Origin of the sequence: Arthrobacter oryzae (assembly GCF_030812315.1) — a bacterium.
Classification (GTDB): Bacteria; Actinomycetota; Actinomycetes; order Actinomycetales; family Micrococcaceae; genus Arthrobacter; species Arthrobacter oryzae_B.
Genome location: NZ_JAUSSM010000008.1, coordinates 115,344 through 173,014 on the forward strand (window position 1 = coordinate 115,344; position 57,671 = coordinate 173,014).

49 protein-coding genes (2 of these 49 cut by a window edge) are annotated in these 57,671 nt (G+C 67.0%); 30 read left to right on the forward strand and 19 right to left on the reverse strand.

The features are described from left to right. Together J2S97_RS16455 and J2S97_RS16460 are read left to right on the forward strand one after the other, a co-directional pair. Positions 1-654, forward strand: partial view of a DUF4192 family protein gene (locus tag J2S97_RS16455; protein WP_307051024.1) — the 3' portion only. Its footprint begins 636 nt before the window's first position; 654 of the gene's 1,290 nt are visible here — the last part of the coding sequence; its start codon lies off the left edge, out of view; it ends in the stop codon at positions 652-654. Between the two features lie 309 nt (positions 655-963). Next, entirely contained in the window at positions 964-2,283 is a 1,320-nt protein-coding gene (locus tag J2S97_RS16460; RefSeq protein WP_307051025.1) for an RNA polymerase sigma factor, read from the forward strand. Between the two features lie 154 nt (positions 2,284-2,437). Here the strand turns inward: J2S97_RS16460 and J2S97_RS16465 are convergent, their stop codons facing one another. Further along, positions 2,438-2,659: a DUF7455 domain-containing protein gene (locus J2S97_RS16465; RefSeq protein ID WP_307051026.1), complete on the reverse strand. Its 222-nt coding sequence runs from the start codon at positions 2,657-2,659 to the stop codon at positions 2,438-2,440. Between the two features lie 222 nt (positions 2,660-2,881). Between J2S97_RS16465 and J2S97_RS16470 the strand changes: the two genes are divergently transcribed. Continuing rightward, a complete protein-coding gene (locus J2S97_RS16470) occupies positions 2,882-4,990 on the forward strand; it encodes a DNA gyrase/topoisomerase IV subunit B (protein ID WP_307051027.1) in 2,109 nt (702 codons plus the stop codon). A 72-nt stretch (positions 4,991-5,062) separates the two neighbouring features. On the opposite strand, the gene J2S97_RS16475 is transcribed toward J2S97_RS16470, so the two are convergent. Then, the gene (locus J2S97_RS16475; RefSeq protein ID WP_307051028.1) at positions 5,063-6,079 is read right to left on the reverse strand and encodes a M56 family metallopeptidase; all 1,017 of its coding nucleotides are present in this window, start codon (positions 6,077-6,079) and stop codon (positions 5,063-5,065) included. Positions 6,080-6,085: 6 nt separating this feature from the next. Continuing rightward, positions 6,086-6,472 (reverse strand): BlaI/MecI/CopY family transcriptional regulator, encoded by a 387-nt coding sequence (locus J2S97_RS16480; protein ID WP_307051029.1) that lies wholly within the window; start codon positions 6,470-6,472, stop codon positions 6,086-6,088. Positions 6,473-6,746: 274 nt separating this feature from the next. Here J2S97_RS16480 and J2S97_RS16485 point away from each other — a divergent pair, with 274 nt between their 5' ends. The 4 genes from J2S97_RS16485 to J2S97_RS16500 are packed head-to-tail and all read left to right on the forward strand — an operon-like array spanning position 6,747 to position 14,191. Further along, positions 6,747-8,348: a cytochrome ubiquinol oxidase subunit I gene (locus tag J2S97_RS16485; protein WP_307051030.1), complete on the forward strand. Its 1,602-nt coding sequence runs from the start codon at positions 6,747-6,749 to the stop codon at positions 8,346-8,348. A 20-nt stretch (positions 8,349-8,368) separates the two neighbouring features. Continuing rightward, entirely contained in the window at positions 8,369-9,418 is a 1,050-nt protein-coding gene (gene cydB / locus J2S97_RS16490; protein ID WP_307051031.1) for a cytochrome d ubiquinol oxidase subunit II, read from the forward strand. Between the two features lie 6 nt (positions 9,419-9,424). Next, complete coding sequence (cydD, locus tag J2S97_RS16495; RefSeq protein WP_307051032.1) at positions 9,425-13,132, forward strand: thiol reductant ABC exporter subunit CydD; 3,708 nt, start codon at positions 9,425-9,427, stop codon at positions 13,130-13,132. A gap of 9 nt (positions 13,133-13,141) precedes the next feature. Beyond that, positions 13,142-14,191, forward strand: coding sequence for a GNAT family N-acetyltransferase (locus J2S97_RS16500; protein ID WP_307051033.1), 1,050 nt, complete (start codon positions 13,142-13,144; stop codon positions 14,189-14,191). Positions 14,192-14,235: 44 nt separating this feature from the next. Here J2S97_RS16500 and J2S97_RS16505 read toward each other — a convergent pair whose 3' ends face one another. Together J2S97_RS16505 and J2S97_RS16510 are read right to left on the reverse strand one after the other, a co-directional pair. Then, the gene (locus J2S97_RS16505) at positions 14,236-14,754 is read right to left on the reverse strand and encodes a DinB family protein (protein ID WP_307051034.1); all 519 of its coding nucleotides are present in this window, start codon (positions 14,752-14,754) and stop codon (positions 14,236-14,238) included. A 9-nt stretch (positions 14,755-14,763) separates the two neighbouring features. Further along, positions 14,764-17,265, reverse strand: coding sequence for a DNA gyrase/topoisomerase IV subunit A (locus J2S97_RS16510; RefSeq protein ID WP_307051035.1), 2,502 nt, complete (start codon positions 17,263-17,265; stop codon positions 14,764-14,766). A 54-nt stretch (positions 17,266-17,319) separates the two neighbouring features. Between J2S97_RS16510 and J2S97_RS16515 the strand changes: the two genes are divergently transcribed. The 4 genes from J2S97_RS16515 to J2S97_RS16530 all read left to right on the forward strand — a co-directional run bounded on the left by J2S97_RS16515 (position 17,320) and on the right by J2S97_RS16530 (position 22,835). Further along, positions 17,320-20,010, forward strand: coding sequence for a bifunctional acetate--CoA ligase family protein/GNAT family N-acetyltransferase (locus tag J2S97_RS16515; protein WP_307051036.1), 2,691 nt, complete (start codon positions 17,320-17,322; stop codon positions 20,008-20,010). Between the two features lie 129 nt (positions 20,011-20,139). After that, a complete protein-coding gene (locus J2S97_RS16520) occupies positions 20,140-20,880 on the forward strand; it encodes a DUF5998 family protein (RefSeq protein WP_307051037.1) in 741 nt (246 codons plus the stop codon). Between the two features lies 1 nt (position 20,881). Then, a complete protein-coding gene (locus J2S97_RS16525; protein WP_307051038.1) occupies positions 20,882-22,120 on the forward strand; it encodes an alkaline phosphatase family protein in 1,239 nt (412 codons plus the stop codon). Further along, the gene (locus J2S97_RS16530) at positions 22,113-22,835 is read left to right on the forward strand and encodes a thymidine kinase (protein ID WP_307051039.1); all 723 of its coding nucleotides are present in this window, start codon (positions 22,113-22,115) and stop codon (positions 22,833-22,835) included. Before J2S97_RS16525 ends, J2S97_RS16530 begins: the two co-directional genes overlap by 8 nt. A 40-nt stretch (positions 22,836-22,875) precedes the next feature. Here J2S97_RS16530 and sepH read toward each other — a convergent pair whose 3' ends face one another. Next, positions 22,876-24,324, reverse strand: a complete 1,449-nt coding sequence (gene sepH, locus J2S97_RS16535; protein ID WP_307051040.1) for a septation protein SepH — start codon at positions 24,322-24,324, stop codon at positions 22,876-22,878. Between the two features lie 344 nt (positions 24,325-24,668). Here sepH and J2S97_RS16540 point away from each other — a divergent pair, with 344 nt between their 5' ends. Beyond that, on the forward strand, positions 24,669-24,968 hold the full coding sequence (locus J2S97_RS16540) for a DUF4193 domain-containing protein (protein ID WP_307051041.1): 300 nt from the start codon (positions 24,669-24,671) through the stop codon (positions 24,966-24,968). 42 nt (positions 24,969-25,010) lie between these two features. On the opposite strand, the gene J2S97_RS16545 is transcribed toward J2S97_RS16540, so the two are convergent. Beyond that, positions 25,011-25,499, reverse strand: coding sequence for a DUF3093 domain-containing protein (locus J2S97_RS16545; RefSeq protein WP_307051042.1), 489 nt, complete (start codon positions 25,497-25,499; stop codon positions 25,011-25,013). Between the two features lie 106 nt (positions 25,500-25,605). Here J2S97_RS16545 and dut point away from each other — a divergent pair, with 106 nt between their 5' ends. From dut to J2S97_RS16565, 4 genes are all read left to right on the forward strand, one after another. After that, positions 25,606-26,136 carry a dUTP diphosphatase gene (gene dut, locus J2S97_RS16550; RefSeq protein ID WP_307051043.1) on the forward strand — a complete coding sequence of 177 codons (531 nt, stop codon included), beginning with the start codon at positions 25,606-25,608 and terminating at the stop codon, positions 26,134-26,136. A gap of 93 nt (positions 26,137-26,229) precedes the next feature. Further along, a complete protein-coding gene (locus J2S97_RS16555; RefSeq protein ID WP_307051044.1) occupies positions 26,230-26,937 on the forward strand; it encodes a DUF3710 domain-containing protein in 708 nt (235 codons plus the stop codon). After that, entirely contained in the window at positions 26,930-27,322 is a 393-nt protein-coding gene (locus J2S97_RS16560) for a hypothetical protein (RefSeq protein ID WP_307051045.1), read from the forward strand. The genes J2S97_RS16555 and J2S97_RS16560 overlap by 8 nt, the downstream gene beginning before the upstream one ends. Then, positions 27,319-28,107 (forward strand): DUF3159 domain-containing protein, encoded by a 789-nt coding sequence (locus J2S97_RS16565; protein ID WP_307051046.1) that lies wholly within the window; start codon positions 27,319-27,321, stop codon positions 28,105-28,107. Before J2S97_RS16560 ends, J2S97_RS16565 begins: the two co-directional genes overlap by 4 nt. Here the strand turns inward: J2S97_RS16565 and J2S97_RS16570 are convergent. Both J2S97_RS16570 and J2S97_RS16575 read right to left on the reverse strand, forming a co-directional pair. Then, positions 28,104-28,871, reverse strand: coding sequence for a potassium channel family protein (locus J2S97_RS16570; RefSeq protein ID WP_307051047.1), 768 nt, complete (start codon positions 28,869-28,871; stop codon positions 28,104-28,106). The genes J2S97_RS16565 and J2S97_RS16570 overlap by 4 nt on opposite strands. Beyond that, positions 28,872-29,543 (reverse strand): potassium channel family protein, encoded by a 672-nt coding sequence (locus J2S97_RS16575; protein WP_307051048.1) that lies wholly within the window; start codon positions 29,541-29,543, stop codon positions 28,872-28,874. A gap of 164 nt (positions 29,544-29,707) precedes the next feature. On the opposite strand from J2S97_RS16575, the gene J2S97_RS16580 reads away from it, so the two are divergent. The 12 genes from J2S97_RS16580 (at position 29,708) to J2S97_RS16635 (ending at position 44,878) form a co-directional block, all read left to right on the forward strand. Next, positions 29,708-31,684, forward strand: coding sequence for an APC family permease (locus tag J2S97_RS16580; RefSeq protein WP_307051049.1), 1,977 nt, complete (start codon positions 29,708-29,710; stop codon positions 31,682-31,684). Continuing rightward, complete coding sequence (locus tag J2S97_RS16585) at positions 31,681-33,063, forward strand: class I SAM-dependent RNA methyltransferase (protein ID WP_307051050.1); 1,383 nt, start codon at positions 31,681-31,683, stop codon at positions 33,061-33,063. The genes J2S97_RS16580 and J2S97_RS16585 overlap by 4 nt, the downstream gene beginning before the upstream one ends. A gap of 154 nt (positions 33,064-33,217) precedes the next feature. Further along, positions 33,218-36,028 (forward strand): aconitate hydratase AcnA, encoded by a 2,811-nt coding sequence (gene acnA, locus J2S97_RS16590; protein ID WP_307051051.1) that lies wholly within the window; start codon positions 33,218-33,220, stop codon positions 36,026-36,028. 146 nt (positions 36,029-36,174) lie between these two features. After that, positions 36,175-38,148, forward strand: coding sequence for a 1-deoxy-D-xylulose-5-phosphate synthase (gene dxs, locus J2S97_RS16595; protein ID WP_307051157.1), 1,974 nt, complete (start codon positions 36,175-36,177; stop codon positions 38,146-38,148). Next, positions 38,145-38,705 (forward strand): DUF402 domain-containing protein, encoded by a 561-nt coding sequence (locus J2S97_RS16600; RefSeq protein ID WP_307051052.1) that lies wholly within the window; start codon positions 38,145-38,147, stop codon positions 38,703-38,705. The genes dxs and J2S97_RS16600 overlap by 4 nt, the downstream gene beginning before the upstream one ends. Beyond that, positions 38,702-39,262, forward strand: coding sequence for a hypothetical protein (locus tag J2S97_RS16605; protein ID WP_307051053.1), 561 nt, complete (start codon positions 38,702-38,704; stop codon positions 39,260-39,262). Before J2S97_RS16600 ends, J2S97_RS16605 begins: the two co-directional genes overlap by 4 nt. Positions 39,263-39,295: 33 nt before the next feature. After that, the gene (locus tag J2S97_RS16610) at positions 39,296-39,514 is read left to right on the forward strand and encodes a hypothetical protein (protein ID WP_104174943.1); all 219 of its coding nucleotides are present in this window, start codon (positions 39,296-39,298) and stop codon (positions 39,512-39,514) included. Positions 39,515-39,590: 76 nt separating this feature from the next. After that, on the forward strand, positions 39,591-40,568 hold the full coding sequence (locus tag J2S97_RS16615; protein WP_307051054.1) for an aldo/keto reductase: 978 nt from the start codon (positions 39,591-39,593) through the stop codon (positions 40,566-40,568). Beyond that, complete coding sequence (locus tag J2S97_RS16620; RefSeq protein ID WP_307051055.1) at positions 40,568-41,593, forward strand: nucleoside hydrolase; 1,026 nt, start codon at positions 40,568-40,570, stop codon at positions 41,591-41,593. Before J2S97_RS16615 ends, J2S97_RS16620 begins: the two co-directional genes overlap by 1 nt. A gap of 87 nt (positions 41,594-41,680) precedes the next feature. Continuing rightward, complete coding sequence (locus tag J2S97_RS16625; protein ID WP_307051056.1) at positions 41,681-42,502, forward strand: ECF transporter S component; 822 nt, start codon at positions 41,681-41,683, stop codon at positions 42,500-42,502. A gap of 4 nt (positions 42,503-42,506) precedes the next feature. Further along, positions 42,507-43,295: an energy-coupling factor transporter transmembrane component T gene (locus J2S97_RS16630; RefSeq protein ID WP_307051057.1), complete on the forward strand. Its 789-nt coding sequence runs from the start codon at positions 42,507-42,509 to the stop codon at positions 43,293-43,295. After that, a complete protein-coding gene (locus J2S97_RS16635; RefSeq protein ID WP_307051058.1) occupies positions 43,292-44,878 on the forward strand; it encodes an ABC transporter ATP-binding protein in 1,587 nt (528 codons plus the stop codon). Before J2S97_RS16630 ends, J2S97_RS16635 begins: the two co-directional genes overlap by 4 nt. Before the next feature lie 45 nt (positions 44,879-44,923). On the opposite strand, the gene J2S97_RS16640 is transcribed toward J2S97_RS16635, so the two are convergent. Next, positions 44,924-46,285 (reverse strand): glycosyltransferase, encoded by a 1,362-nt coding sequence (locus tag J2S97_RS16640; protein WP_307051059.1) that lies wholly within the window; start codon positions 46,283-46,285, stop codon positions 44,924-44,926. 60 nt (positions 46,286-46,345) lie between these two features. Here J2S97_RS16640 and J2S97_RS16645 point away from each other — a divergent pair, with 60 nt between their 5' ends. After that, on the forward strand, positions 46,346-46,999 hold the full coding sequence (locus tag J2S97_RS16645; RefSeq protein WP_307051060.1) for a TetR/AcrR family transcriptional regulator: 654 nt from the start codon (positions 46,346-46,348) through the stop codon (positions 46,997-46,999). Between the two features lie 163 nt (positions 47,000-47,162). On the opposite strand, the gene J2S97_RS16650 is transcribed toward J2S97_RS16645, so the two are convergent. The 9 genes from J2S97_RS16650 to J2S97_RS16690 form a co-directional block, all read right to left on the reverse strand. Next, positions 47,163-49,334, reverse strand: coding sequence for a 3-hydroxyacyl-CoA dehydrogenase NAD-binding domain-containing protein (locus J2S97_RS16650; protein WP_307051061.1), 2,172 nt, complete (start codon positions 49,332-49,334; stop codon positions 47,163-47,165). Beyond that, positions 49,331-50,656 (reverse strand): thiolase family protein, encoded by a 1,326-nt coding sequence (locus tag J2S97_RS16655; RefSeq protein WP_307051062.1) that lies wholly within the window; start codon positions 50,654-50,656, stop codon positions 49,331-49,333. Before J2S97_RS16655 ends, J2S97_RS16650 begins: the two co-directional genes overlap by 4 nt. Positions 50,657-50,825: 169 nt before the next feature. Beyond that, complete coding sequence (locus J2S97_RS16660; RefSeq protein WP_307051063.1) at positions 50,826-52,157, reverse strand: HRDC domain-containing protein; 1,332 nt, start codon at positions 52,155-52,157, stop codon at positions 50,826-50,828. 57 nt (positions 52,158-52,214) lie between these two features. Next, positions 52,215-52,865: a DUF3000 domain-containing protein gene (locus J2S97_RS16665; protein WP_307051064.1), complete on the reverse strand. Its 651-nt coding sequence runs from the start codon at positions 52,863-52,865 to the stop codon at positions 52,215-52,217. Positions 52,866-52,926: 61 nt separating this feature from the next. Further along, positions 52,927-54,015 carry a threonine aldolase family protein gene (locus J2S97_RS16670; protein WP_307051158.1) on the reverse strand — a complete coding sequence of 363 codons (1,089 nt, stop codon included), beginning with the start codon at positions 54,013-54,015 and terminating at the stop codon, positions 52,927-52,929. A gap of 37 nt (positions 54,016-54,052) precedes the next feature. Beyond that, on the reverse strand, positions 54,053-54,778 hold the full coding sequence (locus J2S97_RS16675; protein WP_307051065.1) for an SDR family oxidoreductase: 726 nt from the start codon (positions 54,776-54,778) through the stop codon (positions 54,053-54,055). Beyond that, entirely contained in the window at positions 54,775-56,190 is a 1,416-nt protein-coding gene (locus J2S97_RS16680; RefSeq protein ID WP_307051066.1) for a DUF6421 family protein, read from the reverse strand. The genes J2S97_RS16675 and J2S97_RS16680 overlap by 4 nt, the downstream gene beginning before the upstream one ends. Before the next feature lie 187 nt (positions 56,191-56,377). Beyond that, positions 56,378-56,866: a peptide-methionine (R)-S-oxide reductase MsrB gene (gene msrB / locus J2S97_RS16685; RefSeq protein WP_307051067.1), complete on the reverse strand. Its 489-nt coding sequence runs from the start codon at positions 56,864-56,866 to the stop codon at positions 56,378-56,380. A 14-nt stretch (positions 56,867-56,880) separates the two neighbouring features. Next, on the reverse strand, positions 56,881-57,372 hold the full coding sequence (locus J2S97_RS16690; RefSeq protein ID WP_307051068.1) for a hypothetical protein: 492 nt from the start codon (positions 57,370-57,372) through the stop codon (positions 56,881-56,883). A 279-nt stretch (positions 57,373-57,651) separates the two neighbouring features. On the opposite strand from J2S97_RS16690, the gene J2S97_RS16695 reads away from it, so the two are divergent. Further along, a protein-coding gene (locus tag J2S97_RS16695) for an alpha/beta hydrolase family protein (RefSeq protein ID WP_307051159.1) crosses the window boundary here: on the forward strand, positions 57,652-57,671 show its 5' end (the start). 1,264 nt of this gene lie beyond the right edge of the window; the window shows 20 of its 1,284 coding nt (coding positions 1-20); its start codon is at positions 57,652-57,654; the stop codon falls past the right edge of the window.

A 57,671-nucleotide genomic window follows, 5' to 3' on the forward strand; every position in this document is an offset into this window, starting at 1 on the left:
AGCCGTTCCCAGTTCGCGACCATTCTGGATGCCTGGGAGTGTGTGCTGGCCGCGGACGCGGGAGCACACCTTCCGGCCGAGCTGGCAGGGTACCTGCGGGCTACGCTGTGCGTCCCCCATTGGCGGGATGCGGTGCTGGTGATGAGTGCGGCCGGCCGGCAAGCAGCGGAGCAGGGAGCCGAGGACTTCGGGATCTTCGATCCCGACACCGGGTTGCAGGCAGTCCTGCCGCCGGTCGAAGGGCAGCCGGTTGAAGGACAGCAGGTTGGCGGGCTGCCGCGTGGGGCGCGCCCGCCAGCCTGCCCTGCGGACGATGCAGCCCATGCCGTTCCCGGGTACGGGGATGTACTGCTGGGGCTGGCGCCGGCGTCACCCCGGTGGGACCGGATGCGGACGCTGGAGGCCGTGTTGGTGCAGCTGGGTGCGGCCGGCGGGGGAGAGAGCGGCGCGGCCTCGCTGACGGCACGGGGGTGGATCGAGTGGTGCCGCGGCCGGGGCTCGTTCGCGCACGCACTGCTGGACCAGGCGGTCATGGCCCAGCCCGGGTACCGACTGGCGGAACTCCTCTCGGAGCTGGTCGGCCGGGGAACGCTGTGCGGCTGGGCAGGGCGCCGTGATGCGGCATGGCAGAAGTTCGAACCGGACGCGGCCTAGTGCCCCGGCCGCCGCCGGTGCGTGGCCAGGCTGCAAGGCGGGCCGTCCGGCCGAAACATTCCGCCCGGAGGCCTGCCCTGAGGCGGCGATTGGGAAAATCGTGAGACAATGGATGCCGAGACCCGGTTGGGTCCGTGAATCAAGTGCATGTAGTGGTGCCCGGAAACGGGAACATTACGGCCGCTCCGGCAGTTCTACTTAATGGCTCTGCTGGCCGCGATCGCACCTGATGTGAATCACGGACTTGACAGGGTCATAGTGGTGTTGCCCGTATGGTGATTCCACAGACCGCCGCTAGAAAGGTTTTCTGTGACCCCGTCTTCCGCGAAGAAGGAACCCGCCGACCAGGCCGAATTGTCCCCTGAGGAGAAGAAGGCGGCGACGAGCGCCAAGCGTGCCGCCACGCGAGCAGCCAATAAGGCTGTCAAAGATGCTACTTCCGCCGACGGCGGCTCCCCGGCAAAGCCCGAGCCGAAGAAGCGCGGACCCAAGCCGGGTGCCAAGGCTGCAGCCGAAGCTGCCGGCAAGTCCAGCACGTCGGACGACGACGAGGACGTTGAGCTGGATGAAGATCTCGACGACGTAACTCCGGATCCGTCCGAGCTGACCGAGGAGGAGGCCGCCAGCAAGACCGGCGCCGCAGCCACTGGCTCGGGCTTCGTGTACTCCGACGCCGATGACGACGACGCCCCGGTCCAGCAGGTCATGTCGGCCGGCGCCACGGCCGACCCCGTCAAGGACTACCTGAAGCAGATCGGCAAGGTTGCCCTGCTGAACGCAGAGCAGGAAGTGGACCTTGCCCTCCGCATCGAGGCCGGCCTGTTCGCCGAGGAGAAGATCGCGGCGGACGACGGCTCCATGGATCCGAAGCTCAAGCGCGAGCTCGAATTCGTCATCCATGACGGAAAGCGAGCCAAGAACCACCTGCTGGAGGCCAACCTCCGTCTCGTCGTTTCGCTGGCCAAGCGCTACACCGGCCGCGGCATGTTGTTCCTTGACCTGATCCAGGAAGGCAACCTGGGCCTCATCCGTGCGGTCGAGAAGTTCGACTACACCAAGGGCTTCAAGTTCTCCACGTACGCCACATGGTGGATCCGCCAGGCCATCACCCGCGCCATGGCCGACCAGGCCCGCACCATCCGTATCCCGGTGCACATGGTGGAAGTCATCAACAAGCTGGCACGCGTCCAGCGCCAGATGCTGCAGGACCTGGGGCGCGAACCTACGCCTGAGGAACTGGCGCTCGAACTGGACATGACCCCTGAAAAGGTCGTTGAAGTCCAGAAGTACGGCCGCGAGCCCATCTCGCTGCACACGCCCCTTGGTGAGGACGGCGATTCCGAGTTCGGTGACCTCATCGAGGACTCCGAAGCCGTAGTTCCCGCCGACGCGGTGAGCTTCACCTTGCTGCAGGAGCAATTGCACTCGGTGCTGGACACCCTGTCCGAGCGCGAAGCCGGCGTCGTCGCCATGCGGTTCGGCCTCACCGACGGGCAGCCGAAGACTTTAGACGAAATCGGCAAGGTCTACGGAGTGACGCGCGAGCGTATCCGGCAGATCGAATCGAAGACGATGTCCAAGCTGCGGCACCCGTCCCGGTCCCAGGTCCTGCGCGACTACCTGGACTAGGAAGGGCCGGCCTTGACTGGCCGTTCCGGTTGACTCAATGGGAAAGGCCCCGCCTGTGGCGGGGCCTTTCCCATGTGTAGAGCGCCGGCAAACATCCCGGACATGCAAACAGGGCCCCTCCAAGCGGAGGAGCCCTGTTGGATAAGGGAGCTGGCTAGTCCACGGAAACCGGCGGCTTCTCGTGAAGACGGCCCGTCTCGTCGTGCCAGCCGGAGCTAAGCGGTTTGAGCGTCGCTTCGACTGCCCGCGCGTGGTGGCCGCAGAAGAGCAGCTCCCCGCCGGAGGACTCGAGAACAACCCGGACATATGCCTGTGCTCCGCAACGATCGCACCGGTCCAGTGCGTTGAGTGTGCGGTCCGCAACTGCTGTTGTCATATCGGCCTCCTTAGTAGATCTGTATATCTATATAACCAGCATTCGTAGCAAAACCATGACAAGGATGGATCACTTTCGCTGTCCGCGTATCACCGTTCCGTAACGGGTGCGGCCGGATGATGCCCCTGCTGTGTTGGCTGGCAGGTGTAGCGCTGCAGGCCGACTAACCTAGGAAGAGCGTCAAAAGCCTTAGCGTTCCGTCACTGAAGGAGTTCACAACCCGTGGCACCAAGTTCTGATTACACCGCCCGGCACCTGTCTGTACTGGAGGGCCTGGAGGCCGTCCGCAAGCGCCCGGGCATGTACATCGGTTCCACCGACTCCCGCGGCCTGATGCACTGCCTCTGGGAGATCATCGACAACTCCGTCGACGAGGCCCTGGCCGGTTACGGCCACGACATCAAGATCATCCTGCACGCCGACAACTCCGTGGAGATCCACGACGACGGCCGCGGCATCCCCGTTGACGTCGAGCCCAAGACCGGACTATCCGGCGTCGAGGTCGTCTTCACCAAACTGCACGCAGGCGGAAAATTCGGCGGCGGTTCCTACACGGCGTCCGGCGGCCTGCACGGTGTCGGCGCTTCAGTGGTCAACGCGCTCTCCTCGCGGCTGGACGTGGAAGTGGACCGCGGCGGGAAGACGTACAAGATGTCCTTCCGGCGCGGCGAGCCCGGAAGGTTCAAAGACCCGGGGACCAAGTCCGATCCGGCTGCGACATTCGAACCGTTCGTTGAGGACTCCGTCCTTGACATCGTGGGCAAGGCCAAACGCGGCGTCACCGGAACCCGGATCCGCTACTGGGCGGACCGCCAGATTTTCACCCCGGACGCCAAATTCTCCTACGACGAACTGGCTTCACGGGCCCGGCAGACCTCTTTCCTCGTGCCGGGGCTGAAGCTCACCGTCCGCGATGAGCGCAAGCTTCCCGGTACGCCCGGCGAACTCGGCGGCCACGAAGAAATCTTCCACCACGACGGCGGGATCTCCGAGTTCGTGGACTACCTCGCGGCTGACCCCGCAGTCACGGACACGTGGCGGCTGCACGGCTCCGGCAAGTTCAAGGAAACCGTTCCGGTGCTGGACGAGCGGGGCCACAGCCAGTTGGCCGAAGTGGAGCGCGACTGCGAAGTGGACGTGGCCCTCCGCTGGGGCATCGGCTACGACAGCACCGTGCGCAGCTTCGTCAACATCATCTCCACTCCCAAGGGCGGAACACACCAGTCCGGCTTTGAGCAGGCCCTGGTCAAGACCTTCCGCAAGGCCGTCGAAACCAACGCCCGCAAGCTCAAGGCCGGCAACGACAAAATCGAAAAGGATGACATCTTCGCGGGGCTCACAGCCGTGCTGACGGTGCGCCTGGCCGAGCCGCAGTTCGAAGGACAGACCAAGGAGATCCTTGGCACGTCCGCGGTCCGGGCCATCGTGGCTCGCGTGGTGGAGAAGGAGATCAACGCCAAGCTGAACTCCGCCAACCGCAATGACAAGGCCCAGTCGGCACTGCTGCTTGAAAAGATCGTCAGCGAGATGAAGTCCCGCATTTCGGCGCGGGTGCACAAGGAGACACAGCGCAGGAAGAACGCGCTGGAGACGTCCTCCATGCCCACTAAACTCGCCGACTGCCGCACCGACGACGTGGCCCGCTCCGAACTGTTCATCGTGGAGGGCGATTCGGCGCTGGGCACCGCCAAGCTCGCGCGCTCCTCGGATTTCCAGGCACTGCTGCCGATCCGCGGAAAGATCCTCAATGTCCAGAAGGCCTCGGTGGGGGACATGCTGTCCAACGCCGAATGCGCGGCGCTCATCCAGGTGGTGGGCGCGGGGTCCGGCCGCAGCTTCGACATCGCCGCGGCACGCTACGGCAAAGTGATCCTCATGACGGATGCCGACGTCGACGGCGCGCACATCCGCACGCTGCTGCTCACGCTCTTCTTCCGCTACATGCGCCCCATGATCGATGAGGGCCGCGTGTTCGCCGCCGTGCCTCCGCTGCACCGCGTGGAGGTCATCAACGCGGGCCAGAAGGCCAACGAAATGATCTACACCTACTCCGAGGCCGAACTCCACGTCCTCCTGGCCCGGCTGGCCAAGGAGGGCAAGCGATACAAGGAGCCCATCCAGCGCTACAAGGGCCTCGGCGAGATGGACGCCGAGCAGCTGGCTGAGACCACCATGGACCCGCGTCACCGGACGCTGCGCAAGGTGGGCATCGAAAACGCCAAGCACGCAGAGGAAACCTTCGACCTCCTGATGGGTTCCGACGTCGCACCGCGCAAGGACTTCATCATCGCGGGCGCGGCGAGCCTGGACCGGGAGCGGATCGACGCCTGAGGCGCCGCCCCCCTGGCGCCCCGACGGGCACCGGGCGGCACCCGGCTGTCCGGCACCCGGCCGCAAAGCTTGCTAGCCGAGCAGCCCCGGGACAATCAGGAGGGCGGTGGGCACGGCCAGCAGCAGCAGGCAACCGGCCAGGACCAGGGCCCGCAGCGACGCCGAAAGAGGTTCCTTGGGGGACAGGAGCCGGCTGACCCTCGACGCCGTGGTCCGGGCCGAACCCGCGCCGCCGGACGCGCCTGAGACGCCGTCCGCTAGCCCGTCTGCGGCAAGTCCGTCTGCCACCAAGGGAAGCTGCCCGCCGTCGAACACCGCGCGACTGCCCGCCACCCCGGACGGTCCGCTGGCAACAATGGCAATGGCCTTGATCAGCGTGGCCTTGCTTTCCGTCTTCAGGGCGACGTCATCGGCCAGCATCTCGATGAGTGAGCTGACCGCTTCCTGTGCGAGGCGCGTCGTCGGAAGCCAGGGGAGGGCCTGCCGCCAGGCCGCGAAAGCCCACAGCAGGAGGTGGTGGCGCTGGCTCAAATGGGCGTTTTCGTGGATGAGGACAGCCCGCAGTTCCGCCGGCTCCAGGGCGGCCATCAGCCCGTCGCTCAGTACCGTTACTGACCGTGCCCCGCCGGGCAGGCAATAGGCCACGGGGGAATCATGGTTGATGACCACCGTGCCCGGCCCGTCATTCGACGGTGACGCCAGGAGGGCCAGGAGTTCCCGGTGGCGCCTGCGCTGCCGTTCGATCCGGTAGTAGGTCAGCAGCAGGGTAAAAACGAGGTGCGCGGTCAGGAGCGCCGCGGCGGACAGCGCGAAAAGGTGCCAGAACCCCAGCGCTGTGGTGGGGGCGTTGAACAGGACCATCCCGGCCAGTCCGCGGAGTCCGGCCAGCAGGTTGTCGCCGATCGGTTCGAGTCCGTAGACCAGCATGGCGCCGATCATGGACAGGCCGCCGGCGAGGGCGATTGCCTGCCACAGCAGCATTGCCGTGAACGGTGACCGTGCCGGCCACTGTGCACGCGAAAGGAGGATAGGCACCGGCCACGCCAGGACTATCGCCAGGACCGCCAGAAAATATGAGGTCCAGAACATGCGCTGTTAGCTGTGGCCAAGCAGTTTGCGCAGCGTTTCGGCTTCACTTTCGGTGACGGAGCCAATAAAGCGGGCGAGCACGGCTTCGCGGTCAGGCGCAGAGCCCAGCACTTCATGCATGAGTTCCGCTGTGTGGTCCGCCCGGCTGGACACCGCTTGGTACCGGTGCGGGCGGGTGCCGCGTTCGCGTTCCACGAGCCCCTTCTTCTCCAGGCGTGAAAGCACGGTCAGGACGGTGGTCACCGCGAGGTCCTTGCCCTCGTGGCCGGCCGTGTCGCCCTGGGCCTGCGTGCTCAGCGCCAGGAGGTCCCTGAGCGTGTTGGCGGTGGCCGCTTCCTGGCCTGCCCAGAGCAAGTCCATCACTGCCCGTTCCAGTTCACCAAGACTTGCCATGCCGTACATCCTTCTTAAAGTTCCGATCCGCGCGACCGGAACGGCCGTCGCGGAACGTTGATCGAATTCTTAAGTTCTAAATTTACCTCTTTTTTGACTTTCTTTCTACATGAGGTAGAACAGTCGGCGCGTCGCGCCCTTGCCTCCGGCTCCGGCCGGTGGAACTGTTGTTTACACTGCACGCCGAAAGTGTTCTACACTCTGTAGAAGTTGATGTTCTACATTGCGTAGAAGACTTGGACTGTTGAGAGCCTAGCCAAAAGTAGGGACTGCCTTGGACGCTTTGGAAATCGCACGCTGGCAATTCGGAATCACCACTGTCTACCACTTCATGATGGTGCCCCTGACCATCGGGCTGGGCCTCGTGGTGGCAGTCATCCAGACAGTCTGGTACCGCACCGGCAAGCCGGAATACCTGCGCATGACCAAGTTCTGGGGGAAACTGTTCCTGATCAACTTCATCATGGGCGTCGCCACCGGCATTGTGCAGGAGTTCCAGTTCGGAATGGCCTGGAGCGAGTACAGCCGCTTCGTCGGCGACGTGTTCGGGGCGCCGCTGGCGCTCGAGGCACTCCTGGCCTTCTTCGTGGAGTCCACGTTCCTGGGCCTGTGGATCTTCGGCTGGAAACAGCTGAAGCAGGGCGTCCACCTGGCCTGCCTCTGGATTGCCGTGATCGGCTCCGTGTTCTCCGCCTACTTCATCATCGTGGCCAACAGCTGGATGCAGCATCCCGTCGGTGTGGAAATGATCAACGGGCGGCCGGTGATGACCGATGCCTGGGCCGTATTCACCAACAACACCGCCCTCGTGGCTGTGCCGCACACCCTCTTCGGCGCCCTGGCAGTAGCCGGCGGCTTCCTGCTGGGCATTGCCTGGTACCACCTGTGGCGCCGCCGTCATGACGGCATCGACACCGTGGGACCCGACGGCAAGGTCATTCCCGGCGAGGCGGACATCCCCGGCCGGGACAAGGCCGACTACAAAGTCTGGATCGCCTCGCTCAGGATCGGCGCCGTCGTCGCCATGATTTCCTTCGCCGGCACCGCACTGACCGGCGACCTGCAGGGCAAACTCATGTTCGAACAGCAGCCCATGAAGATGGCGGCCGCGGAGGCAGCGTGCCACGACGGCACCGGCTTCTCCGTCCTCAGCGTCGGCAACGTCGGGTCGAAGAACTGCGACGACATCGTGGCGGTCATCGAAGTGCCCGGGATACTGTCCTTCCTCGCCAAGGGCGACTTCACCACTGAAGTGAAGGGTGTCAACAGCCTGCTGGACCAGTACAAGGCCGACTACGGTACCCACCTCCCGGACAACCCGATCTACGGCGACCGTGCCGGACAGGAAATCGAGTACGTTCCGGTCATGGAAGTGACCTACTGGGGCTTCCGGATGATGATCGGCTTCGGCGGCCTCGCGGCCCTCGCGGCCCTCGTGGCACTCTGGGCAACACGCAAGGGCACCGTACCGGCGTCCCGCGGCCTGATGCGGCTCGCCGTCGTCGGCATCATGGCCCCGTTCGGCGCCAACGCCGCAGGCTGGATCTTCACCGAAATGGGCCGCCAGCCGTTCGTCGTGGCGCCCAACCCGGACCCCAGCGGCATCGACCAGGTGTTTATGTTCACCGCTGCCGCAGTCTCGCCCGGTGTCTCCGCAGGAGAACTGCTCACGTCCCTGGTGGTGCTGACAGGGGTGTATGCCGTGCTGCTGGTGGTCGAGGTCCGGCTGCTGGTGAAATACATCCGCGGAGGCGTGGTTTCCGCCATGCCGGAACTGGCCCACGCCCCGGTTGATGAAAACGAAGACGCCACACCGGGTCCGGACGGCACCGGCAAACCCGGCGACGCCGACGACGTCCTGGCTTTCGCCTACTAAGAGCAGAGGAAATTCGACACATGGAACTGCTGCCCACCATCTGGTTCATCGCCATCGCGGTGTTGTGGACGGGATACCTTTTCCTCGAAGGCTTCGACCTCGGCGTCGGCATGCTGATGAAGCTTTTTGCCCGCAACAACACCGAACGCCGCGTCCTGCTCAACACCATCGGTCCCGTCTGGGACGGCAACGAGGTCTGGCTGCTGACCGCAGGCGGCGCCACGTTCGCTGCCTTCCCGCTCTGGTATGCCTCGCTGTTCTCCGCCCTGTACCTTCCCTTGCTGCTGGTCCTCGTGGCGCTTATCTTCCGCGCCGTGGCCTTCGAATACCGCGGCAAAGTGGATACGGACCGCTGGCGGGCGGTGTGGGACTGGGCCATTGCAGCCGGCTCCCTGGTGGCCGCCTTCGGCGTCGGAGCAGCGCTTGCCCTGACCACCACAGGGCTTCCGCTCAACGCCAACGGTGACCGGGAGGGCGGGCCGTTTGCCTGGTTCAGCGGTTACGCCGTCCTGGGCGGATTCGCCGTCGTGTGCTTCTCGCTGCTGCATGCGCTGGCGTTCCTTGCGCTGAAAACCGACGGCGACGTCCGGCACCGTGCCCGCCGCTGGTTTGTCCGGCTCCTGCCCGTGCTGGTGCTCCCCATCGCCGGCTGGGCCATCAGCGTCCAACTCCTGAGCGGCGAGGCCTGGACCATGGCGGCCGTAGCCGCGGCTGTTGTGGCAGCGGCCTTCGCCTGGCACTTCGGCCGGAACGGACTGGAGGGGAGGGCCTTCCTGTCCCTCGGAGTGTTCCTGCTCCTTGGCAGCGCCTCGATCTTCGGTGCGGCCTTCCCGGTGGTGCTTCCCTCCACCATCAACGCGGACTTCAACCTGACGATTTCCAATGCCTCATCCTCCGACTACACCCTGGGCCTCATGACCATCGTTGCCTGCGTGGGACTGCCGCTGGTCCTGGCTTACCAGGCGTGGACCTACTGGGTGTTCCGCCGCCGCGTTAGCGCAGCACACATTCCGGAAGCCCACAGCTTCCTGCCTGCCATTGCCGCCAGGGCACTGGCCCCCAAGGACTAGGACCACATGAGACCCCAGTTCCCTGCCGGCCCCGCAAACCGGTTCGCGCTCTATTGGCTGGGCCTGCTTGCCGCCCTCAAGGCCCTGTCACTGGTCCTCATGGCACAGGCAGTGGCTTCCGTCCTGGCCGGGCTGGTCTCACAGAACCCCGCCTGGGCTGAGCAGCTGGGCTGGGGACTCGCCGGCGTGATGCTGCGGTCCCTGACCGTGTGGGCCCAGGGAGTGGCTTCACGGCGTGCGGCGCTCGGGGTCAAGGAGGAACTGCGCTCGGCGCTGCTGGAGCGCGCCCTGCGGAACGGCGCGCGTGCGGCCGGTCCGTCCGACGGCGGCCTGGCCATCCTGGCCACGAGGGGCCTGGATGCCCTGGACAGCTACTACACCCAGTTCCTGCCCGCCCTCGTGAACTGTGCCGCGATCCCGCTCCTGCTGGGGGCCCGCATCCTGTTCGCCGACTGGGTCAGCGCGGTGGTGATCGTCCTGACGGTGCCGCTGGTGCCGGTCTTTATGGTGCTGATTGGCCGCTATACAGAAGACCGGGTCCGGGCGGCGCAATCCGCCCTGGCCCGGCTCTCCGGCCACATGCTGGAACTGGCCAAGGGGCTTCCCGTGCTGGTGGGCCTCGGCCGTGCCACCGCCCAGCGCAAGGCACTCGAGGACATTTCGGAGCAATACCGGTCCCGGACCATGGACACGCTCCGGACGGCCTTCCTCTCGGCCCTCGCCCTTGAACTCATCGCGACGATCTCCGTTGCCGTGGTGGCCGTCTTCATCGGTGTGCGCCTGGTACACGGCGACATGGCGTTGGAAGCCGGGCTGCTCGCACTGATCCTTGCGCCCGACTGCTACCTGCCGCTGCGGGAACTGGGCACCGCCCACCACGCCAGCGACGACGGCCGCGCTGCCCTTGCCGAGGTCACCTCTGTTATGGACTCGCCGGAAGCCGTCACGCTGCAACGCCGGAACAGGCTGCAGCCGGGGGAGAGGGCGTCCGACGGCGGCGCGGACCTTCCGGCGGTGACCGTCCGTGAGCTGACGGTTGCCTACGGCGGTCGCCTGGATCCCGCCGTCGGGCCGCTCAGCTTCGATGCGCCCGCCGGGCGGATCACTGCCCTCGACGGTGCCAGCGGCGCCGGCAAGAGCACCATCCTCGGCGTCCTTGCCGGCATCGTGGGCACGGGCGGCGGTACGGCCGTCAGCGGTCGTGTTGCAGGATTTACGCCGGCGGACGTCGCCTGGGTGCCGCAGCATCCCGTCATGGTTGAGGCAACCGTTTTGGCCGAGGTGCGGCTGTACCTGGAGGGTGCCGGGGCGGGCGCTCGCAAGGGTGCCTCCGAAACAGGTGCCTCCGAAACAGGTGCCTCCGAAGCCGGCGGCACCGTTGCCGCTGATACCGCGCAGCGCTGCCTCGAGGCGGCCGGAGCCGGGCATCTGGCCGGGAAGCATCCTGCCGAGCTGAGCCCGGGGGAGCTCCGCCGGGTTGCCCTGGCGCGGGGCCTGGCCCGGATCGAAGCCGGGGCCACCCTGCTGCTGCTGGACGAGCCCACCGCACACCTGGACCGCGATTCCGCCAACGTGGTCACCAGCGCCATCCAAAGGCTGCGGGGCCGCGCCACGGTCCTGCTGGTGGCCCACGACCGGCTCACCCGGGAACTCGCGGACCATGTGGTGCCGGTGGCTGGGACCGCTACGGCCGGGCCAACTGCCGACCACACGGCTCGCACCGGGCACGCCCCGGTTCTCCCTGCTGCGGGCCCGGTTGTTCAGGCAACGGACGCGGCGGCCATGCCGTCCCCGCTCGTCGCGGCAGCTGCGGAGCATCCCGTGGAAGCGGGCCGGCCCGCCGGGACTCCCGCTCCCGCCCGCACCCAGGCACCCGGACCGGCACTCAGCCCGGGGGAGCGCGGCAGCGTCGTGCCGGCACCCGCCGACGGCAATACCCCGGCCCGGATCTTCCGGCTGCTACGGCCGGAGTCCCTCAAATTCGGTTCCGCCGGCGTGGTGGGTGTGCTGGCCGCGCTGTTCGCGGTGGCGCTGGCAGGACTGTCCGGCTGGCTGATCATCCGGGCCAGCGGGCAGCCGCCCATTCTCTACCTCCTCACGGCAATCGTGGGCGTGCGGTTCTTCGGTATCGGCAGGGCCGTCCTGCGCTACACCGAGCGGCTCCTGCTGCACGACGCCGTCTTCGCCTCGCTGACCCGGCTGCGCGGCCGGTTGTGGGATTCGCTGAGCCGGCGGGCGCTGTCGCTGCGCCGGCTCCTGCAGGGCGGTGACGTGCTGGGAACCGTCATTGACGACGTCGACACGGTGCGGGACCTGCTTCCCCGGGTGGTTCTGCCGCCGGTCACCGCAGTGGCGGCGGGCGCATGCGCGGTGTCGGCCACCGGCCTGCTCCTGCCCGCAGCGCTGCCGGCTGTCATCGCAGCGGCGCTGGTGTCCCTGATAGCCGCGCCGGCGGCGGCCCTGCTGGCAGACAGGATGTCCGCGCAGGCCGAGCAACGGCTTCGTTCGGGGGTCCTGCGCGACGTCGCTGCGGCGCTGGATGCACGGGCCGAACTGCACGCCAACGGTGTGGCGGCGCCGGTGCTGTCTGCCATCGGCGACGCCGATAAAGCTGCAACGGCGGCCTCGCAGCGGTCGGCGTGGGCGGAGGGACTGGGCCAGGCGCTCACCGTTCTCGCCTGCGGTGCCGCTGCCCTTGCCAGCGCCGCTTTGGCCGGACCGCAGGTGCTGGGCGGTTCCGTTGACGCTGCCACGGCCGCCGTCGTGGTCCTGCTGCAGCTGGCGCTCGTCGAACCGTACGCGGCCATGACGACGGCGGTCCGCCAGTACCCTGCGCTCCGCCTGGTCCTGGGCAGGGTCAGCGAAGCCGGTGTCCTGGACGCCGCCGGGGCCCCGGGTGCTGCCAGAACCGATTCCGATGCCGGGCGCTCCGATGCCGAGGACTCCGGCGGACTCGAGCCAGTGGCACAACGGCCCGATGCGCGGCCCGGCATAGAACTAGAGGCGTTGTCCGCCGCCTGGCCCGCCGGGCCGGAGGTCTTCACGGGCGTGTCGGCGACGGCTGAACCCGGCCGCTGGCTGGCCGTGACCGGAGCCTCGGGTTCCGGGAAATCCACCCTGCTGGCCGTGATGCTCGGATTCCTGCCGCCGCGATCCGGGCGTCTGGCCGTCAGCGGACGCGCGGCGTGGTGCCCCCAGGAAGCGCACCTGTTTGATTCCACCATCCGCGGCAACCTCATGCTCGGCCGGCCCGAAGGCAAGGCCGGCGACGCCGAACAGGAAATGGCCGACTCTCTGTCCGCCGTCGGACTGGAACCGTTGCTTCGCCGGCTGGCGGACGGCGCCGACACGCGGATCGGGCCGGCCGGCGCGTTCCTGAGCGGCGGGGAACGCCAGCGGCTCGCGGTTGCGCGGACGCTCATGACCGGGGCCGACGTGATCCTGCTGGACGAGCCCACCGCGCACCTTGACGCCGAGGCGGGCAGGGCCATGCTTGCTGACCTTCGCGAGGGCCTGAGCGGGCGGACCGTGGTACTCGTGACGCACAATCCTGACGACATCGACGCGGGGGACCGTCGGCTGGACCTCGATGCGGGTACCAGTACAGTGGCCGGAGCAGACGGCGCCGGCGGGCTTCCCCGTTTCAGTGATGACCACGGCGCGCCGGCCACCGCAACCGGGCCGGTTCTGGCGCGGGGCGGGACCGGCGGTTAGCCTGTTGGCATGCTGAACGACGACGCGCTGGCGCCTGGATCCTGGCGGAAATCCCTTGCTGGCCTGGGCCTGGACTGGCGTGCCGCGGCGGAGCCTGACGTGGAGGAGTGGGCTGCCCTGATCGCCCGGACGGCCGAGGTGGAAAAGCCGGTCTGGTTTGAGCGTGCCGCGGACCTTGAACAGATCCTCCAGTCGAAGAAGAACCCTCCGGCAGCCAACACCCTCCTGGTGCTGGACAGCCAATCCGTTCCCCGCGCCTATGCCCGCATGACCAAGAACAAGGAGGGCGACAAAGCCTACGGCTTCGGCTGCGTCGACCCCGCCTGGCAGCGCCAGGGGATCGGTATGGCGCTCATTGGCTGGCTCAGCGAGCGGACCGTCCAGCGCTTCGGGGAAGACAACGGTCCTGGGAGCGACCGGCCTGATGCCGGGCGGCCCGTGCCGCGTCTGCGCATCCACATGGAGCAGCAGCACGAGCACCAGCAGCAGCTGCTCCGCAAGGGCGGGTTCCGGGTGGTGCGCTTCTTCAACGAGATGCACCGCCAGCTGGACGGCCTCCCCCTTCCCGAAGTGCGGCTGGCCGACGGGCTGGACCTCGTGACCATGCGCCCGGAGCTCAGCGAGGACGTCCGGCTGGCCCACAATGCCTCATTCCGTGACCATTGGGGAAGCGAACCCCGGGATGAGGAGTCCTGGGGATTCACGGTCAATGATCCGCAGGCTAGGCCGGACCTGAGCGCCGTGGTCCTGGACCGCAGCTCCGGACTCGTTGCGGGCTACCAGCTGGCCACCCACGATCCGGACAGTGCGCTGTCCCGGGGCTACAGCGAGGGATACACGGACCTGCTGGGAGTGCGCCCTGAGTATCGCGGCCGCGGCATCGCCCAGGCCCTGCTCGCCGATGCCATGCGGCGCTTCGTGGCTGCAGGCCTGGACCGGGCGTCCCTGGACGTTGATTCAGAGAATCCCACCGGCGCGCTCGCGCTGTACGAAAAGATGGGCTACGCCGCCGTCAACAGAAGCCTGGCCTGGGACAAGGAACTGCCGCCGCGCAGCTGACCGCCGCGGCTGACCGCCGCGGGCGCAGCCGCCAGTTCCCCAGCTCAGGCGTCGACGTCGTGCAGGTGGTGGACGACGTCGTGCAGGAAGTACTGCGCGAGGGTCATGACCGTGAACTCCGAACCGTTGCTGCGGAGGCCTTTCCGGCCCCACTCGTCCTCGTGCACGCCGGCGAAGGACTCCGCGATCTGTTCGCCCTCGGCCGTCAGTTCGGCGCTCACGACGGCGGGGTCGGCGTTGGCGTAGTCCTTCTCCACCGCCGTTTTGTCCTGGTCCCAGTCCTCGAACCGGGCGTTGTCCTCGCTGAGCATGAGGTTCAGCCGGAGGTCGAAGAGGCTGAAAACGTCCCGGACGTGCGACGCGTACTCCAGCACGGACCACGTGGCGTCGTCCGGCCGTTCGGCCACGTCCGGCCGGCGAAGGGCCGCCCGCCAGCGGGGAAGCATGTTGGACACGCTCCCGGGAACCGTGGCCGGAGTGACTGTCGACGCGTCGAAGCCGCATTCGGGGCAGGGCCGGGTCAGCACCCAGGTCCAGTCCTTTTCGTCGGGGATGATAGGCATGCCCGTAGTCTAAGCCCCGGTCAGGCTGGGCCCAATGGCGTCCACTGCCTGTGACAGCGGGATGCCGGAGCCGTCCCGGCGGCCATGCTCCTGCGGAAGCGACCGCGCTACCCCTGCCAGTGACGAGGCCTTGGCCGGGCCGTGTCCCGCCCAGGCGATCAGGAGCGTGTCTTCGCCCTTGAGGAAGCGGTGTGCCCGTACGCCCGCCGTCGCCCGGCCCTTGGCCGGATACTCGGCGAACGCCGTGACTTTTCCGGCGCCGGGAGCGGTGCCCGGCAGGGCGCCGTCGGTTCCGGAAACCGTCACCACGACGGCGTCGTCGTCGCCTGGCGCGACGGTTCCGAAGAACAGGACCTGGTCCCCGGCGGCGAGCTTGATGCCGGCCATGCCGCCGGCAGTGCGGCCCTGCGGCCGGACGCTGCCGGCGCTGAAACGCAGCAGCTGGGCCTGCCGGGTGAGGAACACAAGGTCGACGTCGTCGGCCCCGGCCGGTTCAACACCCACCACGGTGTCCTTGTCCTTGAGGGCAATGACTTCCCAGTCCTCGCGGTTCAGGGGGTAGTCGGGCTGAACGCGCTTGACGATGCCCTGGGCCGTGCCGATTGCCAGGACCGTATCCAGCGGCGCGAAGGCAACGAGCGTCTCGCCCTTCAGGAGCGTGATGAAGTCCTTGGCGGGCACGCCGCCGGTCAGGTTGGGAAGCCCGGACATCGGGGGCAGGACGGGCATGTCCATGACCTGCAGGCGCAGCATCCGGCCGAGGGACGTGACGGCGGCGATTTCGCCGCGCGCGGAGGTTTTCACCACGGACCGGAAGACGTCGTGCTTTGACCGGGGTCCGGTCTCGGTGAGGGGCTCCTGGTTGGAGGTCCGGGCTATCTGTCCGCTGGCGGTAAGGATGGCCCAGCAGGGGTCATCGGCGATCTCCAGCGCGAGCGGCGCCGCCTTGCCCTTGCCTCCCGGTGCAGCTGCCAGGGCGGCGGCCACCGTGGGGGAGACCGCTTCGGACTCGAGCAGGACCGTCCGGCGGGGCGTGCCGTACTTTTCGGCGATTTCGGCCAGTTCGTCGGAGACCAGTTCGCGCAGGCGCTGGTCCGAACCCAGGATGGCTTCCAGTTCGGCGATCTCGCGCTTCAGCTGGTCCTGCTCTTTTTCGAGTTCGATCCGGGAATACTTGGTCAGCTGCCGCAGGCGCAGTTCCAGGATGTAGTTCGCCTGGATTTCCGTGAGGTCGTAGATGGACATCAGGCGTTCGCGGGCGGCGGACACCTCGTCCGAGGACCGGATGATCTGGATGACCTCGTCGATGTCCACGATGGCGATCAGGAGCCCCTCCACCAGGTGGAGGCGGTCCTTCTTCTTTTCCAGCCGGAACGAGGTGCGGCGCCGCACCACGTTGATGCGGTGGTCGACGTAGACGGACAGCAGCTGCACCAGGCCCAGCGTCTGCGGCTGGCCGTCCACCAGCGTGACGTTGTTGATGCCGAAGGAATCTTCCATCGGCGAGAAGCGGTAGAGCTGCTGGAGCACGGCGTTCGGGTTGAAGCCGTTCTTCAGCTCGATGACCAGGCGGAGTCCATGCTTGCGGTCCGTGAGGTCCACAATGTCGCTGATGCCCGTCAGCTTCTTGCCGTTGACGGCGTCCTTGATCTTCTCGATCACCTTTTCCGGGCCCACCATGTACGGAAGTTCGGTAACTACCAGGCCCGTGCGGCGGGCGGACAGCTGCTCCACCTCCACCTTGGCGCGGGTCTTGAACGAGCCGCGGCCGGTGGCATACGCGTCGCGGATGCCGTCCAGGCCCACGATCCGTCCGCCTGTGGGCAGGTCGGGGCCGGGGACGAACCGCATGAGGTCCTCGAGGGTGGCCTCCGGGTTGGCGATCAGGTGCCTGGCCGCGGAGATGACCTCCACCAGGTTGTGGGGGGCCATGTTGGTGGCCATGCCGACGGCGATGCCGGTGGCACCGTTGACCAGCAGGTTGGGGAACGCGGCGGGGAGCACGTCCGGCTGGGTCAACTGGTTGTCGTAGTTGGGGACGAAGTCCACCACGTCCTCGTCCAGGTGGTCCGTCAGCGTCAGGGCAGCCGCCGCCAGGCGGGCCTCCGTGTACCGCGGGGCCGCCGGGCCGTCGTCGAGCGAGCCGAAGTTGCCGTGGCCGTCGATCAGCGGCAGCCGCAGCGAAAAGTCCTGTGCCATGCGGACCATGGCGTCGTAGATCGCGGTATCGCCGTGCGGGTGCAGCTTGCCCATGACCTCGCCCACCACGCGGGCGCTTTTCACGTGGCCGCGGTCCGGACGAAGGCCCATTTCGCTCATCATGTAGAGGATGCGCCGCTGCACCGGTTTCAGGCCGTCGCGGGCGTCCGGGAGGGCCCGTGAATAGATGACCGAATATGCGTACTCGAGGAACGAGCCTTCCATTTCCGACGTGACGTCGATATCAACGATGTTCTCGGTGTAGTCCTGGACGGCGTCCCCTGCCGGGGCGGAACTTTGGCGGCGGGCCATGGGGCTGGTGGATCCTTAACGGTTTACTGGGGGAGTTTTAGCTAGGCTAAGCCTATGGTGGATCAGCCCGGGGACGGCGTATATCCGGAATATTGGGAAGCCGATGTCGTTCTGCGGGACGGCGGGACGGCTCATTTGCGCCCCATCCACCCCGCGGATGCCGACGCCGTGCAGGCCTTCCACACCGGCCAGTCGCAGAAGTCCATCTACATGCGGTTCTTCGCCTTCAAGGCGCGGCTCTCCAGCAAGGAGCTGAAGCGCTTCACGGAAGTGGACTACAAGGACCGGGTGGCGCTGGTGATCACCATCGGCGGGGAAATCCTGGGCATCGGCCGCTACGACCGGCTGGCCGATCCCGAAGAAGCCGAGGTTGCCTTCAATATAGCCGACGCCCACCAGGGCCGCGGCATCGGGTCCATCCTGCTGGAACACCTGGCCGCCGCTGCCCGCGAAAACGGCATCCGCAAATTCAGCGCCGAAGTGCTGCCGGAGAACCGCAAGATGCTGATGGTCTTCTCCGACGCCGGATACGACGTCAAACGGCACTTCGACGACGGCGTGGTGAGCCTGGAATTCAACATCGACCCGACGGAAAAGTCCCGGGCCGTGATGGAGGCGCGCGAGCACCGTGCGGAGGCGCGCAGCATCCAGGAGCTGCTGGCGCCCTCGTCGGTCGCCGTGATCGGTGCCAGCCGCAAATGGGGCACGGTGGGATACCAGCTGCTCGAACACATCATTGAAGGCGGCTTCACCGGCCCCGTCTATGCCATCAATCCCGAAGCCCTCGAACTCGCCGGGATGCTGTCCTTCGCCCGGCTCGCCGAAGTGCCCGACGCCGTCCGGCTGGCCATCATCGCCGTTCCCTACGAGGAAGTGCCCAAGGTGGTGGCGGACTGCGCAGCGGCGGGCGTCAAGGGCGTAGTCGTCGCCACAGCGGGGTACGCCGACGACGGCGGGCGCGGGCTGGCGCGGCAGCGCGAGCTGGTCCGCCAGGCCCGGTCCAACGGGATGCGCGTGATCGGCCCGGCGTCCCTCGGCATCGTCAACACCAATCCGGCGGTGTCTTTGAACGCGTCCATGGCACCGAGCCTGCCGCGCCGCGGCGGCCTGGGCTTGTTCAGCCAGTCCGCGGCCATCGGGGTGTCCCTCTACGCTGCCTCCAGCCGTCGCCGGCTGGGCCTTTCCACTTTTCTCTCCGCCGGCAACCGCGCGGACGTCTCCGGCAACGACATGATGCAGTACTGGGAAGACGACGTCGACACTGCCGCGGTGGGGCTCTACCTCGAATCCATCGGCAACCCGCGTAAGTTCTCCCGCCTGGCACGGCGGCTGGCCCGCACCAAGCCCGTCATTGTGGCGAAGTCGGACGCCATGGGGCTGCAGCTGCCGCCCGGGCACGCGGTGCGCACCACCCAGGCGCCCTCCGGCGCCCTCGATGCCATGATGCGCCAGTCCGGTGTCATCCGGGTGGAAACCATTGAACAGCTCATGGACGTCGCCCAGATCGTCTCCGGCCAGCCTCTCCCTGCCGGTGCGGACATTGCCGTGTTCAGCAACTCCCGGGCACTCGGCAAGGTGGTGGCGGACTCCGCCGCCGCGAACGGGCTGGGTGTTGAACGGATCGTCACCGACGTGGACCTCGACGCCGGCATGTCCCTCGCGCTGCCGGCCCTCCGCGACAGCCTGGCCCGGACCCTCGCGTCCGACTCAGTCCACGCCGTGGTGGTTGCACTGCTCCCCGCACGCGGCCTCACGGTCGAGAAAATCGCGGGTGTCCTGGCGGAGTGCTCGGCAGCGGCCGGGAAACCGGTGGTTGCCGCCTTCACGGGGATCCTGGACCCGTCCATTTATGTCGAGGGCATGGTTGGCGCAGAATCCGCCGCCGGTTCGGTGCCGTGCTACTCCAACCCGGGCGCCGCCGTTGCGGCGCTCGCCGCCGTCGTCAGGTACGCCGAGTGGGTGGACCGCGACAAGGGCCTGTTCGTGGAGCCTGAAGGCTGCGACCAGGAGAGTGTCCGGGCCGAACTGGAGGAACTGCTCCACGATGTCCCCGGTGAGCAGCTGGTGCAGCTGCCGCCGGCCACGGCGGCCACGCTGCTGGCGCATTACGGCATCCACGTGGTTCCCTCCGAAGGCTTCGAAACGCCCGACGAGGCCGTGGCGGCCGCGGACCGCCTGGGCTGGCCGGTGGTGCTCAAGACCATGGACCCCGCGCTGCGCCACAGGCTGGATCTTGGCGGCGTGCGGCTGGACATCCAGGACGCTGATTCACTGCGGCGGAACATCATCCAGATGCACCGTGCCCTGGCGCCGTACGGCTCGCCGTCCATGGAAGTCCAGACCATGGCACCGGTGGGGCAGGCCTGCACGTTCCGGGCCATTGAGGACCCGCTGCTGGGCCCCGTGGTGTCCTTCGGGCTGGCCGGCGACGCCGTGAACCTGCTGGAGGACTGGTCCCACCGCGTTCCCCCGTTGTCCGGCGCCGATGTCCACGACTTCATCCGCGCGCCGCGGGCCGCCCGGAAACTGTTCGGCTACCAGGGGCTTCCGGCCGTGGATGTGGCGGCGCTCGAGGACCTTGCCGCGCGGCTGACCTGGCTGAAGGACAACCACCCCGAGATAGCGCTGGTTGAGTTCAACCCCGTGCTGGCCGGCCCCCGGGGCGCCTCGATCCTGTCCGCCGATGTCCGGATCGCGAACGCCGCCCAGCGGACGGACAGCGCCCGGAGGGCCATGCGGAGCTAGCGGACGGCAGCAACCGCGCCGCGGCGGCCCGCTGCATGCTGGTGGCCCGCTGCACACTGGCGCGCCCGCTTGGCCGGGCTGCCGGACACACAGTTAGCAAGTGCCCAGCCGATCTGTGAAAATAGGGTAATGACCCAGCCTCCCACGTCGAAGCCGCAAGCACCCCGCTCCGGGCACCAGGCCGTACACAGCCACAGCGCACATGACCACGGCGCCCAGGGCCAGAGCCTCGAGGGCGCGCTCCAGCAGGCAGGCTTCTACCCCCGGCTGGTCGCCGATGTTGTTGACGACGCCCTGGATGGCCGTGACTGCATGGCGCACCTTGTGCACCTGGAAACGCATTTCGACCGCGCCGAGGTCCGCCGCCACATCACCGTGCTGGTGCTGACGGACGACATGCTGGTCATTGCCCACGTTGACGACCAGCAGCTGGACGAGGCCGGGGAACAGATCGTCGCCCAGATCTCCACCGAGTCCGTTCCCGTGGCGCAGATCCGTTCCGTGGTGCTGAGCTACATGTACGCCCAGCCGCAGAACTACAAGCCGTCCGATCCCGTCCGCGAACTGACGCTCTCCATTGCCTGGTCCGGCGGCCAGCGGCTGGACATGGGCCCGGCCAGCTGCGGAGACCCGCAGTGCGAAGCGGACCACGGCTACAGCGGCACGATCGCCCAGGAAGACATTGTGCTGCGCATCAGCGCCGAAGCCGACGGCCTGCAGGCCGTGCAGGACGCCAAGCTGTTCGCCCGGGCGCTGCGCGCTGTCAACACCGGGTCGGCCGCGCCCGTGCCGCACAGCGGCCCCGTGGCGGCGCCACGTCCCCGCACCGGCGTTTTCGGAAACCGCCTCAGCCGCGGGCACCAGCGCTGAGATGACGCCCGATAACCACACAGAGCCGTCAGCCATAGCCGTCGCCGAAGGTACTCCGGCCCCTTCGCCGCTGCCTCCCGCGCCCGCTTTCGGCCAACGGTCCATCGCGGAAGTCCTCACCAGTGCGGCCGCCAGCCTCGGGATCGAGGGCTTCGAGAACCGGCTGAACCTGCCGGCAGCCAAGAGGGTGTGCGTTGTGCTCGCAGACGGCCTGGGCCGCAACCTGCTGAAACAGAAGTCGGCGCACACGCCCTTCCTTCGGTCCGTGATGCAGCAGGGCCAGGGAGCCGTTCCGGTGGCCCTGGACTCCGCTTTTCCGTCCACTACGGCCTCCTCCCTCGCCAGCTTCGGCACCGGGCTCCCGGCCGGTCAGCATGGCATGGTGGGCTACGACGTCCTGGACCCCGGGCAGGACAAAGTGGTCAACATGCTGGGCAACTGGGATGCCGGTGTGGACCCCCGTGAGTGGCAGCCGTTTCCCACTGTCTTCGAGCAGGCCTCCGCCCACGCGGACGTCAGCACCATCAGCCTTCCGCAATTCGGCGCGTCACCCATGACGCAGGCTGCGCTGCGGGGAGGCCGGTTCATCGCCGCCAGCACGCCGCACGCAAGGACTGCCGCGGCGGCTGAAGCCATGCTCGGGGCCGAAAGCTCCCTCATGTACTTTTACGTCAACGACCTGGACAAGGCCGGGCACCGCTACGGCTGCCAGTCGGCGCAGTGGGAACACCAGCTCGAAGAACTGGATGCGACCGTACGGCGCCTCAACGCAACCCTGCCGCCGGGGACCACGGTCCTGCTGACGGCAGACCACGGCATGCTGGACGTCCCGGCATCGCAGCGTTTCGACTACTCCGCAGAGCCGGCCCTCATCGAGGGCGTGCGGCATACGGCGGGGGAGCCCCGCATGGTGCACCTGTACCTTGAGCCCGGAGCCGGGGAGCAGCACCGCGCCCGGCTGATCGACGCGTGGCGCGCGAGGTTCGGCGACAGGATCTGGGCGTTCACCCGGGAAGAGGCTGTGTCCGCCGGGCTGTTCGGCGCGGTCAGGCCGGAGGTCAGCCCCCGGATCGGAGACGTTATGATCGCTGCCCGGGATGCCCTGGCGTTTTACGACACCCGACGGGTGCGTCCCACAGCCCTCGAGGTGGTGGGGCAGCACGGCTCACTGACCAAGGCGGAACGTGAGGTTCCACTGCTGTGTTTCCAGGCCCAGGGCAGAAAGGGAGCGCGTGGCTGAACTCGTCTTCTTCTCGGGCACCATGGACTGCGGAAAATCCACCCTCGCCCTGCAGATGGACCACAACCACCGGGCCCGGGGCCGCGGCGGTGTCCGCTTCAGCCGCAACGACCGTGCCGGCGGTGCACGGATCTCCAGCCGCCTCGGACTGGAGACCGATTGCGTGGAGGTCCTCGATACCACGGACTTCTGGGATGAGGTTATCGAGCGCCGGACCCGCGGCCTCCGGGTGGACTACCTCATCTGCGATGAGGCCCAGTTCTACTCGCCGTCGCAGGTGGAGCAGCTCGCCCGCGTTGTGGACGAGATCGACGTGGACGTGTTTGCGTTTGGCATCAGCGCGGACTTCCGCACCCGGTTGTTCCCTGGATCCCAGCGGCTCATCGAACTTGCTGACCGTGTCCAGGTCCTGCAGGTGGAAGCGCTCTGCTGGTGCGGACGGCGGGCCACCCACAATGCCCGCACGGTGGACGGTGTGATGGTGACCGAAGGCGCGCAAGTAGTGGTGGGCGACGTCGACATGGCCGGAGACCAGACGGCTGCCGGCGCGGCGGACCACACGCCCGTGGTGGGGTACGAAACGTTGTGCCGGCGGCACTTCATGCGGCGGGTCACGGCCCACGGGGCCAACGTCATGGCCCAGCAGGACCAGTTGCTGCCGTTCGAGGTGGACGCTTGCCTGTGGCGCGGCTCAGGGGAAACCCGCCGCAGCTGACCGGCTGTTCCTGCCGCGGGCAGTTCAGCCGCGGGGCGGTTCAGTCGCCGCGTGCTCCGAAGACAATTTCATCCCAGCTTGGCACGCTGGAGCGCTTGGGCTTCGACGGCTGACGTTCGGGCGGCTCAACCTCCCGGTCGCTCCTGGTGTCATTCCTGGTACCGGCAAGTGCGTCGTCCCGGCTTCGCTTGGGGCTCCCACCGCCAAGCAGCTCATCCAGGCCCACGTTCGGAGCGGCTTCGCGGTTCCAGCCGGATTGGCGGACTGGAGCCGATTCCGGGACGGGTGCGGGTTCAGGTCCGGTGACCTCTTCCCGGTCCGGGGCGGCCTCGGGTGCCGCCGCGATGCTGCCGGCTTCCGCCGCGGGTGCCTCGTCCGGATCCGTGACCGGGTGCAGCGGGGATGCCACAATCGTGATTTCGCGGGTTTCCGTGCTGACGCCGTCGTGAAGTTTCAGCCGGTCGTCGTCATCGTCGGAGTGCCGCGGTGCAAGGCTCAGGCGGGAAAGCATGGAGACGCGGCCCTCGCGTTTCCGGGTGAACGAATCTCCCTTGGCGGCCGGCGCATCGGCCTCTTCGCCGCTGTGCGCGTCGGTCCCGCTGTCGTCGGCCCCGGGCTCAGCCACCACTTCCGAGGGCCGGGGGTGGGCCGCAGGAACACCGTTGGTGAGCAGCGTTGCCAGTGCGTCGTCGCCGTCTTCGTCCACACCCAGCCGCTGGCCGCGGCGCGAGCGCAGCATGTCGAGCAGGCCGTCAGAATCCTTGCCGGATTGTCCCGCCGCCGTCCGGGCGGCAGCCGCCTCGGCATCTGTTTCGAAGTCAAAAGGGCGGTCGGAAACTGCGGACAGGCGGCGGGCCGGCACCGGACCGTCCAGCGGCTCCAGTTCGCTCAGCTGCTGGGCCCAGCGGTTGGCGTTATGCAAGGACTTCCGGGCGGGACTGAAGGTCCACATGGCCGGAGGTTCCTCGCCGATGCTGGCGTGGCCGCCCGGTTTGGCCTCGAAGCGGGCAACCACGGTCCAGGTTCCGTCCGGGCGCCGCCAGGAATCCCACTCCACGGTTGAGGATTCGATGCCATGGGCCGTCAGCCGGTGGGAAACCATGTCGCCGAGGGTGGCCGGGTTGTCTCCGAAAGCGGAGCGGTAGACGTCGTGGCCGGGAGCGGGTGAAGCCACTTCGATCTTCCGGGCCTGCTGGGCCACGTATTCACGTTCGGCGAGTACCGGGCCTTCGTAGCGCTGGACCTTGGCCAGTGGAATACCTGAGAGTTCTGAAACCTCGGTAGCCGTGGCACCGCTTCTGATGCGCGCCTGAATATCCCGTGGGGACATCGCGATGGGCGCAACTGTAGCGGCACTCCGCGCCGGAGAGCGGCTGGCCGCGAGCCGGAGAGCTTCGTCGATCGGCAGCTGGAACATCTCGCCGCCGGTGCCGCTCAACAGGAGATGCTCTCCGTCGTCGTGGACGCCTACAAGCCGTAGATCCCGCATACAATCCTCCACCCTGGCATTACTGACATTCGAAACTCTGCCATCCGGCAGCCGTTTTTCCGGGGAGGGGAGAGGGCGCGCCGCGATATTCCGCGACTTTCCGGGCAGTCCGGCGCCTCCGGTTGCCTTCCGACTTGCTCCAGACGGGAATCAACCGGAAAAACTCTCGCTTTCGCAGTCCGCATAGGGAAAAATGGGCGCCTAAGTCGGGCACAAAACCGGGCAATCCAGCGTTTACATCGGTGAACCGGACCAGGGGTCAGCCACAAGGGTGCAGTTGCCCGGAGGCGCAGTCGCCGGGACCGGCGATCCAACCGAACAAAGCGGAGTGTGAGCAGAAACTAATGGCGACAGATTATGATGCGCCGCGGAAAACAGAAGAGGACCTGAGCGAAGATTCCATTGAGGAATTGAAGACCCGGCGTTCGGACAAGCCAACGGCTGTGGTGGATGTTGACGAAACGGACCTGGCCGAAGGCTATGAACTCCCGGGTGCTGACCTGTCCGGCGAGGAACTCCTGGTCCGCGTCATGCCGGCCCAGGCTGATGAATTCACCTGCTCGTCATGCTTCCTTGTCCGTCACCGCTCGCAGATCGCCCGCGAAAAGAACGGGTTGCTCTTCTGCAAGGACTGCGAAGGCTGACGGGGCCGGGAAGCTATCCGGAAGTGCCACGAGCCGGGCGCATCACGTGTTGGTGAGTGCCGCCGTCAGTTGTGCCGGCCGCCGCGTGGACGTGAGCCAGTACGGAGTGGGATCGGAAGGATCCGTGATTTCGATCCTGACCACCGGATCCACCCAGCCGCGGATGCAGAGATAGGCCAGTCCGTTCAGGCGGGGGCCGCGTTCGGCCGTGGCCTCCTTGCCGCTGAACTGCGTCACAGCTCCGATGTAGCGGCGCTCGATGGTGGCCCGCCCCACTTGGAGCGTGTCCGCGGTTACCGTGATCGACGGCGTGGACAGGATGAGCAGAACCGTAATGATGACGAACAGCACCACTGCGGCCGTAATGCCGGCCGCAATGCTGATCGGGGCGAACACCAGGATGCCGGCGCCGGAGAGTCCGGCCGCCACCAGCCAGATCCACAGATTGGGGTGGAGTTTCTCGCTGTAAAGAACGGTTGTTCCGCGGGGTGTGCTGTTGGGGGCAGGCACAGCTGCACTAGATTCCGGCATAGTCCCAGCTTTCCACCTTTTCCGGGGCATTTCACCTTGGCTTCGGCGCCGCCGCGGCGCCCGGCGGCTAGGCCCGGGGCCGCAACGGGCGTTAGAGTGAATGACTGTGACTGAAGAAACTGCAGCCGTGACTACTTTGCCGCCAAATTCCCTGGAAGGCGGCGCCGGCGCCTACGGATCGCCCACCCTGTCGGTCCAGTTGAAAATGCTCGACGCCGGCCTCGAAGCCCCCTCTTACGCCCACCCCGGCGATGCCGGAGCGGACCTCCGTGCGCGCGAGGACGTGGTCCTCGAACCGGGCGAACGCCGACTGGTACCCACCGGTGTCTCCATAGCCCTGCCGAACGGCTACGTCGCCCTCATCCACCCGCGCTCGGGGCTCGCCACCAAGCACGGACTGACAGTGGTCAACGCCCCGGGAACGGTCGACGCCGGATACCGCGGCGAGATCGCTGTGACCTTGCTGAACACGGACCGCGAGAAGGCCATTGAGCTGCGGCGCGGCGATAGAATTGCACAGATGGTCATTCAGCGCGTGGAATACGCGCAGTTTGTGGCCGTTGCGGAATTGAGCGACTCAGTCCGCGGTGACGGCGGCTTTGGTTCCACTGGCGGATTCGCAGCACTGCAGGCCTAGCCCCGGCGCTGCTGGCTTTGTCGGCGCTGCATGACTTACCGCGCTGCCCAAGGTGCACGGCGGGGACAAGATCACAACTAAGGAGACAACCCGATGGTTTTTGGGCGTGGCAAGAAGGCCAAGAAGGACCAGGCGGCAGAGCCCGGGGAAGCCCCGGAGACTGCGGACGCCGTTGCCGCGGACAGCACGGGCCGGGAAGCCACTGGGCCTTTCGACGTCTCGGAAATCGAGAGCACCGACGGTTACGTCGACCTCGGCGCCCTCCTGATTGCACCGCGTGAAGGGCTCCAGCTTCGCCTTGAGGTTGAGGAAGCCACCCAGCGGGTTGTGGCCGTCACCATGGACCTTGACGGTTCGAGCCTGCAGCTGCAGGCTTTCGCTGCCCCGCGCAGCGAGGGACTTTGGGACGAAATCCGTGAACAGATCGGACAGTCCGTAGGAAGCCAGGGCGGGCAGGTCGAAGAGGTTCCCGGGGCCTTCGGCACTGAGCTGGTCGCGAAGCTTCCGGCAGGCACAGGCGACGGCGCGGGCGGCTACCGCGTGGCCCGCTTCATCGGCGTCGACGGTCCCCGCTGGTTCCTCCGCGGCGTATTGGGCGGCGAAGCTGCCGTCGACCGCGATGCTGCCGCTAACCTTGAAGCCCTGTTCCGCCAGATCGTGGTGGTCCGGGGCGAGAGCCCGATGCCGCCGCGTGACCTCCTCCAGCTCCGCCTGCCTAAGGATTCCACCCCTCAGCCGCCGCAGGGCGCCCCCGACTTCCAGCAGCCCGAGCGCGGACCGGAGATCACCCAGATTGGCTGACCCGGCCGGCGAATTTCTGCAGCCCGAACTCTCCATCAGTGGATTGCCGGACCGTGGACGTGTGCTGTGCCGTGGCTTTATTGAATCCGTGACCTACGTTCCGGCCTCGCAGGTGGCTTCGTTCATCGCGATCGTCACGGACCACGACGTTCCGCGCAGCAGGGGCGGCTTTGCCGCTGTCGCCGCAGAGCCGCCGACGGCGCGGAAACCCGGGGGAACGGGCCGCCGCGACCGGTTGCGGGTTGTATGGCTCGGCCGCCGGCGCGTCCCGGGCGTGGACCCCGGCTGCGAGCTCCGCCTGGAAGGCATGCTGACGTTTCGCGACGGACTTCCCACCATGTTCAATCCCCGCTACGAAATACTGTCCCGCCAGGAGAACCAATGACGCCGTCCGAGAACCCGGATCCGACAGCCGGGCCTCCCAAGCCACGGCCCACACCGGAGACCCCTTCAGTGGCTGACCTCGCGGAAGGCTACGCTGTCAAGGCCGGGCTGCACCGGTCAAAGGACGGCAACATTGACGTGCTCAAGAGTGCGGGCGGAGTACAGGGCATCGCCGAGAGCGTTGTGCCCGGCCTCATGTTCCTGGTGGCCTTCACTATTACCCGCGAGCTGACGCTTTCACTGGTTGCGGCACTGGCGGCGGCCGCGGTTTTCACCGTGACCCGGCTGGTCCAGCGGCGCCCGCTGACCCAGGCACTCGGCGGGATCGCCTTGGTCGGCATTTCCGCGTGGCTGGCCAACACCACCGGCAAAGCGGAGGATTTCTATGTCCTCGGATTCTTTACGAACGCCGCCTACATCACGGGATTGGTACTTTCGATAGCGCTCCGCTGGCCGATAGCCGGACTGCTGTTCGGCTTCATCCGGAACGAGGGCCTGGAATGGCGCAAGGACCCGGCCCGGGTCAAGGCCTATCGCCTGGGCACATGGGTGATCGTGGCCGTCCTGGTACTCCGGCTGCTGGTCCAGGTGCCGCTGTACCTCCTCGGCGAGCAGGGCCTGACAGGCCTTGCCACCACCCGCCTCATCATGGGCGCCCCGCTGTACATCCTGGGCATATGGGTTGCATGGCTCATCACCAAGCCCCTGGCGCCGGCGCAGCCTTTGGCACAGCCCGGGGATCCTTCACAGCCGGGCGCGCAGCCTGGCGCGCCGTCGCAGAACTAGCCGTCGAAGCCGTCGTCCTCCGGAGCCTGCTGCTCCGGCAGTTCGGCGGCAGCTGCGTTCCCGTCGCCTGATCCCTGCTTACCGTCGGGTTCGTTTTCCTGCTGCTGTTCCGGGGACAGCAGCGCCCGAAGGCTGTCTTCGGCTGCGATCGTGGTGACGAAAAACAGTTCGTCGCCGCCGTCGATCACATCGTCCCGGCTCGGCGTGATCGGAGCCTGGTCCCTGAGGATCGCCACCAGCGTGGAATCTTCAGGCCAGTCGATGCCTCCCACGGTGAGCCCGATGACATGCGAGTCATGGGGAACCGTGAATTCCACGAGGGACGAAACCCCTGTCTGCAGGGTTAGCAGCCGGACAAGGTCCCCGATTTCCACCGCTTCCTCAACGAGGGCGGTCATGAGTTGCGGGGTGTTGACGGCGACGTCGACGCCCCACGAATCGTTGAACATCCAGTCGTTCTTGGGGTTGTTGACGCGTCCGACAGTGCGGCCGACGCCGAACTCGGTCTTCGCCAGCAGCGACACCACAAGGTTGACCTTGTCGTCTCCTGTGGCTGAAACCACCACTTCGGCGTCTTCAAGCTTGGCATCCTGGAGCGTGCTCAGCTCGCAGGCGTCCCCGACCAGCCAGTGCGCGCCCCGGAGCCCGCTGCGACCGATCACCTCCGGCTTCAGGTCGATGAGCAGGATCTCGTGCTTGTGGGCAAGGAGCTCACGGGCAATCGAGGAACCGACGCTGCCTGCCCCGACGATGACGACTTTCACTTACTGCTCCTTGGGGGGTTCTTTGGCAAGAATGTGGCCGACTTCGGCGCTGCGGTCCACGCGCAGCATGGCATGGACCGTGTCGCCCTCCTGGTAGGACGTACTGGCCCCGGGCAGCATCCCCTCGCCGAACCGGGTCAGGTAGGCAATGCGGATTCCGGCCACCTTCTCGATTTCCGCCACGGAGTGGCCGATCCACGACGGGTCGAGGTCGATTTCGGCGAGAACAAGACGGCCCGACGGCTCACGGAAATCCCCGGCGAGGTGCTGTTCGGGCAGGATCCGGCGCAGTACCTGGTCCGCGCTCCAGCGAACCGCCGCGACAGTGGGAATGCCCAGGCGCTGGTAGATTTCGGCCCGGCCGGGGTCATAGATCCTGGCCACGACGTGGGGGACGTGGAAAGTTTCGCGGGCGACCCGGGTGGCCAGGATGTTGGAGTTGTCACCGCTGGACACGGCGGCGAAGGCGTAGGCCTCGCTCACGCCTGCCTGTTTCAGGGTTTCCCGGTCGAAACCGACTCCCGTCACCTTGCGGCCGGAAAACCCGGTGCGAAGCCTGCGGAAGGCACGGTCGTCCTGGTCGATGATGGCCACCGAATGGCCCGCATCCTCGAGGGTGTGCGCCAGCGTCGCTCCCACGCGTCCACAACCCATGATCACGAAGTGCGCCACCCGTGCCTCCTCAGTCCTCTGTCCTGTTGCTGCGTAAGACTCTACCGGCCAAACGGCCCGCCGGGACGCCCGGCCCGGCGTCCTGCAGATCCCTCCCGGCCCCCGCGGAGGCACCATGCGGAGGCCGTCATGACATCGCGTCCGAATCAGACTAGCTTTGTGGAGTGCTGACAATATTGAATGCCGTGAAGCGGGTGCTCGTGGGGAGGCCCTTCCGGAACGACCGGCTGGCCCACACCCTGTTGCCAAAGCGGATCGCGCTTCCGGTTTTCGCCTCAGACGCCCTGTCCTCGGTGGCCTATGCACCTGACGAAATCCTGCTGACCCTGGCCCTGGCGGGCGTGAGTGCGGTGGCGTTTTCACCCTGGGTTGGCCTCGCCGTCATGGTGGTTTTGCTCACGGTGGTGGCCTCCTACCGCCAGAATGTGCACGCCTACCCGTCCGGCGGGGGCGACTACGAAATAGCCAACGTCAACCTGGGCAAGCACGCCGGCCTGACAGTAGCGTCGGCCCTCCTGGTGGACTACGTGCTCACCGTCGCCGTTTCGATGTCATCGGCCGCAACATACCTCACCACCGCAGTTCCCGCCCTTCACGGCCAACAGGCCATGATCGCCACCGTGGGCGTGGTCATCCTTGCGCTCGTGAACCTGCGGGGAATCAGGGAAGCGGGAAGCGTCTTCGCCGTCCCCACGTATATCTTCATGGCATCCATCCTGGGCATGACGGCCATCGGCATCTTCCAGGCGGTCACCGGCCAGCTGGGGGAGGCACCGTCCGCCGACTTCACGATCGTGCCCCAGGCCGGTTTCGACGAAGGGCTGGTTGGGCTGGCCGGGGCCTTCCTGCTGCTCCGGGCGTTCTCCTCGGGCGCCGCTGCCCTGACCGGCGTGGAAGCCATCAGCAATGGCGTCCCCAACTTCCAGAAACCCAAGAGCAAGAACGCGGCAACCACCCTGCTCCTGCTAGGCCTCATCGCCTCCGCGATGCTCGCCGGCATCATCTACCTGGCGAATGCCACCAAGGTACACATTGTGCTGGACCCGGCCACGGAGTTCCTCGTCAACGGGCAGCCCCTCCCGGAGAACTACATCCAGAGCCCTGCCATCAGCCAGATAGCCCAGACCATCTTCGGCCCAGGCTCACTGCTGTTTTACATCGTGGTGGCCGCGACGGGCGTGATCCTGGTTTTTGCCTCCAACACCGCCTTCAACGGCTTTCCGGTGCTCGGATCCATCCTGGCGCAGGACGGCTATCTGCCGCGCCAGCTGCGCACACGCGGTGACCGGCTGGCCTTCAGCAACGGCGTCCTGGCCCTGGCCGCCGGTGCCCTGGTGCTCATCCTGTCGTTCAACGCCGACGTCACGAAGCTCATCCAGCTGTACATCGTGGGGGTCTTCATTTCGTTCACGGCCAGCCAGCTTGGAATGGTCAGGCACTGGGGGCGCGAACTGAAACTGGCGCGGGACAAGGCCGTTCGCCGCCGGATGCTCAAGTCGCGCACCATCAACATGGTCGGGTTCGGCATGACGGCCCTGGTCCTCACCATCGTCCTGATCACCAAGTTTGAGCAGGGAGCCTGGATCGCGCTGCTGGCAATGTTCGTGCTCTTCCTCATCATGTGGAGCATCCGAGCGCATTACGACAACGTGGCCAAGGAACTTGCCGTGGACGAGGATTCCTCGCCGCGCGCCCTGCCGTCGCGGGTCCACGCCGTGCTGCTGGTGTCCCACGTCCGCAAGCCCGTACTCCGGGCGCTGGCCTACGCCCGCGCGTCGCGGCCGTCGCGGCTCGACGCCATTACGGTGGACATCAACGCAGAGGAAACCGCCCATACCCTTGCCGACTGGGAAAAGCTGGAAATTCCGGTGCCGCTGACGGTCCTCGCAAGCCCGTACCGGGAAACGGTGACTCCCATCATGGAGTACGTGAAGAACATGCGGCGGGATTCGCCCCGTGACCTCATCGTCGTCTACATCCCCGAGTACGTGGTGGGTAAATGGTGGGAACAACTGGTCCATAACCAGACCGCCCTGCGTATCAAGACCCGTCTCCATTTCGAGCCGGGAGTCATGGTGGCCAGTGTGCCCTGGCAGCTGAAATCGTCCGAAGAAGCCAAGAAAATGCAGGATATCCAATGAACCCCGAGACCCAGACCCGCACGCACGCCGAACTCGTGGTGGATATCGGGCCCATAGCCCACGGCGGGCACTGCGTTGCCCGCCACGAGGGCCGCGTGGTGTTTGTCCGCCACGCCATCCCCGGCGAAAAAGCCCGGATCCGGCTGACCGACGCCGGCGAGGGATCGAAGTTCTGGCGTGCCGACGTCGTCGAAGTACTGGAATCCTCTCCCGAGCGGGTACCTCATTTCTGGCACCTGGCGGATTCCCTCCGGTCCTGGTCCCACGGCCACGCGCCGGTGGGCGGCGCGGAGCTGGGCCACATGTCACTCGGACACCAGCGAAGCCTCAAGGCTGCAGTCCTGGCCGAACAGCTGAAGCGGCTCGCCGGCGTCGAACATCCCGCCGTGTGGGCTGACCCCGCCGGGCGGGAGAACATTGTTGAACCGGTGGGCGAAGCGGCCGCCGGCACGGCGGACGCACCCGGCCTGGGCTGGCGCACCAGGGCAAGCTTTGCCGTGACGCCCGGCGGCAAGCTGGGCATGCACGCCCACCGATCCGACCAGGTCATTCCGGTCCGCGAGATGCCGCTGGCGGTGGCCGGCATCAACGACCTCCGGCTGTGGGACATTGACCTCCAGGGCATTGAACGCGTGGAAGTCGCTGCTCCCGCCAACGGATCGCGCCCCCTGGTGCTCCTGGCCCCTGCCGAGGGCACACGCGCCAAGCGCCTCAGCGCCATCCTGGCGCAGCTGCCCCCCGAGGTATCGGTGGCCAGCTTCGACCCCGCCAAGGGCGAGGCGCTCCAGCTGCGCGGGCGCACCTGGGTGCAGGAGTCGGCCGCCGGCCACGAGTACCGCGTCACGGGGGAGGGCTTCTGGCAGATCCACCGTGACGCACCGGACACCCTCGTCGGGGCAGTCAAGGACTTCCTTCACGACGGCGGGTACCTGGAACCGGGCGCCGTGGTGGCGGACCTGTACGCAGGCGCCGGGCTGTTCACGGCCGCGCTGGCCGATGCCGTGGGCGTCACCGGATCCGTGCTTTCCGTTGAGGGTGCCCCCGGAACCAGCCGGGATGCCCGGAAGAACCTGCACGGCGCAACCCAGGTGGAGATCGTGCAGGGCAGGGTTGAACGCGTCCTGCGCCAAACGCCCCGAAACTTCGACGCACTGGTGCTCGACCCGCCCCGCGCGGGTGCAGGAAAGGCCGTGGTCAGCCAGCTGATGGCGGCCGGTCCGCGGGCCATCGCCTACGTGTCCTGCGACCCGGCGTCCTTCGCCCGGGACCTGGGGTACTTCCAGCAGGGGGGCTGGTCACTTGCGGGGCTGCGGGCGTTCGACCTGTATCCGCACACGCACCACATGGAGACAGTGGCGTTGCTGACGCCCCGCGCCTGATGTGACTAGGATGGGCGTAGTAGTCCCACGTCGCGCGCCGAATTCTCGGCTGACCCCATGCTCTTTTGTATGACCTTGCACTAATTAGGATGGCCTAACTAGCAAGCGGTCTACCGCGCGACAAAGATGAAACTGTTGCGAGAGGAGTCCTGCGATGAGCATTGTGGACAGCTTCGGTTCAAAAGGCAAACTTAATGTAGCCGGTACCGAATACGAAATTTTCCGGTTGAACTCCGTTGAAGGTGCAGAAAACCTTCCGTTCAGCCTCAAGGTATTGCTTGAAAACCTGTTGAGGACCGAGGACGGCGCGAACATCACGGCCGATCACGTCCGAGCACTGGCCGGTTGGGATCCCAACGCCCAGCCCGACACTGAAATCCAGTTCACGCCGGCGCGTGTGATCATGCAGGACTTCACTGGCGTGCCCTGCGTTGTCGACCTCGCCACCATGCGTGAGGCAGTCAAGGAGCTCGGCGGTGACCCCAAGCGGGTCAATCCGCTGGCACCTGCCGAGATGGTGATCGACCACTCGGTGCAGATCGACGCATTCGGTAACTCCGGCGCACTGGAGCGCAACATGGAGATCGAATACCAGCGGAATGGTGAGCGCTACCAGTTCCTGCGCTGGGGCCAGACCGCGTTTGACGACTTCAAGGTCGTCCCGCCGGGAACCGGCATTGTGCACCAGGTCAACATCGAGTACCTGGCCCGCACCGTGATGACCCGCGAAATTGGTGGCGTCCTGCGTGCCTACCCGGACACCTGCGTCGGCACCGACTCGCACACCACCATGGTCAACGGCCTCGGCGTGCTGGGCTGGGGCGTTGGCGGCATTGAGGCCGAGGCCGCAATGCTGGGCCAGCCCGTTTCCATGCTGATCCCGCGCGTCGTGGGCTTCAAGCTGACCGGTTCCATCCCGGCCGGCGCCACCGCCACCGACGTCGTCCTCACCATCACCGAGCAGCTGCGTAAGCACGGTGTCGTGGGCAAGTTCGTGGAGTTCTACGGCGAAGGTGTGGCGGCAGTGCCGCTGGCCAACCGCGCCACCATCGGCAACATGAGCCCGGAGTTCGGCTCCACGGCAGCAATGTTCCCGATCGACGACGTCACCATCGAGTACCTGCGCCTCACCGGCCGCTCGGAGCAGAACGTCGCACTCGTGGAGGCCTACGCAAAGGAACAGGGCCTCTGGCACGACCCTTCGCACGAGATCAAGTTCTCCGAGTACCTCGAGCTGGACCTGTCCACGGTCGTTCCCTCCATCTCCGGCCCGAAGCGTCCCCAGGACCGCATCGAGCTCACGGATGCCAAGGAGCAGTTCCGCAAGGACATCCACAACTACGTGAGCATCGAAGACGGCAGCGTCGACGAGTCCCTGGAAGAGTCCTTCCCGGCCTCCGATCCGCCCTCGTTCACCCACGCTGATTCGCACACCACGGAAACCGCACGCGTGGTCTCCGCAGCGAACGGCGCGCACGGGCGTCCGTCCACCCCGGTGCATGTTGTCACTGAAGATGGCCGCGAGTTCGAGCTGGACCACGGAGCGGTGTCCATCGCCTCGATCACGTCCTGCACCAACACGTCCAACCCGTCCGTGATGCTCGCCGCAGCACTGCTGGCGCGCAACGCCGTGGACAAGGGCCTGACCTCCAAGCCGTGGGTCAAGACCTCCGTGGCTCCCGGCTCCAAGGTAGTCACTGACTACTACGAGAAGTCCGGCCTCACCCCGTACCTGGAGAAGCTCGGCTTCTACATCGTGGGCTACGGCTGCGCCACCTGCATCGGCAACTCCGGCCCGCTCGACGCCGAAATCTCCGAGGCCATCCAGGCCAACGACCTTTCCGTCACCGCCGTGCTGTCCGGTAACCGCAACTTCGAAGGCCGGATCAACCCGGACGTGAAGATGAACTACCTGGCCTCCCCGCCGCTGGTCATCGCCTACGCCCTGGCCGGCTCCATGGACTTCGACTTCGACACCGATTCCCTCGGACAGGACGAAGCAGGCAACGAGGTCTTCCTGAAGGACATCTGGCCGAACCCGGTCGAGGTCCAGCAGGTCATCGATTCCTCCATCGACAAGGAAATGTTTGCCCGCGGCTACGAGGGCGTCTTCGACGGCGACGACCGCTGGAAGGCCCTCGACACCCCGGCCGGCGACACCTTCGCCTGGGACGAGAAGTCCACGTATGTCCGGAAGCCCCCGTACTTCGAGGGCATGAAGGCCAAGCCGGAGCCCGTCACTGACATCTCCGGAGCCCGCGTGCTGCTCAAGCTCGGCGATTCCGTCACCACGGACCACATCTCCCCGGCTGGCTCCTTCAAGTCGGACACCCCGGCAGGCCAGTACCTCCTGGCCAACGGCGTGGAGCGCAAGGACTTCAACTCCTACGGCTCACGCCGTGGAAACCACGAAGTCATGATCCGCGGCACCTTCGCGAACATCCGCATCAAGAACCAGCTGCTCGACGGCGTCGAAGGCGGTTTCACCCGCGACTTCACGCAGGCAGACGGCCCCCAGGCCTATGTCTACGACGCCGCCCAGAACTACCAGGCAGCCGGCACCCCGCTGGTGGTCCTGGCAGGCAAGGAGTACGGCTCCGGTTCGTCCCGTGACTGGGCCGCCAAGGGCACCGCGCTCCTGGGCGTCAAGGCTGTCGTGGCCGAAAGCTACGAGCGCATCCACCGCTCCAACCTGATCGGCATGGGCGTCCTGCCGCTGCAGTTCCCGGCCGGCGAATCAGCTGCCACCCTGGGCCTGACCGGTACGGAAACCTTCGCAGTTGAGGGCGTGACCGCCCTGAACGAAGGCACCACGCCGAAGACGCTCAAGGTCACCGCCACGGCTGAAGACGGCTCCGCCAAGTCCTTCGACGCGGTCCTCCGCATCGATACCCCGGGCGAAGCCGACTACTACCGCAACGGCGGCATCCTGCAGTACGTGCTGCGCCAGATCTCCGCCAGCTAACGGCAGAGGGCTAACCGGCACTCACCAAAAGCTCCGGCCTGTCAATGACAGGCCGGAGCTTTTGCGTCCCGGCCCGTCCCGGCGCCCGGCCAGCCGCCGAGGCGGTAGAGTTAAATGGCATGTCTACCACCCCGAAGGAGGCCCCGTTGGGAATTTTGGACACCATCCGGAATCCGCAGGACCTGAGCAAGTTGACCGAAGAACAGCTGTCACAGCTGGCTGCGGAGGTCAGGAGTTTCCTGATCGGCAACGTGTCGCAGACGGGTGGCCACCTCGGACCGAACCTCGGCGTCGTGGAACTGACCATCGCCGTACACCGCATTTTTGATTCCCCCCGCGACAGCATCGTCTTTGATACCGGACACCAGTCGTACGTCCACAAACTCCTCACCGGACGCCAGGACTTCAGCACCCTCCGCCAGGAAGGCGGGATGTCCGGCTACCCGGACCGGGCCGAGTCCGAGCACGACATCGTGGAAAGCTCCCATGCTTCCTCCTCGCTGTCCTGGGCCGACGGCATCTCCCGCGCCCGGCAGCTGACCGGCGACGGCGACCGCTATGTGATTGCCGTGGTGGGCGACGGCGCCCTGACCGGCGGCATGGCCTGGGAAGCGATCAATAACATTGCCGCGGACAAACGCCGGCGCGTGGTCATCGTGGTGAATGACAACGGCCGGTCATATGCACCCACCGTGGGCGGCTTTGCCGACTATCTCGCATCACTGCGTCCCACTATCGATTCCTTCCGTGCGGCCCCGGCTTACGAAGGCACGCTGGACTGGTGGAAGCGGAAGCTCCAAAACGGCGGACCCGTGGGCCAGTTCACCTACCGGAGCCTGCATGCCATGAAGAAGGGCATCAAGGACTGGTGGGCACCGCAGGGCATGTTCGAGGACCTGGGCATGAAGTACATCGGCCCTGTCGACGGCCACAACCTCCAGGCCATGGAGCACGCGCTCTCGACTGCCAGGAACTATGCCGGTCCGGTCATCGTGCACGCGATGACCGAAAAGGGCCACGGCTACGCGCCGGCGCGCGCCCATGAAGCTGACCAGTTCCACGCCGTGGGCATTATCGATCCGGAAACGGGAGAGCCCACCGACGCTGGCGGGGCACAGTCCTGGACGTCGGTCTTCGCCGACGAAATCGCCGCCATTGCCGATGAGCGCAAGGACATCGTGGGCATTACCGGTGCCATGCTCATCCCCGTGGGCCTGCACAAATTCGCGGCACGGCACCCCGAGCGTGTCTTTGACGTCGGCATTGCCGAGCAGCACGCACTGACCTCCGCCGCCGGCATGGCCTTCGGCGGGCTCCACCCCGTGGTTGCCGTCTACGCCACGTTCCTGAACCGTGCCTTCGACCAGCTGCTGATGGACGTTGCGCTGCACCGCGCCGGCGTCACCATTGTGCTGGACCGTGCCGGGGTCACGGGGCCCGACGGCGCCAGCCACCACGGCATGTGGGATATGGCCATGGTGCAGATTGTCCCGGGCCTCCACCTGGCCGCGCCCCGCGACGCCACACGGCTCCGCGAAGAACTCCGCGAGGCCGTGGCCATCAGGGACGCCCCCAGCGTTGTCCGGTATTCCAAGGGGAGCGTGGGCGCCGAAGTAGAAGCCATCGAGCGCCTCAGCGACGGCGTGGACGTGCTGGCCCGCCGTCCTGCAGGATCCAGCGAAAACGACGTGCTGATCGTGAGCGTGGGCGCCATGTCCGAACTCGCCCTTGACGTCTCCAACCGCCTCGGTGCCCAGGGGATAAGCTCCACGGTGGTGGACCCGCGCTGGCTGCTGCCGGTCCGGAAATCCATCATTGCGCTGGCTGCCCGGCACCGGCTGGTCATCTGCATCGAAGACGGCGTCCGCGCCGGTGGTGTGGGATCACGCATCCGCCAGGAAATGCGCGCCGCGGGTGTGGACACCGCCCTGAACGAAGTGGGCCTGCCGGTGGAGTTCCTGGACCACGGAACCCGCGCCCAGGTGCTGGAACGCGTCGGTCTGACGGCACGACAGATCACGCACGACGTCGTCGCCCAGGTCCTGGGGACCAAGGTGCCTTTCGCGCGTCCCCTGCCCGGCCAGGAACATCCGACTACGGGCAGCCTGCCCAAACTGTGATCCCGCACGAGGCCGCACCTCCCAAGAGCCTTAAACCGGGAGACCTGGTGGTGGCGCGGAACCGTAAATGGAACGGCGGTGCCCACTGGGTGGTTCCGGGCACCTATCTCGGCGAGGACCGGCACGGCTGGTGGATCTTCCAGCCCAAGGGGTCATTCATCTCACGGCCGGGTGCCGCTTTCCACGCCAAATCCGATGCCGTCCTGCTCGTTCCCCGGACCGGCGACTACGTGGCCACGTTTTACGACGACACCTACCCCGGGGACTTCCGGGTGTACGTGGACCTCGCCGTGGGGCACGGCTGGAACGGCATCAGGCCAGGGACGTTTGAGTTCCACGTGATCGACATGGACCTGGACGTGATCCGGTCCGTCACCCGGGACGTCTATGTCGACGACGAAGACGAATTCGCCGAACACCAGGTGAGCATGGAGTACCCGCGGGACATCGTGGACCGCATGCTCCAGGAGACAGAACAGCTTTATCAGGCCGTCAAGGCACAGCACGCACCGTTCGACGGCACAGACGCCGAGTGGTTCAGGAGAGGACGGGCATGAGCGGAATTATCCGGGTCTACAAACGCGACGACGAAGGGGTTCTCCAGTTCCGGGAAGCCTGGTTCGACGAGGACTACAGCCAGTTCGTGATGAATTACGGCGTGGTGGGGCACCAGAGCAAGACGGACGAAACCGATGTTGCCGATGCCGCCGCCGCGGACGGCCTCATGGATGCCTTCGCCGTGCAGTGCGCTGAGGACGGCTACGCCGAGATCGCCGAGGAAGACCAGTTCTGGGTGGTTGCCCAGTACGCGTTGAAAACCAAGGACGGCACGGACCGCGACCGCTACCTCGAGGAAAAGGCGAAGGATGCGCTCATCAGCCACCTTGCCTGGCGCGGCCTCGGCACCGTGGAGCGGTCAGAGTTTGGCGATTCCAAGCTCAACATCTTCTGCCTCTGCCCGGACGTCAACAAGGCCGTCAACGCCATCAAGGTCTGCATCCGAGGCGAGGACCTGGACTTCACGAAGCTCAGCATCGGGGCCGCGCCTTTCGGAGATCCGGAGGCGTTCAAGCTCAAGCACTCGCCCAAACCGGCTTCGGGCTTTACCCTCTAAGAGGGGGTAACCGACTTCTGGGAGGCATCTGCAATGACGCGAAAATCCGTTCAACCGGGCCACACCCCGATTCCCCACGGAATCGGCGCGCCTGCCCGCCGGGCCATGGCCCACGCCGGACTGGAAACCCTCGAACAGGTGGTCCAGTTCGGTAAGCGGGAACTGTCGAAGTTGCACGGAATGGGCGTCAAAACCATGGCCCAGCTTGAAGATGCCATGGACGAGCACGGACTCGAGTTCCCGGCCGCCTGACAGGCTACCGGTACCCGGGCGCTGCCGCGAAACGGCGGCGTCCGGTCTTTCGATGCGGCCGTTATAGGCTGATTTCATGACTGAACAGCGCCGCCTTGGAAATTCCGGACTGACCGTCTCTGTTGTGGGCCTTGGCTGCAACAATCTTGGCCGGGCCAATACGGTGACGGAGTCGCAGGAGGGGACCGACGCCGTCGTCCATGCCGCCCTGGACGCAGGCATTACGCTCTTTGACGTCGCGGACACCTACGGCCGGGAGCCAGGACTCAGTGAAACGATGCTGGGCAAGGCCCTCGCCGGAAGGCGTGAGGACGCGATCGTTGCCACGAAGTTCGGCATGGACATGCGCGGAGCCAACGGCAACGACTTCGGTGCCCGCGGTTCCCGCCGGTACATCGTCAAAGCGGCCGAGGCGTCACTGCGGAGGCTGGGGACGGACTGGATCGACCTCTACCAGTTCCACACCCCGGATCCGCTGACCCCAATCGACGAGACCCTCGCGGCCCTGGACGACCTCGTGACGAGCGGCAAGGTCCGTTATATCGGGCACTCCAACCGGGCCGGATGGCAGATCGCCGAGGCCGAATTTGTGGCCCGCGGCCGCGGCGGTTCCCGCTTCATTTCAACGCAAAACCACTACAACCTGCTGGACCGGCGCGCTGAGCTGGAAATCACGCCGGCCGCCGAAGCCTACGGCCTGGGCGTGCTGCCCTACTTCCCGCTTGCCAACGGCCTGCTGACCGGCAAGTACGCACCGGGCAAGGCCCCCGAAGGATCCCGTCTCAGCCACACCCGCACCAACCTCGTCCACGACGCCGACTGGGACCAGCTGGAGAAGTTCAGCGCATTCGCAGCAGAACGCAACCTCAGCGAGATCCAGGTAGCGTTCTCCTGGCTGGCGGCCCAGCCGTCCGTCAGCAGTGTGATCGCAGGCGCCACCAGGCCGGAGCAGGTCCGCGAGAACGCCGCCGCGGTGTCCTGGGTGCCCACGGCCGACGAAAGCGCCCAGCTGGATGAGATCTTCCCCCGCACGCCCAAGGTTGCGCTCTTCTGATGCACTCGGTCCTGATGGACGTCGACACCGGGATCGACGACGCCCTGGCCTTGGTCTACCTCCTGTCCCGCCCCGACGTCCGGTTGCAGGCCGTCACGTGTACCGCCGGAAACGTGGGCGCGCGGCAGGTGGCGCTGAACAACCTGGCCCTGCTTGAGCTCTGCGGCAAACCGGGGGTCGAGGTGGCGATCGGAGCCGAGGTGCCGCTGGAGATCCCCCTGGTCACCACGGAGGAAACCCACGGCCCGCAGGGGATCGGCTACGCGGAGCTCCCGCCGCCCGCCGCCGGGATCTCGCATCGGCATGCGGTGGACGTCTGGGTCGAGGAGGTGCGGAAGCACCCCGGCGAGATCACGGGCCTCATCACCGGACCGCTGACCAATTTCGCCCTCGCCCTGCGCCGGGAACCGGACCTGCCACGCCTGCTCAAGGGGCTGGTGATCATGGGCGGCAGCTTCTACTACCAGGGAAACACCACTCCGACGGCGGAATGGAACGTTTCCGTCGACCCGCATGCCGCCAAGGAGGTGTTTGCGGCCTACCGGGGCCTCCCCGAGGACAAACTGCCCGTGGTGTGCGCGCTGGAGACTACCGAACTGATCGAGATGCGGCCCGAACACCTGCAGCGACTGGGGGAGGCCGCCGGCACCGATGAGCCGGAACTCGTGCTCCCCGAGCAGCCGGAGGGCCTCCGCAGCCAGTCAGGCAACCCCCTCGTGGCCTGCCTGTCCGATGCCATCCGCTTCTATATGGAGTTTCACCGCCTCTATGACCAGGGCTTCGTGGCCCACATGCACGATGCCTTCGCCGCCTGTGTAGCCGTGGGACGGACCGAAATCACCACGGAGCTGGCCACGGTGGACGTCGAGACCCGGTCACCGCTCATGATGGGCACCACGGTGGCCGACTACCGCGGACTGTGGGGCCTGCCGCCGAACGCCCGGATCGTGACGTCCAACAACCCGCAGCAGTGCTTTGACGAGCTCATCGGTTCAGTGGGCGGGCTGGCCCGGCGGCTAAGATAGTAGCTGCGCCGAGGTGACATAGGCGTACGTTTGCCGATCCCGGTACCGGTGTACCCGCGGAACGCACCCACAGCCAAAGGAACCACCATGTCACAGCAGTCCCTCATCCTTCCCGCGCCCGGACAGGGAGCGCTCCGCAGCCGCCGCCTGCTTGAAGTGCTCGGCGCGGTGTCCATTGCAGCCACCTTCACCTTCCTGGTCCTGACCCAGCCCGCGGACATCACCAACGGGCTGGCCAGCGGGTCCACTCTGGTGGCCCTGGGCGGGTTCCTGCTGGGAGCCATTCTCCTGATCGTCGGAGTGCTGCCCACCCTTCCCACGTCCACGCTGGTGCTGATCCCCGTGGCACTCGTCCTCAACATCGCCCTCGGACAGATCATGGGATCAACCGGCCTGCCGTTCTACTTCGACGCGATCGGCACAGTGCTCATCGCCGTCCTGGCGGGCCCTGCTGCAGGCGCCGCAACGGGCGCGCTCAGCAGCATCGTCTGGTCCTTCATCAACCCCACGGTGCTGCCCTTCGCAGCCGGCGCGGCGCTCATCGGCTTCCTGGCAGGGCTGGCTGCGCGCCACGGACTGTTCCGCCGCTTCTACCTGGCCCCGGTGGCCGGCTTCGTGACCGGCATCCTGGCCGGCGTCGTCTCCGCACCCATCGCGGCCTTCGTCTTCGGCGGCACCTCCGGCGCCGGCACCGGCGCGATTGTCGGTGCCTTCCGGGCGATGGGCGACACGCTCCTGGCCGCAATCACCAAGCAGGCGCTGATTTCGGACCCCATGGACAAGGCCATTGTCTTCGCCGTCGTCGCGCTGCTCGTGTACGCGCTGCCGCGCCGGACAACGCTGCAGTTCGCCTTTGTGCGGCGTTTCAACGTACTCGCCGGTAAGAAGCAGGAAACGCCGGACGCCTGATTCCGTGCAGGCACGCCTGAACCCCCTTACCGCCCTGGCGGCGGCTGCCGCCACGGCGGCAATCACGACGGCGGCGTCCAGCTGGGCCGTTTCCCTCACCGTGGTCCTTGGCGGCGCCGCGCTGGCAGTGCGGGCCGGAGTGGCCGGCCGCCTGGCGCCGGCCGCGTCCGTGATCCTGACGCCCTTCTGGCTGTCCCTGCTGATCATGCACGGGCTGTTCTTTCCCGAGGGCCGGACGGTCCTGGCGGAATGGGGCGCGGTCCGCGTCACCACGGAAGGGCTTGGCTTCGCGCTGGACATGGGCGCCCGGACAGCAGCCTACGTTGTGGTGTTCCTCCTCTTTTCGTTCACGGTCCGGGTGCCCGACCTGGTGGCGGTGATGTCAGCACGCCGTGTGCCGCCGCAGTTCGGCTACGTGTTGGCATCCACGCTCACACTGGCGCCGGCCATCTCCGGGCGGCTAACACGGATCCGGCATGCCCAGGAATCACGGGGACTGGTAGTCCGGGGCGGACCGCTGCCGCGGCTGGCGGCGGCCCGGCTGCAAATGGTGCCGCTGGTGCTTTCGCTCATCCAGGAGGCTGGCGACCGGGCCCAGGCACTCGATTCCCGCGGCTTCAACGGTCCCATGGCCCGGACCAGCTACCGGGAAGTGCCCGACACAGCCGCCCAGCGGACGTTCCGGGCCGTTGCCCTGCTGTTGGCTGCTGCTGCGGTGGCGCTGCGGATCTCTGGACAGTGGCCCGAAATGCAGTGGCCCGAACTGCAGTGGCCCGGGGGAGTGCCGGCATGAGGCCTGCACCCCTGCTGCAGGCCCGGATTGCGGAATTCAGCTACCACGGGGACGACGCGTCCGTCCTGCGGGACCTGGAGGTTGATGCGGTGCCTGGCACGCACATGGCCGTGCTCGGCGGTTCCGGCAGCGGGAAGTCGACCCTCGGCCGGCTGCTGGCCGGCTGGCTGTCCGGCGGTCACGCCGGCCGGTTCCGGGGGAGCCTGCGGCTGGGCGCCGCGGCCAGTGCCGCCGCAGGGGACAGCGGACCCATCATTTTTCACGGCGCCCCGGACGACCCGCGCATCAATGCTTCCCTGTGGTCCGAACACGTCGGCTACGTGCCGCAGGATGCGGCCGCCCTGCTGTCAACGGTAGGGTCCACCGTGGCCGAGGAGTTGGCGTTCGGACTCGAGAACCGCGGCATGGATCGGCGCCTGATGCACGATGCCGTGCTGCGTGCCGCCGAAGCAGCAGGATTAGCGGCCCTGCTGGAACGTGATCCGGCCACCCTCTCCGGCGGTGAACTGCGGCGCCTGGCGGTGGCGTGTGCGGCCATTACCCGCCCCGGTGTGCTGGTGCTCGATGAACCCCTCGGCTCCCTGGACGAAGCAGGCGCCGTATCCGTCAGCGCGCTGATCCGCGGTTTGACCGACTCCGGGACCGCCGTCATCATCCTGAGCCAGACCGTGGACGAGTTGGCTCTCACGGCAGCCCAATGGATAGTGCTCGACGGCGGGACGGTCTCCGCCCGCGGCACGCCCGGCGGGCTGGCGGGCAGCCCCGGGCTGCTGCAATCCGGCGTCGTGCTTCCCGCCCGGGCACGCGACGGTTCCGGCCACGTCCGCCGGGCTGCTGGCCCGGATCCGGCCGACCAGCGTCGTCGGACTGAACAGCACCGCCTGACTGAACAGGGTCACTGTGCAGGGACCGCCACACGTGCCGCCCTGGAGCTGGAGCGCATCGCTTTCGGCTTTCCTGCCGGGCGCCGGGGGAAGGGGCCACGGGTCCTGGCCGACCTGAGCCTGGCCGTACGGGCGGGAGAGGTCGTGGCTGTGACGGGCCCGAACGGGGCCGGCAAGTCAACGCTGCTGCGGCATTTCAACGGCCTGCTTCGTCCGGACCGGGGGTGCGTCCGGATTGACGGTGCAGACATCGCCGGCATTCCCACCGGAAAAGTGGCGGACCGTGTGGGCCTGCTCTTCCAGCATCCGCGCGACCAGCTGTTCGAGCGGACCGTGCTGCGCGAAGTGCTTTTCGGGCTGGAGCGGAAGTCCGGGCCGGAGGCAGCCGCCAAGGCGCGGACGGCGCTGGCCGCCGTCGGACTCGGGGACCAGCTGGAGAGCCATCCGCATGAACTCCCGGCGTCCCGGCAGCGGCTCCTTGCCCTCGCTACCGTCCTGGCCCGGGAACCGAAGCTCATCGCGCTGGACGAACCCACCGTGGGACTGGACCGCCACGGCCTCGAACACCTCGACGAGGCCATTGCCGCCGCCGCACTGCGGGGCGCCGCCGTCGTCATCGTCACGCACGACCTCGCGTACGCCCGGGCCACGGCCCACCGCATCCTGGAGCTGAGGGAGGGCACGCTGCGGGAAGGCTGATCCTGGCGTGATGGCCTGCGGGCAGCCCGCCGGGATCCCAGCCCGTCACTCCTGTTTCAGGGAGCTTTCATTGCTGACGCTCTCCACCAGGTCCGCCAGCTCGTCGACGCCGCGGGAAGCGAGGATTGCCCGGCCAATGCGGCCGCTGGCTTCCCGGTACGACCCATTGCCCAGGACGGTGCGGACAGCCTTGGCGACGGCTTCCGGTGCGGCGCGGTTGGTGCGCAGGTTGATACCGGTCCCTGACCAGGCCACCCGGGCACACACTTCCGCCTTCTCCTCGGTCTGACCGGCGACCACCAGTGGAACCCCGTGGCGCAGCGCGAACTGGACGCCGCCGTAGCCTCCGTTGGTGACGAGGACCGCGGTTTTGCGGAGCAGTTCGTCGTAGGGCAGGTAGGAGGCGATCCGGACGTTGTCCGGCAATGCGCCGCCGAGCGAGTCGACCGGGCGGCCGCCCGTACTGACCACCACGAGGACATCGTCCTGCGCAAGTCCCTCGATGGCGGGCCGGACGAGGTCGTCGAAATCCCTGTTTGCCACCGTTCCCTGGGTGACGTGGACAACCGGGCGTCCGGCGTCGAGCTCGTCCCACCACGCGGGCAGACCGGTCCCAGGGATCTGACCTGTCCCGCTGGCCTCGCCCGGGCTGCCTGCCCCGGCCGCAGTGACTCTCCCGCCCTGTGAAACCGGGCCCACGAAGTGGACGTTCTCTGGAAGGTCGGAGCGCGGGTATTCGAAGTCCGCCACCGTGAACTGGGCGATGTGGTCGGCGGCGCGGGGCCAGTCCATAAAGAACGTCGGGAACGCGGACCCGGTGGCGTCGTAGGCAACCTGGTTGGCGTACTTCTGCACCGGGCCGAAGACCACCTTCTCGGTCAGTGCCTGCAAGGCCCGGTTCCGCATCCGCCCCGCCGTGCCCGGCATCGGCGCAATGCCCAGCCCGTAGGGAGCGGTGTCGCGGCTGGCGAGGCTGAGTGGGACGATGCCGCAGTTGATGACCACCGGCCGGCCGGAGCGGGGCCCCGCCAGCAGCAGCGCTGCGCCCATGAACAGGGATTCGGCCAGGACGGCGGCGGCGGGGCGTTCGGTGCAGGCACCCAGCAGCGCCTGGTACTGGGCCTTCCCGGGCCGCATGAAGATTTCCTGAATGTCGAAGCGGATGCCTTTAGGTCCCTTCAGGCTGGCGCGGCCGGGAAAGGCCTCGTCCAGCCTGCTGTCGTCGAAGTCCGCCTCGGGTGGCAGCGGGAGGAACGTGGCGCCTGTCCGGGCTACCTGGGCCTCGAAGCGCCGCCCGGTGAGGAAGCGGACGTCGTGCCCGCGCCCCACGAGGCCCGCGGCCACCGCGAGCATCGGAGTGACATGACCGATCAAAGGACTGGAACAGACGATTACCGATGCCATCATGACTCCCCCGGTGAATGGTTACGTTGCATCAGTTTTCATTACTGTGGCACAGTAGTCAATATGGCAACCGAAACTTCCCGACCCAGACGCTACCGGTCCGCACTCCGCGAAGAGCAGGCTTCGGCCACGCGCCACCGTGTGCTGGAATCGGCCGGCAGGTGCTTTGCGGCCAAAGGGTTTACCGGAACAACCCTCGGTGCCATCGCCGCCGACGCCGGGGTGTCGGTGGAAACAGTCCAGGCCCACGGCCCTAAGAAGCGGCTTCTCCTGGCCGCGTTGGAAGAGGCCTCAGCCGGCGTGGACGGCGGGCGATCGATTCTCGACGTGCCGGAGGCGCAGGCCGTGCTGGCGGAGGAAAACGTCAGGGAGGGCCTGCTTGGCCTGGCGTCCTTCGCCGCGGAACTCAACTGCAGGATCGGCCGGTTGTGGCAGGCCATGGCGGCGGCCGCGCAGGGCGACCCGGAGATCGCGGCTGCGCATGCGGGGCTGCAGGAGCGCATCCGGACGGACTTCCTGAAAGTTGCCCGCCTGCTGCAGCAGCGCGGGGGGCTTCGGACGGATATCCCGGTGGAGGAAGTGGCCGTAACGCTCTGGCTGCTCACATCCCCCTACCAATATGAACACCTGGTGGTGCAGTCCGGATGGGCGCCTGAGCGCTACTTGGGGTGGCTGCAGCGGATGCTCCTCGAGGCGGCACTGCAGCCGACGGAATGAGGAAGGTCAGCCAACGGAACGGCAGGCCAACTGCGACGGCAGGGCCAACGAAGCGGCGCCAACGCAACGGCGCCGCCGCCCGCACCGGCTAGGGGTGCGGACGGCGGCTAGTCATTGCAGGCGGCGCTGGGCTCGCGCTTGGGCGGCGTGCAGCCGGGTGATGCTAGGCCGCGACCGCCGCGGAGGCGACGCCCGGTGCCAGGAACCGCTTGCCGTTGACGCGTTCCGAGGCGCCGACGCGGTCCAGGTACGGGGTGATGCCGCCCAGGAACATCGGCCAGCCGGCGCCGAGGATCATGCACAGATCGATGTCCTCCGGTCCGGCCACCACACCCTCGTCCAGCATGAGCCCGATCTCCTCAGCCAGCGCATCCTGCGTGCGGCGCAGAACTTCCTCGGCCGTGGACGGGGCGGTGCCGAAGGAGAGCAGTGCCAGTGTTTCGGCCGGAATGAACGGCTTGCCGTCCGGGCCGTTCTCCGGTGCCCACAGGGACTTGATGCCGTTGTCGATCAGTTTCTGCAGGTTCTGCGAGACCGTGAACCGGTCACCGAACGCGGCGTGCAGCGATTCCTGGACGTGCTGGGCCACCGGCAGGCCCACCATCGCCCCCAGCGTGAACGGCGTCATGGGCAGGCCCATGGGCCGCAACGCGTTGTCCGCGACCTCAGCCGGTGTCCCCTCATCAAATGCGGCGGTCACTTCGCCCATGAGCCGCAGCAGGATGCGGTTGACCACAAACGCCGCGGCGTCCTTGACCAGCACGGCGGACTTCTTGAGTCCCTTGGCGAGCTCAAACGCGGTGGCCAGCACGGCGTCGTCGGTCTTCGGTGCGCGGACGATCTCCAGCAGCGGCATCACGGCCACCGGGTTGAAGAAGTGGAACCCGACCAGCCGTTCGGGGTGGACAAGGTCCGCCGCCATGGCCGTGACGGACAGTGAGGACGTGTTGGTCGCCAGGATGCACTCGGGCGAGACAATCGCCTCCACCTCGGCGAACACCTGCTTCTTGACGTTCAGCTCTTCAAACACAGCCTCGATGACGAAGTCGGCGTCGGCAAACGCTTCCTTGGAAACCGATCCGGTGACCAGGGCCCTCGTGCGGTTGGCGGCGTCGGGGCTGATCCGTTTTTTGGCCAGCAGCTTGTCCACTTCCGCGTGGACGTAGCCCACTCCCTTGTCCACGCGGGCCTGGTCGATGTCCGTCAAGACCACCGGCACCTTGAGCTGCCGGGCGAAGAGCAGGGCCAGCTGGCTGGCCATGAGGCCTGCACCCACCACGCCAACCTTCGTTACCGCACGGGCCAGCTTCCGGTCCGGCGCGCCGGCCGGGCGCTTGGTGCGCTTCTGCACGAGGTCCAGGAACGCGTACACGGTGGAGCGGAACTCATCGGTCTGCATGAGGCCGGCCAGCGTTTCGCACTCGAGCGCCGCCGAGTCCGCCTGGCTCAGGGTCCTGTTGGCCTCCATGATGTCCAGCACCTTGGCCGGGGCGGGGGAGGCATTGGAGGTCTTGGACTCCACATAGGCCCGGCCGGCGGTGACGGCACCCGCCCAGCGGCCGGCAACCGCCGGGTCGGAGGGGTCGACGGCGTTTGGCCGCTCCGGGGCGACGTCGCCCGAAATGACCCCGGCGGCCCAGGCAATGGACTGCTCCACGAAGTCGGCGGGTTCAAACAGGGCGTCGGCGATGCCCAGGCCAAAGGCCTGCGGGCCGGTGAGCGTCCGGTTGTTGCTGAGCGGATTCTCGATCATCACCTTGACGGCGTTCTCCGGTCCGATCAGCCGCGGCAGGATGTAGACGCCGCCCCAGCCGGGCACCAGGCCGATGAAGGCCTCGGGAAGTGCCAGCGCGCCGGCGCCGGTGGACACCGTGCGGTACGTGGACTGCAGGGCGATCTCCAGGCCGCCGCCGAGGGCCACGCCGTTGATGAAGGCGAAGCTGGGAACGCCGAGGTTGGCCAAGGTGGCATAGACGTCGTGGCCGAGCTGCGCCATCCAGAGGCCGTGGTCCCGGTCGTTGAGGGATTTCACCGCGGACAGGTCGGCGCCGGCCACCAGGAAGTACGGCTTGCCGGTCACACCGACGCCCACGATCTCGCCGCGGGCGGCACGGTCCCTGAGGCCTTCGAGGACCGTGCCCAGCTCAACGAGCGTGTTGGGGCCGAGAGTGGTGGGCTTGGAATGGTCAAGGCCGTTGTCCAGGGTGATCAGCGCGAAGGTTCCGGCACTGGGCTTCCCTCCCGCGGCGGGGAGCTGGATGTCCTGGACGTAGGAATGCGTGACGGTCTCGTCGGGGAAGAGGTCGGCAAGCTTGCGGAAATCTGCGGCGCTCATGCTGTGGCTCCTTCGGTTTCGGTCGTGGCAGGTTCGGTGCCGGCAGTTTCGGCGGCGGAATTCCCGGCTGGCGGCACGGCACCGCTGTAGTCGCTGTGATGCGGGTTTTCCCAGATGACGGTGGCGCCCATGCCCAGGCCGATGCACATGGTGGTCATGCCGTAGCGGACCGAGGGGTCCTCTTCGAACTGGCGTGCCAGCTGGTTCATCAGCCGCACTCCCGACGAGGCCAGCGGATGCCCGACGGCGATCGCCCCGCCGTAGCGGTTGATGCGGGGGTCGTCGTCGGCAATGCCGAAGTGGTCCAGGAAGCTCAGCACCTGGACCGCGAAGGCCTCGTTGATCTCGAAAAGCCCGATGTCCGCGATGCCGAGGCCGGCGTTCCTGAGTGCCTTTTCCGTGGCAGGAACCGGCCCGATGCCCATGACTTCGGGCTCGACGCCGGCAAAGGCGTAGCTGACCAGGCGCATCTTCACCGGAAGGCCCAGCTCGGCTGCGGCATCGGCGGACGCGAGGAGCGCCGCCGTCGCGCCGTCGTTCAGTCCGGCGGCGTTGCCGGCTGTGACCCGGCCGTGGGGGCGGAACGGGGTACGCAGGGCGGCGAGGTCCTCAAGGGAGGTTCCCGGCCGGGGAGGCTCGTCCACGGTGTTGACCGTCCAGCCCTGGCCCGGCTTCATGGTGGCCACCGGCGCCAGGTCCGGCTGGATCTGGCCCTTGCCGTAGGCCGCCGCCAGCTTGTCCTGGGAGGCTACGGCGTAGGCATCGGTGCGGTCCTTGGTGATGGCTGGAAAACGGTCGTGCAGGTTCTCCGCGGTGTTCCCCATGTTGAGCGCTGCGGGATCCACCAGGCGCTCGGACATGAACCGTGGATTGGGATCGGCGCCCTCGCCCATCGGGTGGTTGCCCATGTGCTCCACGCCGCCGGCGATCACGACGTCGTAAGCCCCGAAAGCGATGCCGCTGGCAGTGGTTGTCACCGCGGTCATTGCGCCGGCGCACATGCGGTCCACTGCGAAGCCCGGGACAGTGCGCGGGAGCCCGGCAAGCAGTGCCGCTGTGCGGCCGATGGTCAGGCCCTGGTCGCCTGTCTGCGTGGTGGCGGCAATAGCCACTTCATCGACACGGTCTGCGGGGAGGGAGGGGTTGCGGCGCATCAGTTCACGGATGCACTTGACCACGAGGTCGTCGGCACGCGTTCCGGCGTAGATGCCCTTTTCGCCTGCGCGGCCGAACGGTGTGCGGACGCCGTCCACAAAAACGACGTCGCGGACGGTGCGGGTGTTTCCGCTGCTCTTTGTTCCGCTTGGGCGGGCTTGGCTCACGTGATACTCCTCATCGAGACATTGATGCCGGACGCATGCCAGTGGCAGCAGCAGTCCGGGCGACATTGATCCCAATGTTACTCGTGAGTAACTTAGCTGGCAAGGACCCTTGGGAGCCGTCCGTCCTGCCCCGGTAAACCATGCAGCGCGCTTTCCCTTGCTCCCGCGCCTAACTCCCGGCGGCGGGAGCGGCCTTGGGTTCCTTGGGAGGCAGCGGCTGCGGATTGAGGAACGCCGAGGTGATCAGGGGTGCCGTCAGCTCGATCTGCCACGGGCGGGCGCCGAGTTCACTGAGTTCTTCGGCGATTGCTTCTTCGCTGAGCTCCACGGGCGGACGCCATGCCACGCGCCGGAGGAAGTCGGGCGTAAGCAGGTTCTCTACGGGAAGGTTCAGTTCATCAGCTTTGTCCTGCAGCAGCGGCCTGGCAGTCGACAGCCGTTCAGCCGCCGCAGGGTCCCGGTCAGCCCAGACCCGCGGCGGCGGCGGTGCATTCGTCGGCAGATGCAGCGGCGGCAGTTCCTCCATGGTCCGGGCGGTGGCGATGCACCGCAGCCAGCGCGGCGCCTCCCGCTGTGCGGCCCTGCCGTGGAAGCCTTTGGTGCCCAGCAGTTGCGGCACGGTGGACGGCATGGCCTTGGCGGCGGCCACCAGCGACGAGTCGGGGATGAGCCGGCCGGGGGCAACGTCGCGTTTGCGGGCCAGCGAATCGCGTTCCAGCCACAGTTCGCGGACCGCGGCAAGCTGGCGGCGGTCCCGGATCTGGTGCAGCCCGGAGGTCTTGCGCCAGGGATCCACCCGGGGCGGGGCAAGGCCGGCAGAGAGGATGGCCGCGAACTCCTGCTCGGCGTATTCAAGTTTTCCGTCGCCTTGGAGCAGCTCGATGAGTTCCTCGCGCAGCTCCGTGAGGACCTCGACGTCCAGGGCCGCGTAGCGCAGCCAGGGCTCGGGCAGCGGGCGGGTGGACCAGTCGGCGGCGGAATGCTCCTTCGCAAGTCCGAATCCGAGCAGCTGCTCGATGACAGCCGCCAGGCCTACCCGCGGCAGCCCCGCCAGCCGGGCCGCCAGTTCCGTATCGAACAGTTTGTGCGGCCACATGCCGAGTTCCGAAAGGCATGGAAGGTCCTGGCTCGCTGCGTGCAGGATCCATTCGACGCCATCCAAGGCGTCGTTGATGATCTGCAGGTCCCCGAAGGGTTCAGGGTCGATGAGCCACGTGCCCGAGCCTTCGCGCCGGATCTGGACCAGGAAGGCCCGCTGTCCGTAGCGGAAGCCGGAGGCGCGTTCCGCGTCCACCCCGGCCGGGCCCGTCCCGGCGGCGATGGCGGCTGCGCAGCGTTCCAGGCCGGCTGGGGTTTCAATGACGAGCGGTACTCCGTCGCGGGGGGAATCGAGGTCGATGACCTCGGGGACCAGGCTGTCGAAGCCTTCCACCGTGATGTGGGGAGTAATGTCAGCAGCCGGGACGCCGGCTGTGGTGTGTTCCGGATTTTGAGGGGTCATGATGCCTTCAGTTTACCGACATCGCGCTGAAGGGCGTCCCGCCGTGGCCAGCCATGGTCAGTTGCGCCGCCTGCGGGGCAGTGCGGTCACGCCTTCGGGCAGCGGTGGGAGTCCGGCGAAGGTGCAGACCATGTCTGACCACGCTTCCAGGTGGGACCGGATATCCGGGCCCACGGGAGTCCAGGAGGCCCGCAGTTCGATGTCGATGGAACCCGGCCGGTCCGAGAGGGTGCCGAAGCTCTCGGACAGGACCCTGGTGGCCGTTCCGCCTGCCGCCCGGTAGGGCGCCTGGTGGTTCTCCAGCGCTTCGACGAGCCAGGTCCAGGCCACCGAGCCGAGCATTTCGTCGTTTCCCATTTCCGGCTCCAGCTGGGCGCGGATATAGGTAACGATCCGGAACTCCCCGTCCCACACCGCCGACCCTTCGGGGTCGTAGAGCAGGATGAAGCGGCCGGTGGCGAGCTCTTCGTTTTCATCGTCCACTGTGCCGGCGGCGCGGACCAGCGCGGCGGAAACCGGCCCGTGCACGGCTGCCGGTGCCGGGCGCGGAACAGGCCCGATGACCTCTGCGCCCAGGGCCACCGCAAAGGGAGCCAGCCTTGAAGGCGCGGGGATCTCGTCCAGGTGCAGCTCACTGCGGCACCGTGCTTTTCGAAGGGATCCCAAAGCGGTAAGGAACTCCGCGGGAACCTGGTCGAGTGCGTTCACATTCGCAGGTTACGCAAGATGTGGCGCCGATCCCGGCAGGCTCGCCGCCCCGGACACCCGCTCAACCGGCCGCCAACTCCCGCTTGATGGCGGCGACGAACGAATCCACGTCCTCTTCGCTCGTGTCGAACGAGCACATCCAGCGCACTTCCCTGGCGGCTTCATTCCAGTCGTAGAAGCGGAAGGATTCCCGCAGCCGGTCCGCGACGCCTTCGGGCAGGATGGCGAAAACCCCGTTGGATTCCGTCTTCTGGGTGGGCTCCACGCCATCGATCGCATCCACGGCCGCACGCAGCCGGGCAGCCATGGCGTTGGCGTGCCTGGCTGACCGCAGCCACAGGTCGCCCTCGAGCAGCGCAATGAACTGGGCGGACATGAACCTCATTTTGGAGGCCAGCTGCATGTTCATTTTGCGCAGGTACACCAGGCCGTGGGCGGCCTCCGGGTTCAGGGCCACCACCACCTCGCCGAACAGCAGCCCGTTCTTGGTGCCGCCAAAGGAGAGGATGTCCACGCCGGCGTCGCGCGTGAACGCCCGCAGCGGCACGTCAAGGTGGGCTGCGGCGTTCGCCAGCCGGGCGCCGTCCATGTGGAGCTTCATGCCCTTGGCATGGACATGGTCGGCGATCGCGCGGACCTCTTCCGGCGTGTAGCACGTGCCCAGCTCGGTGGTCTGGGTGATGGACACGGCCAGCGGCTGGGCGCGGTGTTCGTCGCCCCAGCCCCAGGCTTCCCGGTCAATCAGCTCGGGCGTGAGCTTGCCGTCGGTGGTGGGAACCTGGAGCAGCTTGATCCCGCCGATCCGCTCCGGTGCCCCGTTTTCGTCCATGTTGATATGCGCCGTCGACGCGCAGATCACTGCGCCCCAGCGGGGGAGCAGCGACTGCAGCGAAAGGACGTTGGCTCCCGTTCCGTTGAAGACCGGGAAACATCCGATGCCGGCGCCGAAGTGCCCTTCCATGAGCACCTGCAGCCGTGCGGTGTAATCGTCTTCGCCGTAGGAGACCTGGTGCCCCTCGTTGGCTGCCGCCAGGGCCGCAAGGACTTCCGGGTGTACACCCGAGTAGTTGTCGGAGGCGAAGCCCCGGACGGCGGGGTCATGGAGCCGTGCCGCGGTGGCGGCAGGGACAGTTTCAACTGTGGTTGTCATCGCTTTGGTCACGCTTTCAGTCTAGGGATGTCCGCGGTCAACGGCTAAGGAGCAGCCGCTGGCCGTTCAGTTCCGCAGCGGGGGCGGTGAAAAGTCCGACGGCGGCAGCCGCCAGGTCGGTAACGTCGGTAAAGTCCGGGAAGCTCCGGCCGGGGTACTTCGCCCGCATCCCGGCGTCCACGAGGCCCTTCACGACGAAGATGACCGCGGCGCTGTGCTGTTCCGGGCTGGCGCTGGGCTGCTCCCCGCTGAAGCCCTCGGCCACCGCCAGCGTCCAGGCTTCGGCAGCCGCCTTGGACGCAACGTAGCTGGCACCGGCCGCCGTCGGGGTGGCAACTGCCGTGGAGGTAACCATGGCAAACCGGCCGGTGTCCGAGGCCGCGAGGTCGTCATAGAACACCCGCGTTACATTCCTCAGGGTGGTGATGGCGCCGCGTTCCAGGAAGTCCCAATCCTCGTCGCTCTGGTCCGTGATGCCTTTGGCGCCGCGCCAGCCGCCCACGAGGTGGATGACGCCGTCGACCATTCCGGCTTTGCCGGAAATGGTGGCGTGCAGCGCCCTGACATCCGCCAGGACGGCAAGGTCGCACACGAGCGGAACGACGCCGTCGCCTGCTTCCGCGGCGGCGGCCTCGATCCGGGGGCCGTCCGAACCGACCGTAAAGACCATGTGACCGGCTTCGCGCAACGCACGTGCCGTGGCGATCCCGGACGGGCCGCTGCCGCCCGTCACTACAACGTTCAATGGGCGTCCGGCACTCATCCGGCGTTCAGTGCCCGGGTGGCGCCGCCGTCGTTCGTGGCTGCTCCAATGTCTGCTGACCCTGTGATGCCGGCCGTGGACTCGATGACCGGGCGCATCTTCTTTTCGAGTGCCTCGTAGAACATGGACAGCGGGAATTCGTCGTCGAGCACCTGGTCCGTCAGGCCCCGCGGCGGTCCGTCCAGCGGAAGTGCTGAGGGCCCCTTGGCCCAGACGGAGGCCGGGTGGGGCGTGACGGTTCCCGAAATCAGCTCGTAGGCCGCGAGCCAGTGGGCCGCCTTGGGGCGGTCGATCGAGCGCCAGTACAGCTCCTCGATCCGGGAGCCGAGGTCAACCACCACGTCTGCAGCCTCGTCCCAGTCGATGCTGAGCTTGCTGTCAGTCCAGTGCAGGACACGGTGCTGGTGCATCCAGGCGAAGAGCAGCTGTCCGCCGAGGCCGTCGTAGTTGCGGACGCGGCTGCCGGTGATGGCAAAGCGGAAGATCCGGTCGAAGATGACGGCGTACTGGACCAGCTTGGCGTGCCGGCGTGCTTCCGGGTCGGCCTCTTCGTCCTTTTCGATCTTCACGGATTCCCGGAAGGCCGTCAGATCGCAGCGGAGCTCTTCCAGGGAGTAGAGGAAGAAGGGCATGCGCTGTTTGATCATGAAGGGATCGAATGGCAGGTCGCCGCGCATGTGTGTGCGGTCGTGGATGAGGTCCCACATGACGAACGTTTCCTGGGTGAGTTCCTGGTTCTCAAGCAGTTCGGCGGCTTCGGCCGGCAGTTCCAGGCGGGTGATGTCGGCTGCGGCCCGGAGGACCCGGCGGAAGCGGGCAGCTTCCCGGTCCGCGAAAATGGCGCCCCACGTGAACGTGGGCGTTTCCCGGACCGCGACGGTTTCCGGGAACAGCACGGCCGAGTTGGTGTTGTATCCCGGGGTGAAGTCCAGGAACCGGATCGGGACGAACAGCTTGTTGGAGTATTCGCCCTCCTCGAGGCCGGCGATGAACTCCGGCCAGATGACCTCGATCAGGACGGCCTCGACGAGGCGGCTGCTGCTGCCGTTCTGCGTGTACATGGGGAAAACCACCAGGTGCTGCAGTCCGTTGACGCGGTGCTGCTGCGGCTGGAAGGCGAGCAGGGAGTCCAGGAAATCCGGCACGCCGAAGCCGCCGGCGGCCCAGCGGCCGAAGTCGATGACGAGGAGTCCAAGGTACCGGGCGTCGTGCGGGAACTCAGGGGTAAGTGCCTCCACCGCTGCGGTGATGGTGCTGACGTATCCGGCGGCGGCCGCATGGTCAGCGGCGTCGGGCACCGAACCGTCCTGGGCCTGGAGAGCCTGCAGGGCGGTGGCGGCGGCCTTGAGCCGCACCCACTCCGGGTGGTTTTCGGTGAGCGGGGCGGCTGCGGTGAGAGCGGTCGTAGTCATCGTCGGCGATCGCCTTTCTGGTTGCTTGGAGCTTCTACGGCGAGCGTAGCAAGCAAACAGATCCTCTAATGCAAAATATGCCTGAGCATAAGAAAGTCTTGTGCAAGTGGCTCAGCATTCCCGCCCCAGCTACAGCGGGAGGCGGGGCTGCCGGCGTCAGGGTGCGCGGTTGATCTGGCGGGACGGCCTACTTGGCCGCGTCGTCAGACGAAACCAGCTTCAGCGAGACTGAGTTGATGCAGAAACGCTGGTCGGTGGGGGTACCGTAGCCCTCGCCGTCGAACACGTGGCCCAGATGGGAATCGCAGGTGGCGCAGCGGACCTCCACCCGGTCCATGCCCATGGTGCGGTCATGGATGTAGCGGACGGTGCCGTCCGCAAGCGGAGCCCAGAATGACGGCCAACCGCAGTGGGAATCGAACTTTTCGTTGCTGGTGAACAGTTCCGCACCACAGGCGCGGCACTGGTAGACGCCCGCAGTGTGCGTATCCCAATACTCTCCGGTGTACGGACGCTCGGTGCCGGCCTGGCGGAGCACCCGATACTCCTCCGGCGTCAGCTCCCGGCGCCATTCCTCGTCTGTCTTTTCAACCGGCGGAGTGGCGTTTTCAGGTTCGGATCCGGCGGCGGGAGACTGGACGGGTGCGACTTTCGGCTTGTTGCTAAAGATGCTCATAGCTTCGATAACGCTCAGGAGTCTCCGATAAATCCCGAACCTGCGTAAAGGTGCAGCACGGGCAGCCCCAGCTGGTCCTGTGCCTTGTTGGCCCAGTCCGTGTGGAAGGTGTCCGCGATGGCGTGCGGCCTGGTAATGACTACCGCCTGGCCTGCTCCGAGTTCCTTGACCTTGGCCACCAGGCCCTGGACGGCGCCGCCGTCCACCACCTCGCCGGTGACCCCGCTGCCGATCCCGGCCAGTGCACTGAGCGACACCGCGAGGGTCTCGGCGGCGGCGGCGCGTTCGGACGCAGGGTCCGGGGCATGCGAGGTCAGCTCGCGGAAGGCTTTCGCGACGTCCAGCAGCGAAAGGTTTTCGAGGAAATCCACCAGGAGGTGCCGTTCGGTGTTGGCCGGCACCAGCACGACCAAGGGTGTGTCACCGCCGTCCACCAGGCGTTCGATGTTAACGCGGTCATCCGCACCCAGCGGCTCTTCTGTCAGAATGACGATTGGATCGCTCATGCCCCCAGCCTAGTCCCGGCCTGACCTTCCCGCACGAATTTCGTCCGGGGCGGTCCGCGCCGTATCGGCGGCCGGTTCCGCGGCTGTTCTTCCGGGATGCTGCTCCCGTACGGCCGGTCAGTCCGCCGTGGAGCCGCCAGCGATGGCGTGCCCGAATATGTCCGGAGGGCCCGCAGCAGTAAGAATGGATCCATGGCATCGATCCCGGGGCTGCGCCCGGCCACCAAAGCGAATCCGCCCCTGGCAGTGGGCAAGACCCCCGCCACCACCGAGGCCGGCATGTCCTCGAGTGCCAAGTG

Coding starts and splice junctions, on each gene's coding strand:
- J2S97_RS16465 (WP_307051026.1), bottom strand. CDS start 2,659: ATGACAACAGCAGTTGCGGACCGCACACTCAACGCACTGGACCGGTGC.
- J2S97_RS16475 (WP_307051028.1), bottom strand. CDS start 6,079: ATGTTCTGGACCTCATATTTTCTGGCGGTCCTGGCGATAGTCCTGGCG.
- J2S97_RS16480 (WP_307051029.1), bottom strand. CDS start 6,472: ATGGCAAGTCTTGGTGAACTGGAACGGGCAGTGATGGACTTGCTCTGG.
- cydB (WP_307051031.1), top strand. CDS start 8,369: ATGGAACTGCTGCCCACCATCTGGTTCATCGCCATCGCGGTGTTGTGG.
- cydD (WP_307051032.1), top strand. CDS start 9,425: ATGAGACCCCAGTTCCCTGCCGGCCCCGCAAACCGGTTCGCGCTCTAT.
- J2S97_RS16500 (WP_307051033.1), top strand. CDS start 13,142: ATGCTGAACGACGACGCGCTGGCGCCTGGATCCTGGCGGAAATCCCTT.
- J2S97_RS16505 (WP_307051034.1), bottom strand. CDS start 14,754: ATGCCTATCATCCCCGACGAAAAGGACTGGACCTGGGTGCTGACCCGG.
- J2S97_RS16510 (WP_307051035.1), bottom strand. CDS start 17,265: ATGGCCCGCCGCCAAAGTTCCGCCCCGGCAGGGGACGCCGTCCAGGAC.
- J2S97_RS16515 (WP_307051036.1), top strand. CDS start 17,320: ATGGTGGATCAGCCCGGGGACGGCGTATATCCGGAATATTGGGAAGCC.
- J2S97_RS16520 (WP_307051037.1), top strand. CDS start 20,140: ATGACCCAGCCTCCCACGTCGAAGCCGCAAGCACCCCGCTCCGGGCAC.
- J2S97_RS16525 (WP_307051038.1), top strand. CDS start 20,882: ATGACGCCCGATAACCACACAGAGCCGTCAGCCATAGCCGTCGCCGAA.
- sepH (WP_307051040.1), bottom strand. CDS start 24,324: ATGCGGGATCTACGGCTTGTAGGCGTCCACGACGACGGAGAGCATCTC.
- J2S97_RS16540 (WP_307051041.1), top strand. CDS start 24,669: ATGGCGACAGATTATGATGCGCCGCGGAAAACAGAAGAGGACCTGAGC.
- J2S97_RS16545 (WP_307051042.1), bottom strand. CDS start 25,499: ATGCCGGAATCTAGTGCAGCTGTGCCTGCCCCCAACAGCACACCCCGC.
- J2S97_RS16555 (WP_307051044.1), top strand. CDS start 26,230: ATGGTTTTTGGGCGTGGCAAGAAGGCCAAGAAGGACCAGGCGGCAGAG.
- J2S97_RS16565 (WP_307051046.1), top strand. CDS start 27,319: ATGACGCCGTCCGAGAACCCGGATCCGACAGCCGGGCCTCCCAAGCCA.
- J2S97_RS16585 (WP_307051050.1), top strand. CDS start 31,681: ATGAACCCCGAGACCCAGACCCGCACGCACGCCGAACTCGTGGTGGAT.
- acnA (WP_307051051.1), top strand. CDS start 33,218: ATGAGCATTGTGGACAGCTTCGGTTCAAAAGGCAAACTTAATGTAGCC.
- J2S97_RS16605 (WP_307051053.1), top strand. CDS start 38,702: ATGAGCGGAATTATCCGGGTCTACAAACGCGACGACGAAGGGGTTCTC.
- J2S97_RS16610 (WP_104174943.1), top strand. CDS start 39,296: ATGACGCGAAAATCCGTTCAACCGGGCCACACCCCGATTCCCCACGGA.
- J2S97_RS16615 (WP_307051054.1), top strand. CDS start 39,591: ATGACTGAACAGCGCCGCCTTGGAAATTCCGGACTGACCGTCTCTGTT.
- J2S97_RS16620 (WP_307051055.1), top strand. CDS start 40,568: ATGCACTCGGTCCTGATGGACGTCGACACCGGGATCGACGACGCCCTG.
- J2S97_RS16625 (WP_307051056.1), top strand. CDS start 41,681: ATGTCACAGCAGTCCCTCATCCTTCCCGCGCCCGGACAGGGAGCGCTC.
- J2S97_RS16635 (WP_307051058.1), top strand. CDS start 43,292: ATGAGGCCTGCACCCCTGCTGCAGGCCCGGATTGCGGAATTCAGCTAC.
- J2S97_RS16640 (WP_307051059.1), bottom strand. CDS start 46,285: ATGATGGCATCGGTAATCGTCTGTTCCAGTCCTTTGATCGGTCATGTC.
- J2S97_RS16645 (WP_307051060.1), top strand. CDS start 46,346: ATGGCAACCGAAACTTCCCGACCCAGACGCTACCGGTCCGCACTCCGC.
- J2S97_RS16650 (WP_307051061.1), bottom strand. CDS start 49,334: ATGAGCGCCGCAGATTTCCGCAAGCTTGCCGACCTCTTCCCCGACGAG.
- J2S97_RS16660 (WP_307051063.1), bottom strand. CDS start 52,157: ATGACCCCTCAAAATCCGGAACACACCACAGCCGGCGTCCCGGCTGCT.
- J2S97_RS16670 (WP_307051158.1), bottom strand. CDS start 54,015: ATGACAACCACAGTTGAAACTGTCCCTGCCGCCACCGCGGCACGGCTC.
- J2S97_RS16675 (WP_307051065.1), bottom strand. CDS start 54,778: ATGAGTGCCGGACGCCCATTGAACGTTGTAGTGACGGGCGGCAGCGGC.
- J2S97_RS16680 (WP_307051066.1), bottom strand. CDS start 56,190: ATGACTACGACCGCTCTCACCGCAGCCGCCCCGCTCACCGAAAACCAC.
- msrB (WP_307051067.1), bottom strand. CDS start 56,866: ATGAGCATCTTTAGCAACAAGCCGAAAGTCGCACCCGTCCAGTCTCCC.
- J2S97_RS16690 (WP_307051068.1), bottom strand. CDS start 57,372: ATGAGCGATCCAATCGTCATTCTGACAGAAGAGCCGCTGGGTGCGGAT.